The sequence below is a fragment of the Alphaproteobacteria bacterium LSUCC0684 genome, from assembly GCA_041228335.1.
GTDB lineage: Bacteria > Pseudomonadota > Alphaproteobacteria > Puniceispirillales > UBA1172.
The window spans coordinates 1,663,396-1,720,165 of the sequence record CP166130.1 but is presented as its reverse complement, the minus strand read 5'-3'; the positions used below and the strand labels follow the sequence as shown (position 1 = coordinate 1,720,165).

Sequence of the window (56,770 nt, the reverse complement as noted above, 5' to 3'; positions counted from 1 at the left end):
AGGCTGGTGTCGGTGCTGACCGAGGAAAATCCGTCGATGGTCGCACCGCCTTGCAGGGCGGCCAGATACAGCGCGTCTTCGAGCGCCATCATGCGGGCCTCGCTCGCATCGGCGCCTTCCTGAATAACCGCTCTTCCCGTGGATTCGGTGAAGTTCAGTTGCGCCCGGGCCGGATGGGGCAGGGCGGCGAGCACCACCAGAAAAGCCCCCGCCAGCATCACGAAAGCCTGCCTGAATGGCTTCAGGCAGGGCGTGGCGGCAACGGGCGGGATGGTGCTGGTCATGACAACAGGCTCGAAAAGATCAGATGACCTGCCTTGCGCTATCCATCAGATAGGCAATCATTTCACGGTCGATTTCAAGAACGATTTCATAAGTGTCCGCGCCGGTCGGGTTGATCCGTACGGTACGGGCGCCGCGAATGGTACCGGTGACGATGCCCCGGAAGGTATCGTTCTGGACCATGAGATCGATCACGGTGGTGGAACTGTCAACCTTGAGGCCATGGATCTGTTCGGCCAGATCACGCATCGCGGCCATGCGGGCGGCGCGGATGGCCATCAGCCGCTTCTGGGCTTCGGACCGGCCCGGCTGCGAAGATACAACCGCATAGCCGACGGCATTCAGCGTCGGGATGGCTTCGGCCTTGGCATCGAGAACCTCGCTGACGGCCTTGAGTGATTCCGCCTGGCTCAATTCCAGATCCGTCATGCCGGCGCCCGGGGCGTTGGTGAGGGATTTGCCATCCGTCAGCACCACCGGCACCTGGCAGGCACCGAGCAGCGCCACCACCGGCAACATCAACAGAGGCTTGAAATTGGATTTGGTCATGGTTTAGCTCCATCCGAGAAATTCATCTGCCCGGTCCCCTTGCATGATTTGTGCCAGATCCCCGCGGGAACAAAAAATCACCTCCCCGATGCGGGCTGGCACGGCTTTTGCCTTCTTCTCCATGACACGCGATCCGCAATCCGGATGGAAGACCGAAAAGATGGAAAATAAAATGTTTGAAAACAATGTGATAATCATAAGCCCGCCTTCCGAAGGCACGGCAGGTTGTCGGTTTTCTGACAGTCGAAATCCTGCCATCCATGAAGTTTCCCCGGCGCGGATCAGGGCCCGGACAGAGAAAAGAGGCTGGTAGAAAATGGACGCGGTATTGCAGCGACTGAATATCCCCAATTTGCGCGCCGCCTTTGGCGGCAGTGTGTTGCCCGCGGGCATTCTCATTCTTGTTGCGATGATGGTGCTACCGTTGCCGGCGTTTCTTCTCGATATCTTTTTTGTCAGCAACATTCTTGTTTCGCTGCTGGTGCTGATGGTGGCAATGCACACCTATCGCCCGCTTGATTTCTCGAGCTTTCCGAGCCTTCTTTTGATCGCAACCGTGCTTCGTCTCGGGCTCAATGTCGCCTCGACCCGGGTGGTGCTGACCGAAGGCCATAACGGCAGCAACGCCGCCGGTGAGGTGATCGAGGCTTTCGGTGCCTTTGTGATCGCCGGCAATTACGCGGTGGGGATTTTTGTCTTTGTTATCCTGATCATCATCAACCTCTTGGTGATCACCAAAGGGGCGGGGCGTGTCTCGGAAGTATCTGCCCGGTTCACCCTTGATGCGATGCCCGGCAAGCAGATGGCGATTGATGCCGATCTCAATGCCGGGGTGCTCACCAATGAAGAAGCCAAACTGCGGCGCGAGGAGATCGCCAGCGAGGCGGATTTCTACGGCGCCATGGATGGCGCGTCCAAATTTGTCAAAGGGGACGCGGTTGCCTCCATCCTGATTCTGGTGATCAACGTGCTGGGCGGCTTGATCATCGGTATCGCCCAGCATGACATGCCGGTTGGCCTTGCCGCGGAAAACTATGTGCTGCTGTCGATCGGGGATGGTCTTGTTGCCCAGATCCCGTCGCTCCTGCTGGCCATTTCGACCGCGGTGATCGTCACCCGTGTTTCCTCGACCCAGGATATGGCGGAACATATCGGCCGCCAGATCAACCTCTCGCGGGCATGGATACCGGTGGCCGTGGTGCTGGGGTTGATCGGGCTTGTGCCAGCGATGCCGAACTGGCTTTTCCTCACCGGCGCGCTGATTGCAGGAGCGCTCGCCTTTTATTCCTATCACAAGGAAAAAAACAGCGCCGTGGAAGACGACAGCGACCTCCTCGCCGAGGAGGAAACAGCCGGGGAAAACCCCGATGCAATCTCTCTTTCGGATATTGCGGATAATTCGGCGGTATCCATCCAGCTTGGATATGGCCTGATCGAGATGGTCAATAACGAAGATGGCGGGCTCCTGAGCTCGCGGGTGACCGGTATCCGCCGCCAGGTTTCGACGGCGCTCGGCTTTGTCGTTCCGTCGGTGCGGATCAGGGATGACATGAAACTTCAGCCCAATACCTATCAGATCAGGGTGGGGCAGACGATTGTCGGCGAGGACAGAATCTATCCTGATCGCAAACTCGCCATTGCGGGCGAAGACACGAATATCAAAATCGACGGCATCGAGGTCAAGGACCCGACCTTCGGCATGGATGCGGTCTGGATTGCCTCGAACCAGGTACGGGAAGCGGAAGCCCGCGGTTATGTGACGATTGCGCCTGAATCGGTGCTGGCCACGCATCTGAGCCATCTTCTCTACAAATTTGCCGATCAGCTTGTCGGCCAGGATGATGTGCAGAAACTGCTCGACAACCTTGCCCAGACGGCGCCCAATCTGGTGCAGTCGGTGGTGCCGAAACTGATCCCGCTGCATAACCTGACCGGTGTCTTGCGGATTCTGCTGCAGGAACGCGTGCCGATCAGCGATATGCGCCGTATTCTTGAAAATATCTCGCATCTTGTTTCCCGCAACATGAGCATTCCGGATATGGCCGAAGCACTGCGGCCGGAACTTGCCGGCATGCTGATCCAGCAGGTGGCGCCGCTCAACAGCCCGCTGCCGGTGATCACGCTGAATTCCGATCTTGAAAACATGCTGATCACCATGGAACGGCAGAGTGGGGATGAGGGGCTTATCATTGACAACGAGCTGTCCGAAAAGCTGCTCACTCGCCTCAATCAGATCAACGACGATATGTCGTCCAACGGCAAGCAGGCGGTGCTGGTTGTCTCGCCGGTGATCCGGCGTTCCCTGTCGCGACTGATCCGGCAGCATATCGACGACATGATTGTCATCGGGTTCACCGAGATACCCGATAATCGCAAAATTGAACTTATCGCCACCATCAGCGGTGAGGCAGAAACCTGAGCCAGGGACCCTAAGGAGGACGTATTATGCCAACCATTACCGTTTCAGCCGCCGATAGCGCGACGGCCATGGATCAGATCATCGCCCAGCTGGGTGAAGACGCCATGATCCTCGATACCACGACAAGGGACGGCAAGCTTGAAATCCGCGCCACCAATGATGTTGCGTTCAAGTTTCGGAAACCCAGGCAAGTCAGCGATGTGTTCACCAGGATCATGCATGATGAGCTGAACCCGCCCGAGGCAGGAGACCGGGCGAAAGCGGCCGCCTCAGCCGCCAACGCGTCAGGTCCGGTGTTGAACAGGAAAAGCGTCGATGAATTCTGGAAGAAGATTGAAGGCGGCGATGATACCGGTAATGCCGATGAACATTCCCGCGAAGCCGATGAACTCAGAGAAAGGGAATCCGAAATCAATATCCGGATGCGGCGGCTGCAATGGGAAAATGAGCGTCTGTCCAAAGAGACGAATTCCCTTAAAGACCTCTCGCGTGAAGCCGTGGACACCGCCCGCATGTATTTTGAGAAATCCGAACAGCATCAGGAAGAAACAACCAAGACCCTTGATGGCTTCCGTAATGAGCTCACCTCCCTTAAGGAGATGATCACAACCCGGCAGCGCGAGGCTGCCCGGTCAACGTCGCGCCGCCGCTTTGCTTTCATCGCGCTTGCCTGCCTCATGGGCCTCTCTGCCGGGGCCTATGCAATCAGGGACCGGAGCGAGATGCTTCTGCCCATGGTGGATACCTTCATGTCGACCATCGGCGCGACCGTCAATGTCAGCATGGAGTATTTCAAGGTCAGCGATCTTGAGGCCGTCCGCCTCGGCGATATCATCCGCATCAAAGGCAAGGTGACCAACAATTACCCGCTTTCCGCCGATGCCCCGGTGATCCGTTTCATGGTCAAGGACGATCAGGGGCTGGTGCTGACCGAACGTGATGTGGTGATCGATCAGCCCGCCCTCAGGCCGGGCCGGCCCGCCGCCGTTTCCGCCCAGCTTGAACTCGCAACGCGGCTTGATGATGATGTGCGGACAGATATCATCGCCATCCCGGTGGAACGCGCCTCAAGGCCCGTCTCCCGTGCAAATCTGGGCACATGAACCCCGGCATTTTTTGAGTTGGATCAGAAATTGCATAATGTACCCGTAATGTGCATATAGTAGAGAATGGTTATGCCTACCTCGATTGCAGTATCAAGCGGGAAAGGCGGTGTCGGCAAGACCAGCGTTGCGGTCAATCTGGCGCTGACCCTTCAGAAACTTGGCAAACGCGTTGCGATCTTCGACGCGGATTTCGGCATGGCCAATTCACATATTCTTCTCGGGGTGAACCCGGCGCACAGCCTCAGCGATGTGCTGAACGGGCAGAAAACCATCAGTGAGATTATCTGCGACGGGCCCAGGGGGGTCCGGATTGTTTCGGGTGGCAGCGGCCTTCTTGAAATGCTTAATGTCGATCCCGCGGGCAGATATCATACCATCCGCATGATGGATCACTTCAAGGATGAAATCGATGTGCTGATCGTCGATGTTCCGGCCGGGGCATCGGATAATTCGGTCTCCTTTGTTGCCGCCTCCGACCGGGCGGTGGTGGTGCTGGTGGGTGAGCCGACCAGTTTCCTTGATGCCTATTCCTTCATCAAGGCCTGCCATCTTGAAACAGGTCTTGTCGATTTCACCATCGCCGTCAACATGGCGGGCAGCGATGCCGAGGCGAGAAAGTATTACGACAAGTTCAACGCCATCGTGATGCAGTTCCTTGACGTCAAGCTTCGCTATGGTGGCTATGTGCCCTTCTCGCAGCGTATCCGGAAATCGATTGTCGATCGCAAACCTGTTGTCCTTCACAAGGAAGATCTGCCGGAAGTGATGGTGTTCAAATCGCTGGCCAGGAACGTGCTGGCTGCACCGCAGAGCACGTCAAGCGGTATCCGCTTCTTTGATACGGGCACCAGGGGGGCAGGCTAGCATGAAAGCGCATTACCCCGAACAGAAGCAGGATGTCGAACAGCTGATCCGCGATCATCTTGATCTGGTCAAGAAAATCGCCTGGCATATTCATGGCCGGGTGGCATTGTCGGCGGAGATCGAGGACCTGATCCAGATCGGGTATTACGGGCTGGTGCTGGCGGCGCAGAACTACACCGTCAGGGAAGGCGCGAGTTTTTCAAGCTATGCCAGCCTCAGGATACGAGGCGAGATCGTCGACCATTTGAGGAAGAATTCCAATCTCTGCCGTACCACGATCAAGATGCAGCAGCGCGTCCGCCAGGCAGAGGAAAAGCTGCGCTCGGCCAATGGACGTGAGCCCCAGCTTCATGAACTCGCCGAATATCTTGAAATCGACGAACATGAAATGATGGAATGGGAAAAGGCGTTTCAGGCGAACAATCACCAGTCTCTTGACAGCGTCTATGATGAATTTTCCATCTGGTTTGTCTCGGATGAGGACAACCCCGAAGAAATCATGAATGACATTGAGTTGCGCGCCTCGCTCAAAGAGGCGCTCAAGACCCTGCCCGAACGCGAGGCACTCTTGATCCAGCTCTATTACGTCGAAGAGCTCAATGTCTACGAAATCGCCGAAGTCCTTGAGATCACCACCGGCCGTGTCTCGCAGATCAAGAAATCCGCGGTCCGGCGCCTGCGTGAGTATCTCAGCAATTCCGAAGGCGGCCTGATTGCCTCATGAGTGACTGGCAGCAGATACGCGAAATCAGCATGTCGGTGCAGACAATGGATCTGCACATGTCGGGCCCTGATCTGCGGCAGACCTTCCACGCCACCTGCAACCTTGTCAATATTGCCCGCGGCCGCAGCCAGGTCGTCATCACGCCGGATGCGCATATATCCCGCGTCTCGGGCCGGGTGACCATCCTTGTCAGCAAGCCCCTGATGCAGGTTGCGCTGAAAATGCCCCGGCCCCGGTTTGATGAAATGACCGCGCTGGCGCGTCATTCTTCGGCCCGGCCCATGGTGATGGTTCTCGGGGTTGATCAGGACCTTGCCGTCAGCGTCGAAGGTGATCTGCGGATCAACGAGGAAACGATCCTCGGCGTGACCGGTTTCTCCCTCACCATTCCGTTCAGGTAGACAGATCTCACCCGGTTTTAAGAAATCAGCTCATCAGGCGGCGGGTGATATCCACATCCGCCTGCACCATTCGTGATGCCGCACCGAAAGCCTGCTGGGCACGCATCATCATCACCATTTCATCGGAAATATTGGTGTTGGAGGCTTCGACGCTTCCCTGGATGATCGTCCCGAAAACCCCGTCACCGGCCACGCCGATCCGGGGCGCGCCGGAATTCGCTGTTTCGGCAAATTCATTTAATCCAAGCTGCTGGAGCCCGTTCATGTTTCGGAACCCGGCAATGGCGATCTGGCCGGCATTGACCGCGGCAAGCCCGCCATATTGGGCCATGACCTGACCTTTCGGCGTAATGGTGATGGAATCGAGCAGCACCCGTGTTCCGTTCGGCTGGGCAACCGCCATAGGTACGGTGATCGGTCGGCCCGTCGAGGAAAGGAGGGTGCGCCCGTTGCTCGTCGTGATCTGGCTGTTCTCATTGAGCGTCAAGCTGCCGTCGCGGGTATATCGGATGGTGGCATCATTCGGATCGGTGGTCACAAACATGCCGTAGCCGGAAACCGCCAGGTCAAGCGACATATTGGTCGGCTTCAGTGAGCCCTGACCGTGGTTGACGCGGATGGTTGAATTTCGCGTGCCCATGCCGGTGGTGCTGCGTTTGACCTGATCGGCCATCGTCGCATAGATATCCTCAAAACTGTTCGAGCTCCGCTTGAAACCGGTGCTGCCAGCATTGGCAATATTGTTTGAGATCGTGGCGATTTCTTTATTGGCGGCCATCATGCCGGTGCGGATGATCGGAAGCATGGGCAATCCCCTCGCGTCGCAGTTGTTTTGCGGGATCTCTTCAAGAATCATGCCAGATATTTCCTCGCCGATGCCGGGGGCACATGGCCCTGCCTTGGCTGGGGGATTCTTCACGACAGTTGTAATTTCGCCGAATCATGGCATTATAAAACCCTAATCTTTCTGTCCTGACGGGATTTCGTAATGAGCAATCCGCCAAATGCTCTTGTGGTCGTTCCATCCGGCTCAACGCCGGTGGTGAGGCGATCGCATAGTGATGATCCGTTCAAACTTGTATCGGAGCAGGTCAAGTTTGCCGATAAGGAAGAGATGCGGCAGCGGCTGCCGGATATCCTCGGCCGGGCGCTGGCCCGCACCTGGATTGACTCCTCCTTTCATGAGCAATTTTCCCGCAACCCGCAAGCCACGCTGATGACCTACGGGGTTGAACTGCCGGATAACATGTCTCTTGAATTTCAGAAGCCGGAAAGTGATCGCCCGCGCATCGTGGTCTTTGAACAGAAACCCGGCTCCAAGTTCCGTATGCGTGTTTTCTATCTCCAGCTCGTCATGATGGCAGGTAAGTAGATTTTGTTCCGTTCAGCGATAACATTGGCAACTCTGGCAACGCTCCTTGGCGGCGGTGTTGCGGTGGCGGGCAGCCATTCCGGCAGCGACGATGATATCGCCACCTCCGACAAGACCTTTCAGGAAGCGGTGAAAGCGGCCAAGGCCAAGGATTTCGCCCATGCCTACACGCTTTTTGAGATGCAGGCTCAGGCGGCCCAGCACGACGCCCAGTTCAATCTTGCGCTGTTGCTGAAATCGGGGCGCGGAACCCCGCAGCATTACCCGGACGCGCTGATGTGGGCCTGGCTCTCCTATCTCGGCGGTATTGAGAAAAGCCGCGCGCTGGCCGAGGAAATCATCGAGCTTGTGCCCGTTGATACCGTCGGCGCGGTCCGGGAGAAAGTTGCAACACGGCTCAGAAAGAGGATCGACGACGGCGACAGGAACGCCGTCATGCAGTTTGCCCGCTATCATCTTGAAATCGTCGAAGAGGCCGATTATCAGCAGGCCTATTTCTGGTATTCCATCGCCGCGGCCATCGGCATTGACGGCAGCCAGGAAGCCCGTGATGCGGCGGCCGAAAATCTTGAGGTGGAACAGATCATTGCCACGCAGGAAGAAGCCAGGTCCACCTTTTACGGCCTGTCTTTCGGCAAATAACGTCTTAAAGAGAGGAGGCATCCATGAAAGTCAAAGTTCACTGGATCATTGATGGTATTGCTGAAATGGACGTCGCGACACCGGAGGAAGCGGAAGCGAAGGTCGAGGAAATGCTGAAAGACGTCATGGCAAACTCGCCGTCTCTTCTTGGGGAACTTGGCGCCCGCGCGATACAGGGCAAGGCCTTTCTGCCGGGATCGGAAGATGACCCGGACGCCTCGTAATCCGCGCTATCTTCCCTGTCTTGCCGCGCTCGTGCTGGCGGCAACCCTTGCCATCCCGGGGCTGAATCTTCCCGGGGGTGCGATCTCCGGTCAGGCGCTGGCGGCGGCGAAGACCTATAATTCCAAGGGCAATCAGGAAAACACCCGCAATCTTTTTGAAACCTGCCGGCTCAGGAAAGTCGAGCGCGACGAAGAGACACGCTGCATCTACCGGCGTCAATCCGGTGGCAATGACGTGGTGATCAGCAACGAGGACCCGAACGTCCCCTGCCAGCGCCAGTTCCAGTGCAAACGCACCGAATAGGCCCCTCCCGCATATGCTTCGGGGCTATCCGTATCATCAACAAGGATAAGCCAAAAGGCCCTTGACTCTTGCCAGTGATAGGGCGAGGGCGACCGGAAAGGTGAATTTCCCGAAACGAACCCATTTTCGGCGCCCCATCCCCCGCCACACTCATATTCCCTCGCCACACACATATTCCGCCGCGCCCATCCCCCGCCATGCCAATCTAGGCCGCGCCTATCCTTGGCCGCCACCGGGCCTCTTTTTCCTGCAGAACCGTTGGTATACCGCTTGCAAAGCTATGGGTTAAGTGCAATTATCGCGTCTTTCTCGCCTGCATCATGCTGTCAGAAAGCCCCCAAGAATGAGCGACAAACTCGATTTCACCTTCACCAACGCGATCACCGTCAATCGCCCCTATCGCAGGACTTCCCGCGTCTTCCCGCGGCTGGTCCTTGTCATAGCGGTGCTGGTGGGGCTTGTCGTCTTTTCCCAAATCCGATGGGATCCGGCGGGGATGCTTCTTTCCCGGCTCACCCCGGCCGAGGTCAACCCGCTCTATGATGACCATTGATCGGCCCGGGAGGATGGAGGCATCTGCCTTCAGGCCTCGGCTTTCCGATCTTCAAGGAAGATGCTGGAAACCCCGGCCAGCACGATCGCGCCGCCGATCAGCATCGGGGTGGTGAGCGTCTCACCGAGGAAGGTGACGCCGCCGGCGATGGTGAAGACCGGCAGCAGCAGGAGAAACGGCGCCGCCTGGCTCACCGGATTGCGGCGGATCAGCGTGTACCACATCCCGTAGCCGATCGCCGTCATCACCAGCCCGAGATAGAGCACCGATCCCCACACAACCCAGTCCGCCTCAAGGATGGCCTCAAGATGGCCGGTCTCAAAGACCGCCGACATGAAGAAGAGCTGCGGCGCGGCCATGAGCGCAATCCATGCCGTCAGCGTCAGCCCGTCGATATTCTCGAGTTTGCGGATCAGCGCCTGCCCGATCGCCCAGGTTGCGGCGCCGCCGATCACGAGGAAGACAGCACCCAGATCTTCCGCCACCCGCGGCTCGCCGGAGATGATATAGACACCAAGGAAGGCAAGACCTATCCCGATCCATTTCCTCAGCCCGGTTTTCTCGCCGAGAAAAAACGCGCCAAGCAGGGTCAGAAACGGCACTTCAAGCTGAACGATGAGCCCGGCGACCCCGGCATCGAGCCGGGCAAGACCGCTGAAGGTGAGGCTGTACTGCACGGCGCAGGAAATGAACGCGATCCCGATCAGCGCCCGGAACGCCCCGCGAGGTGGCGGGAAAAACCAGATCATGGCCAGCGCCGTCACGGTGAAGCGGAACGCCATCAGCAGGATCGGCGGGAAATGGCCGATCGCCGCCTTGGCAAAGACAAGCCCCATCCCCCAGGTCAGGGCAACGAGGATCCCCAGGATTATATCAACGGTCTTGGGCATGGGCGGGCTCGGCGAACTAATCAGGCAATCTGCTACTCATACGCCTCAAATCTCGATTGCGAAACAAAAACATTCACCGCCCCGTTCACGCCCCCGATCATGCTCCGGGCAACTGCCCCCGCTCACGCCCCCGATCTCACTCCTGAAGCCTGCCCCCGCTCACGCCCCCGATCATGCACCCGATCACAATCCGGGCAACTGCCCCAGCAGAAGCGCCCGATCATGCTCCGGGCAACTGCCCCGCTGATGTGTTCGATCACGGGCCCCGATCACGGCTGGCGTAGGTGGCCCGGGCCGCGGTAATGTCCAAAAATTTATAATGCTGTCAAAAATTTCGTTTTTTTTGCGGTGAATCCATCCCAAGATTGATAAAGAAACATAAGGATATGCCGCGCGATTTTGCGGGTTTTCCGGGTCTTGACGGACAACGTTTTCAGCATGGGGAAGAGAGATGAAGTTTCAACTGGCAGTTAATCTGGAACGGGTAACGGACGAAGATGATATGCGGGAGGTGGCCGCGCATACACTTGAAATGGTTCAGATGGCCGAAGAAGGCGGATTTCATATCGTCTGGGCCGCCGAACATCATGCCATTGAGATGACGATTGCCCCTGATCCGTTTCAGCTGCTGGCCTGGTGGGGGGCGCATACATCGACCATCCGCCTCGGGACGGCGGTGGTCAACGCGGCCTACTGGCATCCGATCAAGCTTGCCGGGGAAGCGGCGATGGCGGATCTCATTTCCGGCGGCAGGCTGGAATTCGGCATCGGTTCCGGTGCCTATCAGCGTGAGTTTGACCGCATGCATCCCGGGCTCAAGCAGTCCGATGGCTGGAAATACATGCACGAAATGCTGCCGGCGCTGAAAGCGCTCTGGCAGGGGGATTACGAACATAACGGGGAGTACTGGTCCTTTCCTCTTTCGACCTCGGTGCCGAAACCGTTGCAGCAGCCCCATCCCCCGATCTGGGCTGCTGCCCGCGCCCCGATCACCTATGATTTTGCGGTCAAGAATTCGCTCAATATTCTGTCCTGGCCCTTCACCCGCCCGATGGCGGAAGCGGAGCTCTACAAGGAGCGCCTCGAGGAAGCCATGGCGGCAAACCCGGGCAAGCCGAGACCTGTTTTTGCCATGATGCGCCATACCGCGGTCTACGACAAGAAGGAAGACTGGATGGTGCCGGTGCATGCGGTCCAGCGGGTGCTGAGCCAGTTTGAAAACCTCTACAAGAATCTGGGGGACGTGAAAAACGGCTTCCCCGCCAGCATCAATCTCGAGGAGCTGCAGAACCGTGAGGAATACAGCCCCAAGATGCTGCATGAAAACCTGATGTTCGGCACCCCCGATGAAGTCATCGCCAAGCTCAGGCCCTATCAGGAACTCGGGGTCGATCAGTTCACCTATTACGCCAGCATGGGGCTGGGCCGCAAAGAACAGAAAAGATCGCTTGAACTTTTCATCAGGGAAGTCATGCCAGCTTTCGCCTGAAAGCGATCACGCGAGAAAGACGGAGAAGAAAATGCCGAAAACCGTTGAAGTGGAACGCCGGGGCCATGTGCTTGAGGTCAAGCTCAACAAGCCGAAGGTAAACGCGATTGATCACGAAATGAGCCGCGATCTCGCCGAAGCTTTCGCCGAGCTCAGAAAGGACAATGATCTGCGCGTCGGGATCATCACCGCCGAAGGGGATCGCATCTTCTCCGCTGGCTGGGATCTCAAATCCCTCGATGCCGGCGAGGCCCAGCTTGATGAGTGGTGGGATGATGGCGATTATGGCGAAGGCGGCTTTGCCGGGCTGACGGAAAACTGGTCGCTGAACAAGCCGGTCATCGGCGCGCTGAACGGGCTGGTGATCGGTGGCGGGTTTGAAATTGCCCTTGCCTGTGATCTGCTGATCGCCGCATCGCATGTAGAATTTGCCCTGCCGGAAATGCCGCTCGGGATCATCCCCGATGCCGGCGCCATTCAACGCCTTCCTCGCCGTATTCCTCATAATATCGCCATGGAAATGCTGTTTCTCGGGCGCCGGATGAAAGCGGATGAGGCCGCCCATTATGGCCTCGTCAACAAGGTGGTGCCGTATGAGAAACTGATGGAAGAGGCGCGGGAATGGGCCGATCAACTCGCCTGGGCGGCACCGCTGGCGATGCAGTCGATCAAGGAAGTCATCCGCCATATTGAATGCCGTCCTATCGAGCAGGCTTTTGCCAGCATGCGCAAGGATGATCTGCCCACCTACAGGGCGATGTTGAAATCCGAAGATGCCGCCGAAGGCATCAAGGCGTTCGTTGAAAAACGGGAACCGGTCTTCAAGGGGAAATGACATGCGGCCAGATGCTCGGAATGTGCGCGTAGTCACCAGCATTGGCGCGGGCCCGATCGGTGGCGGCTGGACGGCCTTCTTCCTCGCCCGGGGCTTCAAGGTGCGTGCCTATCTTCATCACCTGGATGAAGAGGCGGCGTTTCGTTCGGTCCTTGATACGGCCTGGCCATGCCTTGAGGATCTGGGTCTGGCCGAGGGCGCAAGCCTTGATAACCTGACGGTTACCGATGATCTTGAAGCTGCGGTGGCGGGGACGGAATTCGTGCAGGAATCGGCCCCTGAACGGCTTGAGATCAAACAGGAACTCTATCAGAAACTCGGGGAGATGGTTCCCGGCGGCGTGGTGATTGCCTCGAGCACCTCGGGCCTGCCCATGTCGGATATTCAGGCACGCTGTGCGACGCCGGAACGAACCGTGGTCGGTCATCCGTTCAATCCGCCCTATCTTCTGCCGCTGGTCGAAGTGGTGGGCGGCGCGTCGACGGGGAAGGAGGCGCTTGACTGGGCAATGGAATTCTACCGCATCGCCGGCAAGGAGCCGCTTTTGCTCAAAAAGGAAATTCCCGGCTTTATCGCCACCCGCCTTCAGGAAGCGCTCTGGCGTGAGGCGCTGCATATGGTGGCCAATGGAGAAGCATCACCGGAAGATATCGACCGGGCGCTGCGGTTTGGACCCGCCCCGCGCATGGCGATCCAGGGCCAGTGCATGGCGTTTCATGTCGCCTGCGGCAAAGGCGGGATGTCAACCAATCTCGATCAGTTCGGCCCGGCGCTGAAACTTCCCTGGACACGCCTTAAAGCCCCGGAACTGACAAAGGAGCTGCGTGACGCCATGGTTGAGGGATGTAACGCCATGGCCGGTGATCGCCATTTTGAGGATATGGCGGCAGAACGTGATCGGCGGATTGTGGCGGTGATCAAGGCTGCCCGGGGTGAGGATACCTGAAATTCTCCCCGACTGAACCTTCCTGATATTCGCACCTAATTCCGGGCCGCGTCTAATTCCGGGTGCTTTCCGGTTTCGGCGGTCTGGCGCTATGGGTGAAGTCATACATTGTCCCGGGCCAGGAAGGCACGGTTTCCTCTTCCGGCCAGGCGAGGCGGTACTGGCTTGGCTTGCGGCCGAAGGTCTTTGAAAAGCAATGCGAGAAATAGGACATGGAATTAAACCCCGAAGCAACCGAGATTTCCCTTATATCCATATTCGTGCTGACCAGAAGTGTCCGCGCGTATTGCAGCCTGAGATGGCGGTAGAACTGCACCACCGTACAACCCACATAGCGGTTGAAGAGCCGTTCGAGTTTTCGTTGCGGCACCCCGATATGCGCGCATAATTCCGGAATGGTGATATTGTCCTCGATACGTTCTTCGAGAAACCGCGTGACTTTCTTGATCACAGGATGCACATCGATCGTCGCCGCGTTCCGGCTTGGGCGTTGGGGCATGGACTCGTCACTGCGGAAATGATGCAGCATCTGCCGCGCCACTTCATCGGCCAGATCTTCATCATGGCTGTCGGCGATGCGCTGCAGCATCAGATCAATCCCAGCCATGCCGCCCGCGCAGGTCATGATATTGCCATCGATGGTGAACATCTGCTCAACGGCATTGACTTGCGGGAAGGTTTCGGCAAACCCGGCAAAGAAAGACCAGTGCGTTGTCGCGCTCCTGTTGGTGAGCAGGCCAGCCCTGGCAAAGATATAGGCGCCGATTTCCACCCCGATCATGGCCCTGCCGTGTCGTGTCTGGGTTCTGAGCCAGCTGGTCAGCCGCTCATCCGAATATCGCTCCGCCCCCCAGCTACCAAGGAGAACAATTGATGTCGCCGCCCCTGAAGTGGTATCAAGGTCATCGCAGTCGATGGGGATGCCGTTGCTGGCCCGCACCGTTCCGGCAGCAGGAGAGGTGAAATACCAGGTGTAAACCTGGGCAGACGCAATGTAGTTGGCGATACGCAGGGGCTCGATCATGGTCGCCAGCGTAGCCATGTTGAATCGCGGCAGAAGGATGAACTGAACCCGCTCGGATTTGGTGTTTTCAGCGGATGAATTTGTCATGTCCCGGGGGCGTCTCCAGCAAATCAAATCTAACGAAAAATTTGATCTATTGGCGAAAAATTTACAACTGAAAAAATACGCGAGGTGAATGATACATCAAGATACACAATCGGTGGGAGAGGCTGATGAATTACGATGTTGTGCTGACCTGTGCGGTCACCGGTGCCGGAGATACAACCGGAAGGAGTCCGCATGTTCCCGTAACGCCTGAACAGATTGCCAATGCCGCAATAGAGGCGGCCAGGGCCGGCGCATCTGCGGCACATATCCATGTTCGTGATCCCGAAACCGGCAAAGGTTCTCGTGATGTGGCCCTGTTCCGGGAGACGGTGGATCGCGTCCGGTCCAGTGATACCGACGTTGTTGTCAACCTGACGGCTGGCATGGGTGGAGACTGGGTGCCGAGCGAGGACAAACCGTCCATGCCGGGGCCGGGCACGGATATGATCGGCCCTGAAGAACGTCTTGCCCATGTGATCGAACTGAAGCCGGAGATCTGCAGCCTTGACTGCGGGACAATGAATTTCGGCAACGGGAATGAGATTTATATCTCCACCCCGCCCTATCTTCGGAAAATGGCGGAGATCGTGCAGAAACTTGGCGTCAAGCCTGAGCTCGAAGTGTTTGAACTTGGCCATATCCGCTTTGCCAAACAGATGATTGCCGAGGGGCTGATCAACGAGCCGCCCATGTTCCAGATCTGTCTTGGTATCCCCTGGGGGGCGGATCAGTCGGTTGATACGATGAAGGTGATGAAGGATGAGCTGCCCGCGAACGCATCCTGGGCGTCGTTCGGGATTTCGCGCATGCAGATGCCGATGGCCGCCGCCGCCGTGGCGATGGGGGGCAATGTCCGCGTCGGGCTTGAGGATAACATCTATCTTGACCGCGGCGTGCTGGCGACCAACGCCCAGCTGGTCGAGCGCGCGGTTGAGATTATCCATCGCATGGGTGGCCGTGTGCTGACCCCGGCCGAGGCCCGTGAAAAACTTGGCCTGATCAAGCAGTCTTGAGGGAGTATTACATGTTTGGCAACTCCAGCCATGAAAATGAGCTGCTGGCGGAAACCGTTCGCCGCTTCATGGAAGAAGAGATCTTCCCCCATGAAGAGAAGGTCGATAAGGAGGCGCATGTGCCGCTGGAACTCGGCCGCCAGATCGAAGAGCGGTCAAGGGAAGTCGGGCTTTTTGCCGCCAACCTGCCGACGGAGATCGGTGGCGGCGGGCTGGATTATGAACAGATGGCGATCATTGAATACGAGTTCGGCAAGACATCCCACGCCTTGCATTCCTGGGTGGCGCGACCGACGGAAATCCTTCTTGCCACCGAAGGAGACCAGCGGGAGAAATATCTTCTGCCTTGCGTGACCGGAGAGAAGCGCGAACTCTTCGGCCTGAGCGAACCTGAAGCCGGCTCCGATATCATGTCGATGAAAACCAATGCCCGCCGCGATGGCAAGGACTGGATCCTCAACGGCTCAAAGCATTTCATTTCCGGCCCGGTGATGCCGGATTTCGCCATCGTCTTTGCCGTGACGGGCCATGATGAAACTCCGCGCGGCAAGCGGCCCAGGATTACGGCGTTTCTGGTCGATGTGGGGATGAAAGGCTTTGATGTCAGCATCGGCTACAATTGCACGAGCTATCGCGGTTATCTCAATTTTCGCCTTGATTTCAGCGATGTCCGCCTGACCGATGCACATATCCTCGGCGAAGAGGGCAAGGGGCTTGAGCTTTCAGGGAAATGGCTTGGCATGGGCCGGATCTGGGTTGGCGCGACCTGTTGCGGCAAGGCTGACCGGATTTATCAGATGGCCTGCGACTGGGCCGCCAATCGCAAGCAGTTCGGCCAGGCCATCGGCAAGTTTCAGGCCACCGGCTTCAAGCTTGCGGATATGGCCGTCGGGCTTCGGGCGGGCCAGCTTCTCGTCAGGGACGCAATCGAGAAAGCCAATGCCGGCGCAATGTCGGATAGCGATGCCGCCATGGTCAAACTCTATTGCTCGGAAATGCTCTGCCGGACCGCCGATGATGCGGTGCAGATTTTCGGCGGCATGGGATTGATGGAAGAAATGCCCATCCACCGGCTCTGGCGCGACTCCCGGCTTGAGAGGATTTGGGATGGCACATCCGAAATCCAGCGTCATATCATCACGCGTTCGATCCTGCGACCGCTTGGTGCATGACCGGGCAGCGGCAGCAGAATCTGAAACGTCTTCTCCGCCCCCGCCACATCGCGGTTCTTGGCGGGCGGGATGCTGAGGTTGTTGCCGGTGAATGCCGAAGGATCGGGTATGAAGGCCCGTTCTGGCCGGTCAACCCGAACCGGGAGACGATCGGCGGTTTCCCCTGTTTTAGCCGCATAGAAGATCTGCCCGAAGCCCCGGATGCGGTATTCATTGCCGTGCCAAGAGAGCAGGCCATCGAAAGCCTTGCGAAACTTGGCCGGATGGGCGCCGGCGGTGCCGTTTGCTATACCGCAGGTTTCGGGGAAATCGGTGATGAAGGGGCCGCGCTTGAGGCTGAATTGATCCGCGCTGCAGGAGATATGGCCCTCGTCGGGCCCAACTGTTACGGGCTCATCAATTACGGCGGCAAGGTAGCCCTCTGGCCTTTTGCCCATGGCGGCAGGTTTACCGGCCGCGGGGCCGCGATCATCACCCAGAGCGGGATGCTGTCATCGGACCTGACCATGTCGCAGCGCTCTCTTCCCATGAGTTACATGGTCTCGCTCGGTAATCAGGCGGTGCTCAAGATCGATGATTTCATCGACTGCTTTGCCGAGATGCCGGAGGTCAGCGCCATTGGTCTGCATGTCGAGGGGATTAGAGACAGCCGCCTTTTTGAGGCCGCCGCCCTCAAGGCACTTCACCACAACATCCCGATTGTGGTGCTGAAAACCGGAACATCCCGGATCGGCAGCGAGCTGACCGTCAGCCATACCGGATCGCTTTCAGGGGCGGAAGAGGCGTATGATGCGTTTTTTGATCGTCTTGGGATCATTCGCGTGGATGAACCATCGCTTCTGCTCGAAGTGCTGAAATTCATCACCGTTGCGGGGATACCGGTCGGCCCCCGTCTTGCTGGCCTCGCCTGTTCGGGCGGTGGCGCGACCATGCTTGCCGATAACGCGGAAAGACTGGGGCTTGATCTGCCGCGACCAGGTCCTGAGGCAAATGAAAAATTGCGCGCCATGTTGCCGCTTACGGCAACGGTATCGAACCCGCTTGACTACACGACCCCGATCTGGGGAATGCCCGAGAAGACCGAACCTGTGTTCAGCGCCATGTTTGAAGACGGCTATGATGCGGCGGTGATCATTCAGGATTACCCCGCCGCCGGGCTTGATGAAAGCAAGCCATATTACCGCAACGATTCCATCAGTTTCATCAAGGCAACCAAAGCGCATGGCCTGCCTGGCGCCGTCTGCTGCACCATCGCCGAGAATCTGGATGAAGAAACCCGTGATTTTCTGATCGAGCATGGAACCGCGCCGATGCAGGGGATCGGTGACTGCCTCAGGGCAATTGCCGCCGCCGCCGAATACGGAAGAAAAAGACAGCAAATTTTAGCATCCCCGCCACCGCCTCTTCATCTTGCCGGCCCCAAGGGTGAGGGCATGGCCGAAACCCTTGATGAGGCCGCCGCCAAAGAGATGCTTTCAGCGGCAGGTATTGCCGTGCCCGAAGGGCTCGTCATTGCAGGTGATCTGCCGACGCAACTGCCGGGGAATCTTGCCTATCCGCTTGCCCTCAAGATGGTGAGCCCGGACCTGCCCCATAAATCCGAGATGGGCGCGGTGGCACTTTCCATCACGGACCGCGAGATGCTGGAGAAATCAATGACCCGGATGCGGGAGGAAGTCAGCCGCCATGCTCCCGCCGCAAGGCAGAACGGGTTTCTCATTGAAACAATGGTATCCGGCGTGGTGGCGGAACTGATGGTCAGCCTGCGGCGGGATCCGGTATTCGGGATATTGCTCACCATCGCCTCCGGCGGTGTTCTTGTCGAGTTGCTGGGGGATGCCAGCACCCTGATCGTGCCGGCGAGACCTGAGATGATCAATGCCGGGATCAGCAGGCTTGCCGCAGGCCGGATCATCGATGGGTATCGCGGCGGCAAGCCCGGGGACCGCGAAGCCGTCATATCCACCATCCTTGCCCTGACGGATATGATGATGGAGGATGAGCGGATTGACCTGATTGAGGTAAATCCGCTCTTTGTGCTCGCCGACGGGGCTGTCGTGGTGGATGCGCTGATAACCCTCAGCCGCTAGCGCATGACAAACGGGTTGGCCATGGGTTCATCCGAGATATTGATCCAGGCTGTCTTCGGCCGCGTGTAGTCATAGATGGCCTGCATCCCGCTTTCTCTTCCATAACCGGATTCCTTGAACCCGCCAAATTCGGCAATCGGGGAGACAACACGGTAGGTGTTCACCCACACAATCCCTGCCCTCAGCGCTTTCGTCATCCGCAGCGCGCGGGCGCTGTCACGGGTGAAGACCCCGGCCGCCAGCCCGAATTTGCTGTCATTGGCAAGGGTGGTCACCTCGTCTTCTTCATCAAAGCGAAGAACACTCAGCACCGGGCCGAACAGTTCGGTATCAACGATGGTCAGGTCCTGGCGCGGGCATTCGATGATGGTGGGCTCGTAATACCAGCCGGCATTCGGTGTCTTGGGGCGTTTGCCGCCAGTCAGCACCGTTCCGCCTTCTTCCCGGGCCAGTTTCACCTGGTGTTCGATATGCTCGATCTGGGCAAAGGTGGCAAGCGGGCCCATCTGTGTCTCTTCCGCGAGCGGATCACCAATGCGTATCCGGCTTGCCTGATCCAGCATGCGTTCAAGAAATTCGTCAGCGATGCTGTTATTGAGATAAAGCCTGGAGCCCGCAACGCAGCTCTGGCCACTGGCGCCGAAGATACCGGCGATCGAGCCGTTCACCGCGCTTTCGACATTGGCATCACCAAAGACGATGAAAGGGGATTTGCCGCCAAGTTCAAGGGAAACTTGCGCAAAATTCTCTGCCGAATTGCGGACCACATGGCGTGCCGCCGATGTGCCGCCGGTAAAACTGATCCGCTGGACAAGCGAATGCGAGGTCAGCACTTTGCCGCAAGGGTCCGCATGTCCGGTGACAATATTCACCACTCCTTTGGGGAAACCGGCTTCCTCAATGAGTTTGCCAAATTCGAGCATGGCCGCCGAAGCATGTTCGGACGCTTTCAGCACCACGGTATTGCCCGCGGCCAGCGCCGGGCCGATCTTTACCGCAACCAGAAAGAGCTGGGAATTCCAGGGGACAACCGCCGCCACGACACCGAGCGGTTCCCGGAACGTCATCGTCAGCATGTCAGGCTTGTCGATGGGCAGCGTCTGGCCGCTGATCTTGTCGGCACAGCCGGCATAGAAATGGAAAAACTCGGCAATGTATTTTGCCTGCCAACGCGTTTCCTTCAGCATCTTTCCTGTATCAATGGTCTCAATGCGGCCAAGATGTTCCGATTGCTGATCAAGGAGTTCCGCAAGACGGCGCAGGTATTTGCCGCGTGCGGTCGGGGTCAGCGTTGCCCATTCGCCTGAAGTAAAAGCCTGATGCGCTGTTTCAACCGCCATATTGATATCATCTTCCGTCGCCTCCGGCACGGTGCACCAGGGCTGTTCGGTCGCCGGATTGATGCTTTCGAAACTTTTGCCGTCACTGGCATTCCGCCATTCGCCATTGATGAACATCTTATAATGCACGAGGTCTGACATTTGGCCCTCCTTCGATTGTGTTTTCTTTATGCATGCTCGCACAAGTCCTGTATTTAGCCTATGGTGTAGCGTCGCGATCAGCATAAATTTTTGGTCATCTTGTGCCGAAAAATTGCAAATACTTATCCCCGGGCTGGCCCAGCCTTTATGTAATCAACAGTAAGAATGGGGGGCATGATGGGAAAGAAGGTCATTGGCGATCCGCTCATTATCAATGGCCGCAGACTGTCGCTTTCGCGGGCTGTTCGGGCAGGGGATTTTGTGTATCTGACCGGCCAGGTGCCCATGAAGGACGGCAAGGTCATGACCGATGGCACGATCGAAGATCAGACCCGCGCGGTGCTAGAAGATATCAAGGCGACTCTCAAGATGGCCGGATGCGGCATGGAGGACGTGGTGAAAGCCATGGTCTGGCTGACCTCCCGGGAAGATTTCCCCGGCTTCAATGCCGTCTATGCGGAATATTTCCCCAATGATCCTCCCGCCCGCTCGGCGGTGGTAAATGATCTGCTGGTGGATGTCCGCGTTGAGGTTGAAGTCGTTGCATGGAGGCCTGAAGACGTCTGATGATCCGAACCGGCAGCACAACAGTTGACGGCACGTTCTGCCGTCTTTTTGAAAGGGGCAAGGTAGGGGTGCCGATACTTCTGATTCACGGGCTCGGGCTTAATCAGGAGATGTGGGCAGCCCAGATTGATGCGCTGGCGGAACGCGGCCCGGTGATAACGTATGATCTGTTCGGACATGGCGTCTCACCGCCGCCGCCTGAAACGCCCTGCCTTGGTCTTTTTGCCGATCAGGCGGCAAGTGTCCTTGAGCATTTCGGATATGAAAACGCGGTGATTGCCGGATTTTCCCTCGGCGGGATGATTGCCCGCCGGATTGCCATGACCTATCCTGAAATGACGATGGCGCTCGTTGTTCTGCATTCTCCCCATCAAAGAACCAGCGCCGAACATGACTCGATTCAGGCGCGCGTCCATCAGGCCGAAAAGCACGGCCCCGCGGCTACGGTGGATGCAGCGATTGAGCGCTGGTTTACCGAAGATTTTCGCGCGAAAGCCCCTCAGGTGATCCAGCAGGTCAAGGATTGGGTCATGGCGAATGATCCCGGGATCTACCCGCCGATTTATCAGGTTCTGGTCGATGGTGTGGATGAACTGATTTCACCATCTCCGCCCGTCAGATGTCCGGCTCTTGTCATGACCGGGGATGAAGATTTCGGCAATCATCCGGCGATGAGCGCTGCCATTGCACGGGAAATAGAAGGCGCGGAACTGGTTGTGCTGAATGGGCTGCGGCATATGGCGATGATGGAAGCGCCGGAGATTTTCAATCCCCCTTTGCTGCGTTTTCTGGATCAACTGCCATCGGGAAAATCCATGCCGCCACAAGAAAAGACCATGATCAAGGGAGAAAATTCATGGAACTGATCATCCGGAAAATTGTCACATATAAAGAGACGGTGCTTGTCGATGGTGAAAAGGAAGCCTCGCCGCCGCTTGAAATTTTCGGCGCCGCCGCGGTTGTCCGGAATCCCTGGGCAGGGCGCGGCTATGTTGAAGATCTGATGCCGGAGATCAGGGCGTTCGGCCCCATACTGGGCGAAAAACTGACCGAAGAGATGCTGAAACTTGCCGGAGGTTCAGGTGATGCGATCGAAGCTTTCGGCAAGGCAGCCATGGCTGGCGTGGATTGCGAACTTGAGCATGGCTCGGCGCTTATCCACACCCTTCATTTCGGGAATTTCTTTCGCAAGGCGGTTCAGGGTAAATCCTATCTCGGGTTTACCAATACGCGCGGTCCCGCCAATACCCAGATCAATATTCCGCTGATGGATAAAAACGATACGGGCCGCAGATCACATTACCTGACCGTGCAGATGCATATTGCCGATGCGCCGGCCGGAAATGAACTGATCGCGGCCTTTGGTGGCGCAACCGGCGGACGGCCGCATCACCGCATCGGTGACCGCTACAGTGATCTGGCTTCAATAGGGGCGGATCTGGATAACCCGGCTGGTGTCTGAAATCAGTCGAGTAGAGGTGCCGCTCATCATCAAAACAAAAAAGAGGAGAGCCTGAAACGAGAAGGATAAAATTACAACTGAATGATCAAAGATGTGCACAAGTGCATTAAAAACTTGCAAAGCGCTATGCTTGCAATTTAACGTAATATAAGGGTAATCCAATAAGGGAGGAAGAATTGGAAAATTCTGACAATTGCCAAAAATACAAAATCTCTGCCGAGGTATCGGATAGGGAAACTCAGATCAAAGCAGACAAACTTCAGGAAAGCTATGCGTCGGGCAAGATCGGCCGTCGTGGTTTCATGACCGGGGCGCTGGCTCTTGGTGTGTCGCTTACCGGCGCGTCTACGGTAGTTGAAGAAGTTCTTGCCGCAACGCCCAAGGCTGGCGGACGGCTGAAAATCGGGATCACCGGTGGTGCTACCAGTGATGTTCTTGATCCGGGCCAGATCCTTGATGCCTACATGATCAACGTATCCATGGGGCAGGTTCGCCCGAATATGACAAAGATCATGCCAGATGGTTCGGCACAAGGTGATCTTGTCGAAAGCTGGGAAGCATCCAACGGCGCCAAGACATGGAAGTTCAATGTCCGCAAGGGCGTGGAATTCCATAATGGCAAGACCCTGGACTCGACCGATATCGTCGATTCAATCCGCCATCACATGGGGCCGGATTCCAAGTCTGGTGGTAGCGGTGTTGTTTCCGGCATTGCCTCTATTCGCACCGATGGCAAAGACGGCGTGATTATCGAGCTGAATGAAGGTAATGGCGATTTGCCGATCCTGCTTTCAGACTATCACCTCAATATCTGCCCATCCAACGGGGACGAAACCATTGACTGGCAGTCGGGTATCGGCGCAGGCGCCTATGTCCTTGCCGAGCATGAGCCAGGCGTGCGGACACTGACGAAGAAATTCGCCAATTACTGGAACACCGGGAATGACTCCTTCTTTGATGAAGTCGAAACCCTCGGGATCAACGACCCGACCGCGCGGATGTCTGCGCTTTCCACGGGTGCGGTCGATGCTATCAACAACGTTCCGGCGAAGACAGCAAAGCGCCTCGGCAACATGCCGAACGTGAAGACACTGATCTCCACCGGTAACAAGCAGGCTACCATGCCGATGCTCTGCGACATGGAACCATACACCGATCAGAATGTCCGGAATGCGATGAAGCATATGCTCAATCGTCAGGAACTTCTTGACAAAATCTTCTATGGATATGGCCAGCTTGGTAACGATAACCCGGTTGGGCCGGCGAACTATTTCCGGGCGACCACCGATGAGTTGCCACAGCGTGAATACGATCCGGAAAAGGCAAAGTTCTACCTCAAGGAAGCTGGACTAAGCAGCCTTTCGGTTCAGTTCCATGCCGCTGATACCGGTTTTGCTGGTGCGGTTGACGCTGGTGCACTGATGCGCGAGTCCGCCAAAGCTGCCGGCATCGACATTGAAGTCGTGCGTGAGCCTAACGATGGCTACTGGTCCAATGTCTGGATGGTCAAGCCATGGTCGGCCTGCTACTGGAGCGGCCGTCCGACCGAGGACTGGATCTTCTCACAGATCTATTACTCAAAGGCGGACTGGAACGACACCCACTGGAAGAACGCGTCGTTCGACAAACTGCTGGTTGAGGCACGGTCCGAGACCGATGAAGCCAAGCGCCGTGAGAAATATGTAGAAATGCAGCGTATTGTTCACACGGATGGCGGGCTCATTCTGCCGGTCTTCCTCAGTGAGATCATGGGCTATCGCTCTTCCGTCAACGTTCCTGGCCAGGTTGCAAACAACTGGGAGCTTGACGGGCATCTCTGCGCTCGTCGTTGGTGGACTGCGTAAGCTTGACCACTGGATAAACAATTTTGTGGAAAGCCATATTCATGGCTTTCCACTTGCCCAAAACCGATCTATCCGACCTTGAAAATTTTTTTATCCAATCGACAGTTTTAATCTTCAGCTGAAACCTGGCTTGATAGACTGAAATGAAAAATCTTATCCTGATGATAGTTAAAAGACTGGCGCTCGGTGTGTTGACACTGATCATGCTGTCCTTGCTCATATTTCTCTCGGTCGAAGCCCTGCCGGGGGATCTGGCCCAGGAAATTCTGGGCCAGCAGGCTACACCTGAAACCGTGGCGGCCATCCGCCGTGAACTCGGGCTCGATCTGCCGGCTCATATCCGATACCTGAACTGGCTTGGCGGCATGCTGCAGGGAGATTTTGGCAATTCGCTTGCTCTTCGCAAGCCGATCATTGGCCTGATAGCCCCGCGTCTTGAAAATACCTTGTTCCTGACCCTTTATACCGCATGTATTGCGGTGCCGCTTTCGCTGGTGCTCGGGATGATGGCGTCGCTTTTCCGCAACGGCTATTTTGACCGCATTTCAAATGCATCGGCGCTGGCGTCGATTTCAATGCCGGAATTCTTTGTGGGGTATATCCTCATCTATCTTCTGGCGTTGACGGGATATTTTCCTTCCATGGCTAATATCAACGCCAACACACCGTTGCTCGAAAAACTTTATATCTGTTTTCTGCCGGCGCTAACCCTGACACTTGTAGTGACGGCCCATATGATGCGGATGACTCGCGCCGCCATCATCAACATTCTTGCCCTTCCCTATATCGAGATGGCCCATCTTAAAGGAATACGGCCCCGGCGAATTATCACCCGGCACGCCCTGCCGAACGCCATTGCGCCGATCGTCAACGTGGTTGCGCTCAACCTTGCCTATCTGATTACAGGTGTCGTGATTGTAGAAATCGTTTTTGTCTTCCCTGGCCTGGGGCAGCTTATGGTCGATGGGGTGAAGTTCCGTGATATCCCGGTTGTGCAGGCAACGTCGCTTGTTTTTGCCAGCGCCTATGTCGGGCTTAACCTTCTGGCCGATATCATTTCCACCATCTCGAACCCGCGCCTGATGCGGCAACGATAAGGGGAGGAAAAGATGATCATCTTAAATTTCCTTCTCTGGGTTGTTGTTGTTGCCTGTGGTGCACTCGGTGTCGGGTATGTATTTCGTGAAGTTCTTCTTCGGGTGGTTGGCAATGATCTTGCCAAGATTGTCCGCACCCTGCCATTAACCGCGAGCCTCGGCATCTTTGTTATCCTCATCTATGTCGTCTGCGCTGTATTCGCGCCGATTATTGCACCATATGGTGAAGCCGATATTCTTGCCGGATCATTTGAACCCTGGTCTTCCACCTATTGGCTCGGAACAGACAATCTCGGCCGCGATGTCTTCACCCGCCTCATCTATGGTGCCCGCAACACGGTAGGCATAGCTTTTCTGGTAACCTCGCTTGCTTTCCTGATGGGGACGCTGCTCGGCATTTATGCGGCGCTGAAATCAGGTATCATCGATCAGGTGCTCAGCCGCATTGTTGATGTGCTGATGGCGATCCCGTCGCTGATCTTCTCGCTACTCATGCTGACGATATTCGGCACATCCGTTGTCAGTCTGGTTCTGGTCATTGCAACGATTGATTCCACCCGTGTGTTCCGTATTGCGCGGGCGGTTGCGCTCAATATTGTTCAGCTTGATTATATTGAGGCGGCCAAATTGAGGGGAGAGGGGTCGTTTCACCTGATCAGCCGGGAAATTCTGCCCAACGCTCTGGCCCCGCTTGCCGCCGAATTCGGCCTCAGATTCTGTTTTGTTTTCCTGATGATATCCGCGCTTTCCTTTATGGGGCTTGGCCTGCAACCGCCTACCGCTGACTGGGGATCCATGGTGCGGGATAACGCGGAACTGATCAGCTTTGGCGATATAACGCCGCTCATACCGGCCGGAGCTATCGCTTTCCTGACGATTGCCGTGAATTTTGTGGTCGACTGGCTACTGCATCGGGCCAGTGGCCTGAAGGAATAGGTGACCCATGACCATGCGCAAGAAGGCTAAATCCAGCGGCAAGGAGCTTTTGCTCCAGATGCGTAATGTGTCGATCAAGGGGCGCAGTGACGAAACCTGGATTGATATTATCAATTCGGTGGATCTTGACCTCAACCGCGGGGAGGTGCTGGGACTCATCGGCGAATCCGGCGCCGGAAAGTCCACGCTTGGTCTTGCTGCCATGGGTTTCACCCGTGATGGCTGCAAGATAACCGAAGGCTCCATCACCTTTGACGGCATTGATCTGTTAAGCCAGAGCAGGGATCAGCTTCGCCAGTTGCGTGGCCGCCGCATCGCCTATGTTGCCCAGTCCGCTGCCGCCAGTTTCAATCCCGCGCATAAACTCATTGACCAGTTTGCCGAAGCGCCGCTCCAGCATGGTGTCATGGCCCGTGAAGATGCGGTTTCCTATGCAATTGATCTTTTTGATCGAATGAATTTGCCTGATCCGGAAAATTTTGGTTTTCGCTATTCCCACGAAGTTTCAGGTGGTCAATTGCAACGCGCAATGACGGCGATGGCTCTTTCCTGCCGTCCGGACCTTATCATTTTTGATGAGCCGACCACGGCGCTTGATGTCACCACCCAGATTGAAGTGCTGGCAGCTATCCGTGAAATCGTCAAGGAATTTAATACCGCGGCGATCTATATCAGCCATGATCTGGCGGTGGTAGCCCAGATGGCAGACAAGATCAAGGTGCTGCTGAAGGGGGATGAGGTAGAACAGGCGTCAACAAAAACCATGTTGAAATCCCCAAAAGAAGACTACACGAAGTCACTCTGGGCCGTACGAAAATTCGTGCGCAAGGAGAAGAAGGAAGACAAAGCCCAAGCCCCCGTCCTGGAAATCCGGAATATCACCGCAGGCTATTCCAGCCATGTTGATGTGCTCAAAGATGTGTCCTTCAGCATAAGCAAAGGGCGTACGGTTGCCGTAGTCGGGGAATCCGGAAGCGGCAAGTCGACGACGGCCCGGGTGATAACAGGCCTTTTGACCCCGCGTGAGGGGGAGGTCCTTTTTGAAGGTGAACAACTTCCGGCCAGCTACGGAAGCCGAAGCCGTGATCAATTGCGCCGGATACAGATGATCTATCAGATGGCGGATACCGCCCTTAACCCGAAACTTCGTATCCGCGAACTTCTCGGGCGTCCGGCCAGCATGTTTCTCGGGCTCAGGGGTAAAGCGCTCGATGAACGGGTGCGTGATCTCTTGCGCATGATTGAGATGGAGCCCGATCAGTATATCGACCGTCTTCCGTCGGAGCTTTCAGGCGGCCAGAAACAGCGTATCGGGATTGCCCGTGCCATCGCCGCTGAACCCAGCATCATCATCTGCGATGAAGTCACCAGCGCCCTTGATCAAATCGTTGCCGAGGGGATTTTGAAACTTCTTGATCGCCTGCAGGGAGAGCTCAGCCTTTCCTATATGTTTATCACCCATGATCTGGCAACGGTCCGGGCCATTGCGGATCAGGTCATCGTCATGAAAGATGGACTGGTGGTTGAAAAAGGCCAGAAATCGGAGGTTTTTGCCCCTCCGCATCATCCATATACCGAGTTGCTACTCGGCTCGGTTCCGGATATGGATCCAACCTGGCTTGATCGGCTGCTTGAGACGCGCGGGGTAGATAATATCGGTGATGCGGCTATTGCCAGGATGAAGTAAAGATTTCGTTGTGCTCTATTTATAGTCCGTAACGGGGTGTCCGTCTTCGAGCCAGCCGATCATACCATCCGTCAGATGCGTCACGTTGATGAATTCAAGCTCATTGATGAGTGCCTGCCCCAGAACAGATGATCTGTTTCCTGTTCGGCAGTAAAGCAAAACAGGGACTTCACGGTTTGGCACAAGTGCTGAAAACTTCTCTTGAAATTCGGGGTGAAGCTGTCCTTGTTCGGTGAAGGCCGTGATCAGATGCGCACCTTCAATAACGCCGGTGGAAGCCCATTCATCTTCACGGCGGATGTCAATGATTGTCACGCCGCTATCTCGCGCGGATTTGAGGTCTTCTGGCGTGGCCTCAACAAGGGTGACCGGTTCCGCCGCGTCCATGAGTTCCACATGGAAGATCAGCGTTGCATCAGGCGGGATGACATTGCCAGCACCGGCGCTGCCGTATCCAAGTTCAGGGGGAATGGTAAGTATTCGCTTTTCCCCGACTTTCATGCCGGCAATGCCTTGCTCCCATCCCGGAATGACCTGCCCCTGGCCGAGGACAAAACTGATCGGCTGGCCGCGCCTCGATGAATCATCAAAGACCGTGCCATCCAGCAGCTCTCCCCGGTAATGAACCGATACACGCATCCCCGTCTCGGCAATTATGCCATCGCCGACGGCCACAACTTCGATTTCAAGATCTCCCGCTTGTGCAGATGTCATGAGAGTCACCAATATTGCGAAGACGAAAACTGCCTTCCTCAGGATTATGCTGAAAACGGGCATACGCATTCCCAAAGCTGCCATCAGCTGTTGCTGTATACTATCACCGTAGAGTGCGCAGATGGAAATGCAACCTTTATATTCATCTCGCCTGAGGTCTGATGCTGCGCATTGACGGTTTGAAATTGCCCCTAATGGGAATGGAGTTGCTTCCACGCCTCCTCAGCCTCAGGGGAAGATGTTTATTTCTTTGTAAAATTACCTTAAAAGAAAATTGAAATACTTCGGGCAGCATTGCCTGCCTGCTGAGATGTTTAACTGGACGGTAACAGGACCATGAAAATTACCATTATTGGAACGGGATATGTCGGGCTTGTCTCGGGCGCATGTTTCTCTGAGTTTGGATTTCATGTCACCTGTGTAGACAAGGACAGCGACAAGATCGAACGCCTTAAAAATGGTGAGATTCCCATCTACGAACCTGGTCTTGAGGATCTTGTTGCCCGTAACGCCGCCGCTGGCAGGCTTGATTTCACCATGGATCTGGCGGCATCTGTTGCGCGTGCCGATGCGGTATTCATTGCCGTGGGCACGCCGGCACGTCGAGGCGACGGGCACGCGGATCTGAGCTATGTCTACGCCGCGGCAAGGGAGATCGCCGAACATCTCTCTGGCTATACGGTTGTGGTGACCAAATCCACCGTGCCGGTTGGAACGGGCCGGAAGGTCGCGTCCATTCTGGCTGAGGCCAATCCCGATGCTGATGTGGATGTCGCCTCCAATCCTGAATTTCTGCGGGAGGGCTCCGCCATCACCGATTTCATGCGCCCGGACCGCGTTGTTGTCGGCACCGACAGCGCGCGGGCGCGTGACGTCATGCGGGAGTTGTATCGTCCGCTCTATCTTCTTGAAACGCCAATCCTGTTCACCAGTCTTGAGACATCTGAACTTATCAAATACGCCGCCAACGCCTTTCTTGCGGTCAAGATATCCTATATCAACCAGATGGCGGACTTGTGCGAAAAAGTCGGTGCTGATGTGCATGATGTATCGAAAGGCATGGGGCTTGATAAGCGGATCGGGGGGAAGTTTCTCCATCCCGGGCCGGGATATGGCGGCTCCTGTTTTCCGAAAGACACGCTTGCACTGGTCAAAACCGCCGAGGATTTCAATGCTTCCGTCAGCATCGTGGAGGATGTTGTCCGCTACAATGATGCGCGCAAGAAATCCATGGCAGCCCGGGTTATTGCCGCTGCAGGTGGTGACGTGAGCGGGAAAGTCATTGCCATTCTGGGCCTTGCCTTCAAGCCGGAAACCGATGATATGCGGGACAGCCCGTCCCTGGACATGATCCCCCTCTTGATGGAAGCCGGGGCAAGCATCAACGCCTATGATCCCGCGGCCATGGAACAGGCCGCCCCGCTTCTGCCCAAAGATGTCAATTACTGCAAGAGCGCTCTTGAAACCGTTTCATCGGCAGATATCACGGTCATTGTCACCGAGTGGAACGAATTCAGGGCACTTGCCCCTGCTGATCTCGCTTCAGCCATGCGAGGTGATATTGTGGTCGATCTCAGGAATATCTATGATCCTGCAGCCTTGGGCAGGGCCGGGTTGATGGTTTCGAATATCGGCCGGCCTCAACAGGTGTAGTTCATCCCGAGCCTGCCCCCATCGGCATAGATTGTCTCTCCGGTGATATATGAGGCGGCATCGCTGGCAAGGAAGGCGATGACGCTGGCGATTTCTTCTGGCCGGCCGATACGTTTGAGCGGGGTGCGCGACATGACCATCTGCATCGCATCAGGGTTGGCGTTGACTCCCGCCAGCATTTCCGTATCGATCGAGCCCGGTCCAACGGCATTGACCCTGATTCCATGGGGGGCCAGCGCCAGAGATGTTGCCTTGGTGAGCTGCATCACCCCGCCCTTGGAGGCGCAATACGCCGGAATGGTCGGAATGGAGACAACGGCGTTGATCGACGACATGTTGATGATCGCCCCCTTGATCTTGTGATCGACCATCATGCGGGCGGCACGCTGGGTAGCGAGGAACGTGCCGGTCAGATTGACATCAATCACCGCCTTGAAATCTTCAAGACTGGTATCAAGGAAATCACCTGGGCGGGCGATACCTGCATTATTCACCAGCACCGTCAGCGGGCCGAACGCCTCGCTGATATGGTCAAACATCGCGTTTATCTCATCGCTGTTGCCCATGTCGCAGGCAAGGCCGACGCTATCCTCTCCGATACGCCCGGCCGCATCAATGACGCCATCCTTGTTGATATCTGCAAGGAGGATGCGGAACCCGTCTTCGCTGAGTTTCTGTGCGGCCGCAAAGCCTATCCCCTGGGCGGCACCAGTGACAAGGGCAAGTGGTCTGGCAGTCATGTTGGTAGCTCCTCTTTTTTCGCGATGGTCCATGTTGCCTTATGGGGTATTTAGCGTCAACATGACGATAAGAGGCGAAAGGTATAAGGCCGGGAAAGGAGGAAGAATACCATGGGCAAGCTCAAGATAACGTCAGGTGAAATGGTGACGAGAGCAAGGGCGCGGATCGAAGAAATTGAGACCGCGGATCTCATCGCCCGGCTGGATGATCCTGATCTTGTTGTTGTTGATATTCGTGATGTTCGTGAACGTCAACGCAGCGGATATATCCCCGGAAGTTTCCACGCCCCACGCGGCATGATCGAGTTTTGGGTTGATCCTGAAAGCCCGTATTTCAAGGAGATTTTTGCCCGTGAAAGGGCAAGTTTTGTCTTTCACTGCGCCTCTGGCTGGCGGTCGGCGCTTACCGTTGCGACATTGCAGGACATGGGTTTTGAGGCGGCCCACCTGAAAGAAGGATTTTCAACCTGGGCTGAACATGGCGGTCCCGTTGAGTTTCCCGAAGAAAGAACCTGAAAAAGGTAACCTTTAAGGCTTATCCTTCCTCAAGAATGGACATGGCCAGTCTTGCCATGGGATCAACAAGTTGGCCAAGCTCCATGGCCCGCGGACTTGAAGCATTGCCGAGGTCTGCTCTTTTGCGGACGCCCTGGGCAATGGCGGCTATCCGGAACAACCCGAACGCAAGATAGAAGGGCCAGTTTGTAATCCCGTCTATGCCGGTATGTCGGCAATAGGTTTCAATATATGCATCTTCTGACGGGATGCCGTAGCTGGTGCGGTCAAGACCGCCAAATCCGCTCAGAATTGCGCCGGGAGGCATCCGCCAAAGCCCGCACTGATAGGCGAGGTCCGCCAACGGATGCCCCAGGGTGGAAAGCTCCCAGTCCAGCATGGCAATGGCACGTGGACCATCAGGTGCAAAGATCAGATTATCCAGCCGGAAATCCCCATGAACGATTGAAAACCGGCCATCATCGGCGATCATGTTTGTATGAAGCCAGGCAATCAGCTCATTCATTGCTGGGATGGCGGTGGTTTCGCTGTCGTAATACTGACGCTGCCAGCGATGGAACTGGCGTTCAAAGTAATTCCCCGGACGGCCGTAATCTTCAAGCCCGGCCTTGGTGATATCAACCTGATGAATAGCCGCAAGCACGCGGCACATTTCATCATAGACAAGCCCGCGGTCTTCATTGGTCAACAGAGGGATCAGCGGGTCCCAGAAGGTCCGGCCGTTGAGATACTCCATGACATAGAACATGCTGCCGATGATTTCCCTGTCTTGGGCCAGATGAAAGACACGGCCAACCGGCACTGCTGTATCCGCAAGCGCCGCCATGATACGAAATTCCCTGTCGACCGCATGGGCGGATTTAAGCAATTCGCCAGGGGGTTGACGCCGCAGCACATAGGCACCGCTTGCGGCATCGAGGCGGAATGTCGGGTTGGACTGCCCGCCACTGATCTTCGTGATGTGTTCAAGACCTCTGAATCCCGGGATGTGCTTCTCAAGGTAAAGCCCGAGAAGGCGGTGATCGAAACTTAAGGCAGGGTCCTTACCTGTCACGATGAGGGCCCGATGTTGTGTTTGCGCACCAGATCACGCCCAAGGACCATCATATGCACCTGATCCGGGCCATCAGCGAGCCTGATCTGGCGGGCATAGTTGAATAGTCCGGCAAGCGGCAGGGCTTCGGTCAGGCCCAACGCGCCGTGGATCTGCATGGCACGGTCGATAACACGCTGGGCCATGGACGGGGCAACGATCTTGATCGCGGAAATATAATCCCTCGAAGCCTTGTTGCCCTCTTGATCCATTTTTGCCGCCGCCTTGAGGGTGAGCAGGCGGGCCTGCTCGATCTCACACCAGGAATTGGCGATATCTTCGCGGATCGATTGATGCTGGCTCAGCTTGCGGCCGAACGTTGTGCGTTCTTCCACCCGTTCAAGCACCATTTCAAGCGCGCGCTGGGCTCCGCCGATAAGGCGCATGCAGTGATGAATTCGCCCGGGCCCTAGACGCCCCTGGGCAATTTCAAATCCGCGCCCTTCCCCAAGCAGGATGTTTTCGGCCGGAACACGCACGTTGTCGTATTCGATCATCGGATCACCGAAAGGTGCGCTGTCATAGCCAAGGGTCGAATAATGCTTCAAGATACGAACCCCGGGCGTATTCTTGGGGACGAGGATCATCGATTGCTGTTTGTGCCTGTCCGGGTTGTCCGGATCACTCTTGCCCATGACAATCAGAAGCTCGCAGGTCTCGCGCATGGCGCCTGTTGTCCACCATTTGCGGCCATTGATGATGTATTCATCCCCATCGCGTTTGATCGAGCAGCGGATATTTGTTGCATCGGATGAGGCCACATCAGGCTCGGTCATGGAAAAAGCAGAGCGAATTTCACCGGCAAGAAGCGGTTTCAGCCAGCGTTCCTTCTGGGCGCCGGTGCCATAAAGAAAGAGGGTTTCCATATTGCCGGTATCCGGTGCATTGCAGTTGAAAATCTCCGGCGCCCAGATGACGCGGCCCATGATCTCGGCAAGCGGGGCATATTCAAGATTAGTGAGCCCTGCCCCGAATTCACCTGCCCCGAGCTTGCCGGGAAGAAACAGATTCCAAAGCCCATTTTCCCGCGCCGTTGCTTTCAGGTCTTCAAAAAAAGGGGGGGTGCGGAACCGGTTGTCGGTGCTGTCCATATGATCCTGGAACACCTGTTCCATCGGGTAGATATGGGCATCCATGAAATCTTCAAGTTTGCTGACAAGGTCGCGAACCTTGGGGGAAAATTCAAAATCCATGATATTACCCTTTCCGATATATCCCGATGCTAGGGCAAAGACCGACGGGGATCAACGCATCAATAGTCGCAGGATTTGGGGGCTGAAGAGTTTTCTTGATCCGGGGTGAGCATATCGGTCAAACTCCGATGAGGAGGATGAGGAATGGCCCTTGATATCTGGCTCGCGTTCACGGCCGCAACCTTGCTGGTGCTCATTGTCCCGGGGCCGACAATACTTCTGGTTCTTTCCTATGCCCTCAGTCGCGGGCCGAAGGTTGCCTTTCGAATGGTGGCGGGGGTGGCGCTCGGTGATTTCATTGCCATGACAGTCAGCCTTGCCGGGCTTGGTGCCGTGCTGGCGGCATCGGCCACGCTTTTCCTCGTAATGAAATGGGTTGGCGCCATCTATCTTGGGGTGATGGGCCTGCGTTTGCTGCTTAACGCCAGGAATGCCAGCGTGAAGTTACAATCAGAGGAAACATCATCTTCTCCAGCGCTCAATGGGGCGGTTCGGGATGCTGCTATCGTGACCGCGCTCAATCCGAAATCCATCGGCTTTTTCGTGGCTTTTGTGCCGCAGTTTCTCGATCAATCTAGCCCTGTCCTGCCCCAGTTTGTTGTCATGATTGCCACGTTCGTTAGTCTTGGAGCGCTGAACGCAGGCCTCTATGCCCTTCTGGCCGGACATGTTCGGTCACGATTTACCGGGGGAACAGCCTTGCGTTTTCTCCATGGTCTTGGCGGGGGTGTTCTGCTTGGTCTGGCGGCCGTGGCAGCGTTCCGTCGTGTTTAGAAGTAACACTCCTCCAGCCTTGCTCTGCCAGAACTTGAAACATATAGTCTTTTGCAGGATAGCGTAAAAGGAGTGACGTGGTGACTGAAATACCGCTCGGTAGCCGGGATGATATTCATTTAGGAACAGCTGGCGGGGGAACCGGGGGAGAGACAAGCTCACCCATGGCCTTTCCCGTTCCTGAACATGAGATAGGTTCAGTGACGCTGGCGCCATCGGGATCGTTTGAGGCCGGCAGCTACCAGACCTTTACGCTGACCTATACGGCCGGGAAATTCGGCATCGACGACAGTGGATCCATGCGGGTATGCTTCCGCTTTGCCAGTGATCAGACGCGTCCGCAGTTTGAAAACCCGGAAGGCCCGAACTACACCACGATCAAGGCATCCAACAACGCCGTGCTGCAGTATCATTACGATCCAAAGGGCAATGTCCGTCCCTGGGACAGAACGGTTTACATCAAGGTGGTACGCGGGTTCCTGAAGGAAGGTGATACGATCACCATCACCTTTGGTGACAGATCAGGCGGCTCGCCGGGGATGCGGCTGCAGACTTTCTGTGAAGAGAGCTATGAATTTCATACGCTTATCGACCCGATTGCAACTTATTGCTATCAGCCGGTACCGGACCAACCCGTAATCCGGATCGTGCCGGGTGCACCGGAAAGGTATATTGCCATTGGCCCGACCATCCGGGCGCCGGAGGAAACCTTTTCCATCCGTATCAAAGGGGAGGATAGATGGGGCAATCCCTCGGACAAATGTGATATCACCCTTTTCCCGAAAGCCAGCCATCCGGTGGAAGGACTTCCCGAGAGAGTGACCCTGAAGCCCGGGGAATTTTCTGTCAGTCTGGATGGCCTGCAGGTAAAGGAAGACGCCGATCTGATGATCGCCTTCGCCGATGATGCGGGCAAGATACTATGCACCAGCAATCCGATCCGCATTGAAGGCAATCCTGTCTCCCGTCATTTCTGGGGTGATCTGCATGGCCAGTCTGAGGAAACCATCGGCACAGGTTCGGCCGAAGAATATTTTGCCTTTGCCCGCGACAAGGCCTTTGTTGATGCAACAGGTCATCAGGGAAATGATTTTCAGATCACCGGGGAATTCTGGCGCCATCTTGATCATCTCACGGCAGCATATGATGAGCCGGGGCGATTTGTTGCACTCCCCGGGTATGAATGGTCCGGCAATACCGGGCTTGGCGGTGACCGGAACGTGTATTTTCCCGAAGAAGGCCGAACCATCCGCCGCTCATCCCATGCGCTTGTCGCGGACCGCTCCGATATTGACACAGACTGCCATTCGGCAACCGAACTCTTTGAAGCTTTTGCCCGTCATGGCGAAGAGGATGTGGTGGTCTATGCCCATTGCGGTGGCCGCTACGCCGATATTGCGCTTGCCCATGACGGCAGGTTTGAGAAATCGGTTGAAATTCACTCCAGTTGGGGCACGTTTGAATGGCTTCTTGAGGATGCGTTCAGCCTTGGCTACCGGGTCGGGATTGTGGCGAATTCCGATGGTCATAAGGGCCGCCCTGGTGCCAGTTATCCCGGCGCATCGCTGTTTGGGGCTGTTGGCGGGCTTACCTGTTTCCTGATCCCCCAACTTGATCGCGCGACAATCATGGACGCAATCCGCAAGCGGCATCATTATGCCACCACCGGTGGTGCGCATGGGCGGCCTCTTGTCACGCTGAATGCCGAGTTTTCCTCCCCGGGTGTTCTCTTTCACGATGATCCTCGCCATGGCCGGGATACGGGCTGTCCCGCTGACAGCGCTACCATGGGTGATATTATCCACCTGCCATCCGGTGAGGTTGAGCTGAAGGTCGATATCCGTACCAGTTCCCCGATTGAGCGGGTGGATCTTTTCAACGGGCTTGACCATCTGGAGACGATCCGTCCGTTTGCCCGCGAAGATCTTGGCGCACGGATCAGGGTTTTGTGGGAAGGGGCGGAATATCGCGGCCGGTTCCGGCAGGTAATCTGGGATGGTTCGGCGTTTCTCTCTGAAAACGAGGTGATACATTCAACCCCCATAAACTTCTTCAACCGAGATAAAACACTTGATCATACCGCGCCGAATGCTCTGGCCTGGCGGGCGCTGACCACCGGTAATATCGGCGGCTTCGATATGTGGCTTCGTGATCCCTATAGCGGCACGCTCAAGATCGAAACACCGCTCATCAAGGCTGGAGTCCCCATTGAAGATATCGGCTATGAAGATGAGGTGTTTGATGCAAGCGGGGTGTTGCCACGCTATCTCAAGCTTTTCCGCCTGCCGGATGAAAATACCCATCTTTCGATGTCGATCCGCCGGCAGATCAACCTCAAGCCGGCGGGAGACAACCCGATCTATATTCGTATCACCCAGGAAGACGGAACCCTGACCTGGACAAGCCCGATATATATTTATCGATGACAGCAAGACAGCACGGCCCCGGGGAAGATCCCATCGCATATATGCAAAGGACACGCTCCTATTATCTGGCGCTTGGTTACGATACCCCGTACCGGTGGGCGCATTTTGAAGCGGTGCCATTCTGTCCGATGAAGATGTCAATGGCAGAGGCTGAAGTGGCGATTGTCACAACCGCGGCTCCGTTTCAAGCCGATTGCGGGGATCAGGGGCCGGGCGCGCCGTATAATGCCGCGGCCAAATTCTACAAAGTCTATGAGGGATCAACGGCAACGATGCCGGATCTCAGGATATCACATATTGCCATAGATCGCGATCATACCACCGCCGAGGATATCGGCACCTATTTCCCTCTTGCGGCTTTGGCGAAGGCTGAGCGGGAAGGGCGGATCGGCAAAGTGGCGGAGATCTTCTTTGGCCTGCCAACAAACCGGTCGCATCGCACTACGCTCGAAGTCGACTGCCCTGATCTGGTCAATCGGGTAAAATCAAGGCCGATCGATGCGGTGCTGCTGGTGCCGAACTGTCCGGTCTGCCATCAGTCGGTCGCACTGGCTGCCCGGGCGCTCGAAGAGGCGGGTATTCCAACGGTGATCATGGGATGCGCGCGGGATATCATCGAACACGCGGGGGTTCCGAGGTTTCTTTTCAGCGATTTCCCACTGGGTAACGCAGCCGGCCAGCCCCGGGATGAAGCCTCACAGCAGGAGACGCTGGCACTGGCGCTTGATCTGCTGGCCCGCGCCGAAGCCCCGCGGACAACATGGGTTTCGCCGCAAATATGGAAGGGCAAAAAGGGATGGAAGGCCGATTACGCCAATCCGGACAAGCTGACCTTTGAGGAGATCGCCGCAAGACGCAAAGCCTTTGATGCAGGCAAGGCTGAAGCTGCCCGGGTGCGGCAAAGAGATGGCTCATGAGCATTGCACAAGTGTTCTAGACAGGAAAGTAAAGCTCAATCCCATCTTCCATTTTTGTCCGGAATTCACCCAGATGTACCAGATGGCCAAGATGTGCCCTGGCTTCGCCTGCCGCAAAGAACAGCTCATGCGGGTTGAAAACGCGCCCAAAAAGCAGCTGCATGGCCATGGCGGTGGAAATAGGTGTTGTCACCGCCGCATCGCGCAGCAGATCAAGCCGCTGGTGATGATGATCGATCAATGCCTTCGCGCGTTGCCCGCCTTTCCGGAATGGCCAGTCATGTCCGGGAAGAATCATCATGTCATCAGGCAGGGTGGACACGCTTTCAAGATAGGTCAGGTACTGACCCAGTTTGTCAATTTCGGGAAAGCGGAAATCGGTGGAGACATTGGGCGAAATCCGGGGCAAGAGGAAATCGATGGCGATGTAGATCCCGCGTTCTTTATCGGTCAGACCGATCTGCCCCGGGCTGTGACCTTGATCGGTGCGAACTTCCCAGTTTCCGCGAGCTGATGAAATGATGTCACCTTGTGCCAGAATATTGATATCCGGCAGTGTTGTTACAAATTTCGAATATCGGCCATCATCTTCGCGGGCATCGGCGATCGCGTCCTCATCAAGGCCATAGCTTCGATAGGCGGCTTCCAGTTGCCTGGAAAACTCTCCGGACATAAGCGCCTTGAGTGTCTGGGCCTGGCGTGCTTCTTCCTGGCTCATCCAGATGCCTGCACCGGTTTTCTCGGCAAGTGCGCCGGCATAACCTATATGATCCACATGATAATGACTGACGATTATTCTTGAGACGGGTTTGCCCGAAAGGGGGCCTCCCAGCAGTTGATCCCAATGCTCTACGGTCTCCTTTGTGTTTATTCCGCAATCGATAAGGATCCAGCTATCGGCCGCATCCAGCGCATAGAGATTGATGTGATCAAGTCGAAAGGGCAGATCAAAACGCATCCAGAAAACATCATCAGCCACCTGGCGCATGCTCCCCCGGGCGGGCGGATCAATTTCTATCTTTTCCACGGCAATCCCCATTGCGCAAAGGAAACAGACACCGTTGCTTGAATTGGATATGGTCTCATGAATGGAATGCTATCAGGAAGATGTTGAAATTTTGAGGTGTAATGAAGTGATCCTACCTGCCCGATCCCCAAACAACAAGAGCAATGGATGAAAAGGGTTTTTTCGCGGAAATATCTTGTTCCTCTGTTATCCTGATATTGTTTGTGGCACCATTGATGGGGGAGATCAGCAATGACGGAAAATCAGTTTTTCAAGCGTGTATATAACAGCCACACCCATGATGAGATCATGGCAATTTATGACGACTGGGCGGCAAGCTATGATGAAACCGTCCTGTCCCATGGCTATGTCACCCCGCAACGATGCGCAGCAGCACTGGCATTGCTTGAGCCGGATCGCGATGCCTCCATCCTTGATATCGGGTGCGGCACGGGTATTTCAGGCAAGGCATTGCATGCCGCCGGCTTTACCCGCATTACCGGCAGCGACATGAACCCATCAATGCTGGAAAAGGCGCGTATCCTTGATAACGTCTATCAGGATCTGCTGCTGGTCACGACCGAAAACCCCTTTGATTTTGAACCTGGCAAGTTCAGGCATATGACCGCCATGGGCGTGATCGCTACAGGTCATGCCCCGGCTTCCACCATCAGGGATGTGTTGGCCAAACTTGAACCTGAGGGGATTTTTGTCTTCTCCCTCAATGATCATACGCTGGAATTCAAGGAATATCCTGAAACCGTTGATGCGGTCACAAGAGAAGGCATTGCTGATCTCGTCTTTGATGAATACGGGGACCATATGCCGGCAATCGGGCTTAATTCCCGTATCATCGGGCTTAAGAAGAAATGATTGTTTTGGTGCTGGATAGACTGAACATATCCTGCCGGTTACGCCTTTCGTGGAGCCGGTCTCAAGGGAGAGAAGGATGAAATATACCCCCCAAACACCGCCGCCTGCCGATGCTGCCCGTCGCAAAGAGATTGAGCCGGTGATCTGCTATCCGGTTGATACGCTGCCTGTACCGGAAATGGCACGCTATCAGGCGGCGCGCACCACCATGGAAAAAATCGATACCGTGATTGTTCCGCCACGGGATGCCCGATGTTTTACCGTGCCTAGAGGTCACTTTTTCCGGATTGTCAGCAGCGAAGGCCCACAGGTCGGCGATCTCAATCTGTGGTCAAAAGACAACCCGCAGGAAAAGTTTTATTCAGGCAAGACAAGGGCCCTTCATGGCACCCATCTTTCCACCGGTGACCAGATGTGGTCCACCTTCCCCCATATGAGGCCGATGGCCACGATCACCCATGACACGCTGGACTGGTACGGCTGGGATGAATTTGGCGGCTCGGTTCATGATGTGATCGGCACCCGGTGTGATCCATATACCGCGCGTCTTCTGGGCGGTGTGGATTACCATCACTGCTGCCATTCCAACCTGACGCGCGCGCTGTCGGATTATCTTGGTGAAGATCTTCACGATGCCGAGATGCTGGTCCATGACGTGTTGAATGTTTTCATGTGCACCGGTTTTACCCTCGACACGCATCAGTATTTCATGAAGGCAAGCCCGGTCCGCCCGGGTGACTTCATTGAGTTTGTTGCTGAAATTGATCTTATTGGCGGGCTTTCGGCATGCCCGGGCGGGGATTGTTCCACGACCCATTCATCGGACTTGGCGGCATGTTTTCCGCTGGTGGTGGAAATCTGGCGTCCCGATCCTGACGTGATGGCGGGCTGGTCCGGGGCGATTTCTTCGGCCTATGATCGGACGCATGGCCGCCAGCCCAAAAGATCTTGACGAAAGATGATATGATCCGTCTCCTTGGTCTCAGGAAAGAATGGCGATCCGTCACATCCGTTGAAGGAAGAGCGTAGCAATGGCAATCTTTAATCTCGGGTCGATCAATATCGATCACATATACACCATGCCGCATCTCGTAGAGCCCGGCGAAACCCTTGCCGCATCCAGTTATGAGGCGGCATTGGGGGGCAAAGGGGCGAACCAGTCCATCGCCATCGCCCGGGCTGGTGGAGCGGTCTTTCATGCCGGCATGATCAACACCCGGGATGAGCGCTGGCTTGCTCCCATGATGGAGGCCGGGGTCAATATCGATCATGTCATCCTTGGTGAGGTGCCATCGGGTCATGCCATTGTCGCGGTGGATGAGGGAAGCGCTGAAAATCAGATCATCCTGGCGCCGCTCAGCAACGCGTCCTTGCCGGAGAAACTCATCGCTGATTTTCTCGGCAACGCAGGTGAGGGAGGCTGGGCACTGACCCAGAACGAAACGAACCTCGCGGCGCCCTTTCTGAAAGAGGCAAGGGCAAAAGGGCTTTATATCTGTTACAGCGCGGCGCCATTTGTTGCCGAAGTTACAGCCGAGCTTCTGCCGCTGGTTGATCTCCTGATTGTGAATGCGGTAGAGGCAGAAGCCTTGTCCGCGCATTTTGATACTGCACCCGAAGAACTTGGGATAAAGCATCTGATCATCACCCTGGGAAAGCAAGGCTCACGCTATATTGGCGTGGAAGGTGAATTTACCGTCCCGGCTCTGCCGGTGAAAGCCGTGGATACAACAGGTGCAGGCGATACCTATCTTGGCTATGTGCTGGCCATGCTTGATGGGGGTGCATCCATGGAAGACGCCATGAGGGTTGCTTCCCAGGCCGCAGCGATCCAGGTCACCCGGCCGGGGGCAAGCGCTGCAATCCCGACACGTGCTGAGTTGAGCCAACACTTTTCATGATACTGTTTTGGCAGAAAAGAGACAGATATGAGCGCCCAGAAAATCATTATCGACACCGATCCCGGCATTGATGACGCCATGGCAATTCATTACGCCTTTGCGGACAAACGGCTGGAAGTGCTCGGGCTTACCACGATCTTTGGCAATGTCTATGTTGAGCAGGCAACGCGCAACGCGCTCTATCTTGCCGAACAGGCTGCCTATCCCGCGGTGGTGGCGGCGGGGGCGGAGCGGCCGATTTCAATGATGATGAACCCGCCTTCGCATTACGTGCATGGCGATGAAGGATTTGGTCACATGCCCGCGGTCAAGCCGTCCCGGGCACCTGACCCGAGACCGGCGCATATCTATCTTTCGGAAACCTGCCGCGCCCATAGTGGCGAGGTGATCCTCTGCCCGGTTGGGCCGTTGACCAATATCGCAAGATTGCTTGATTATGACCCCGGGATTGTCGAGCATGTCAACAAACTGGTGATCATGGGTGGTGCGGTTGAATGCAAGGGCAATGTCACCCCATATGCGGAGGCAAATATCTGGAACGATCCACATGCTGCCGATAAGGTGTTTGCCGCGGGATGGGATATTGATCTCATCGGTCTTGATATCACCCAGACGATCACCTGCAACGCGGGCCATTTTCAGGCTCTTGCCGGGGAAGCTCCTGAAATTGGCGGGTTTCTTGAAAATATTACAGCTTTCTATATCGATTTCTATCATGGCGTAGTCGGAGAGCATGTGTGCCTGATGCATGATCCGACCGCCGTTATCGCCATCACTAATCCAGAACTCATAACCTTCAAGGCCATGCCGATTGAGGTGATCACCGAAGGGGAGCGCATCGGCCAGACAATCAGGGCTGCATCCGGGCGTCATCCGGTGCGGGTGGCGATGAACGCGGATATCGCCGACGTTCGTGAGACATTTCTGGACATTTGCCGGGAAAGTGACAGAATGAAATCATTACGCATGAAGGCTGAATAGGTATTTTAATAACTTCCTGAAGAGGTGAGGTGTTCATGGAAGTAAAAAAAGTTGATTATACGGCCGGGAATGCGTCGGCGATGCTGGCGGAATCCTTGCGTGAAACCGGCTTTGCCGTTCTTGAAAATCATCCGATCTCTCATATGCGCATCGATGATGCCTATGCCGCATGGGGAGAGTTTTTTGCCAGCGACGAGAAAATGGACTGGCTGCGTGATCCCGATGATCAGGACGGATATTTCCCCTTTCTTTCGGAAAACGCCAAAGATGCCAAAGCCAAGGATCTAAAAGAATTTTATCATGTCTATAGCTGGGGGCGTGTGCCGGATTCCATCGCTGATCTGACGCGCGATCTATACGGTGATCTGGTTGCTCTTGGTCAGGAATTGCTTGGCTGGCTTGATGCCGAAATGCCCGCCGAAGTCCGGGCAGGCATGCCTGCATCCCTTGCCTCGATGATGCAGGGCAGTGAGCAGAGTCTTTTCCGGATTCTCCATTATCCGCCCGTCAGAGACGGGCATGAAGCAGGGGCGATCCGCGCCGCCGCCCATGAAGATATCAATCTGATCACGCTGCTGCTCGCAGGCTCGAAACCGGGGCTGGAAGCCATGGACCGTGATGGGAACTGGCATAGTGTATCCTGTGACCCGGGGATGATCACGATCAATAACGGGGATATGTTATCTCTTGCAACGAACGGGTATTATCCATCCACAACCCACCGGGTGGTTAATCCGGATCAGCAGGAAAATACCTCCCGGTATTCGATGCCGATGTTTTTGCATCCCAGACCCGATGCGGCGTTGAAAGATGGGTTTACAGCAGATATGTTTTTGCAACAGAGGTTGAAGGAAATCGGCCTCAAATAAAATGGGAGTTTATGAGAAATGAGCACAATTCGCACATTTATGGTGTCGGTCATCGGCGCTGTATTGTTACTTGCTTCTGCGGCGACTGCCGCGGAGATCAAGCCTGCCGTAATCTTTGATATGGGCGGGAAATTCGATAAATCCTTCAACGAAGGTGTCTGGAACGGGGTGAAGAAATTCACCGAAGAAACCGGCATTTCCGTAATGGAATTTGAAGTAACCAACGAAACCCAGCGTGAACAGGCCATGCGGCGCATGGTTGAGCGCGGGGCCACCATCGTGCTTGGTGTCGGGTTTGCCCAGGCAGACGCCATCTCCAAGGTTGCAGCAGAATATCCGGATGTCCAGTTTTCCATCATCGATGTATCCTGGCTGGATGCCCCAAACCTGCGCCAGTATGCGTTCAAGGAGCATGAAGGCAGCTATCTTGTCGGTGTAGCGGCAGCGCTGGCCAGCAAGACAGGCAAGGTCGGTTTTGTAGGCGGGATGGATATTCCGCTCATTCGCAAGTTTGCCTGCGGCTATGTTGGCGGGGTCAAATCAGTCAATGCATCGGCAGATGTATACCAGAACATGACCGGCACAACCCCATCGGCATGGAATGATCCGGCCAAGGGGGCTGAGTTGACCAAATCCCAGATCGACCGCGGCGCTGACGTTGTCTATCATGCGGCAGGCGGGACCGGACTTGGGGTGATCCAGGCCGCAGCCGATGCCGGCAAGCTTGCTATTGGTGTCGATTCCAATCAGAACGGGCTTGCCCCGGGCTCGGTCTTGACCTCGATGCTCAAGCGCGTTGATGTGGCAGCCTATGAAACCTTCATGGATGCCAGGAACGGGAATTTCTCTTCAGGCGTGCAGGTGCTTGGTGTCGCTGAAGGCGGCGTGGACTGGGCTGTTGATGACAACAACGCCAGCCTGATTTCAGCTGATCTCAAAGCGGCCGTGGAAAAGGCGCGCAGCGACATTCTTTCTGGCAAAGTGTCGGTGCATAATTACGAAAGTGATTCCAGCTGCCCGTATTAATTCCGCAGTAAGGCAGTAACGCGTTGGTGGATACCGCCAATATCAACGAAGCGGCAGGCGTTGGCAAAACGCCTGTCGCAATTTCCTTATCCGGTATCAGTAAAACCTTTGGTGCAGTACGCGCCAACAGAGATGTCTCGCTCAATATCCGGGCCGGATCCATCCATGGTATCGTGGGGGAAAACGGGGCAGGCAAATCAACCCTCGTTTCCATTCTCTATGGATTTTATACCGCCGACAGGGGAAGCATTCAGGTTTTTGGGGAAGACATTTCCATCGGCTCGACGGCTGAGGCGATCGGGACCGGCATAGGCATGGTGCATCAGCATTTCATGCTGGTGCCGAATTTCACCGTCCTTGAGAATATCATCCTCGGAAGCGAGGGGAAGGGCGGGCTTCGCGGCAGCATGGCGCGGGCGCGGGCGGAAATAACCCGTCTTGCCGGAACCTACGGGCTCAAGGTTGATCTTGATGCCGTGGTGGAAGATCTGCCGGTTGGCGTTCAGCAACGGGTGGAAATCCTGAAAGCTCTATATCGTGGCGCCCGAATACTTATCCTTGATGAGCCTACAGGCGTGCTGACCCCGCAGGAGACCGATCAGCTTTTTGAAATCCTGCGATCCTTGAAGGAGCAGGGGGTAACGGTACTCTTCATTACCCATAAACTAAGGGAAATCATGGCAGTCACGGATCAGGTGTCGGTCATGCGTGGTGGGGAGATGGTGGCGCATCGCGATACCTCGGCCACCAGCCCTGCTGAACTTGCTGAACTGATGGTGGGGCGGCCGGTGCTGATCGAAGGCATATGGCACGCCGCCACACCTGGTGATATTGTGCTCAAGGCAGAGAAGCTAAGCCTTGAAGGTGGAGGAGCACCACTTGTCAAGGAGTTGAGCTTCGATGTCCGTGCCGGCGAGATCCTGGGCATTGCCGGCGTTTCCGGTAACGGGCAGTCGGAACTTCTTGAACTGCTGGCTGGCATCCGGGAGCTGAATGATGGGCAGATTACTCTTGGCGGCATGAGTATCACCAGCAACCAGCCCGCCAGCCCATCCATAATCAAGGCGCTCGGGGTGGCCCATGTGCCGGAAGATCGTCATGCCATGGGGCTTGTTCTTCCCTTCAGCGCCGCTGAAAGTGCGATTCTTGGCTATGAGCATGCCAGGGGTATCGGCGATGGTATCTGGCTTGATCCGGTCCGGCTCAATGCGCATTGCGGCCGCTTGATGAAGGATTTTGATGTGCGTCCTGCTGATCCGACTCTGAAAAGCAATCTTTTTTCGGGAGGAAATCAGCAGAAGATCGTATTGGCCCGGGAAATGTCAGCCAACCCGAAGCTTTTGCTGGTAGGACAGCCGACAAGAGGGGTAGATATCGGCGCCATTGAATTTATCCACCGGCAGCTGATTGCCTTGCGAGATGAGGGATGCGCCATCGTGCTTGTTTCGGTGGAACTTGATGAGATTCTCAGCCTTTCGGATCGGATCATGGTCATGAATGGCGGGCAATCGATGGGCATTGTTGCGCGCAAGGAGGCAGATGCCCGTTCCATCGGCCTGTTGATGGCAGGGGTGAAATGATGCGGACATCATTACCTCAATGGGTGGATATAGGTCTTCTGCCTCTGATCAATATTCTGGCAGCTTTTGTCGTTGCCGGGGTCATCATCGCGATGATTGGCGAAAACCCCTTTGTTGCGCTGATGGTGATGCTGAAAGGGGCTTTTGTCTATAAGGGCGCGCTTGGCTATACGCTCTTCTATGCAACCAATTTCATTTTCACAGGTCTTGCGGTGGCGGTCGCTTTCCACGCCATGCTCTTCAATATAGGTGGTGAGGGGCAGGCGGCGATGGGCGGGCTTGGTCTTGGTCTGGTAGCATTGGCGCTTGATCCGGTACTGCCGCCGTTATTGGTGGTGCTGCTAGCCATTCCCATGGCGGCGGTGTTTGGGGCGATCTGGGGCGCCATACCCGGATGGCTTCAAGCCCGAAGAGGCAGTCATATCGTGATCACCACGATCATGTTCAATTTTATCGCGGCCTCGATCATGGTGTGGCTTCTGGCTGGAATGCTGATGGCGCCCGGCCAGATGTCACCTGAAACCCGCAGTTTTGCCGATGGTGTTGGCCTTGCCCAGATACACACGATCTTCAATGCCATGGGCATTCCGATGGCGCGATCCCCGCTCAATCTGTCTTTCCTGATTGCATTGCTGGCATCCTTTGGTGTCTGGGTGCTGATCTGGCGAACCCGGCTTGGCTATGTCATCCGGGCCACGGGCCATAGTGAGCGTGCGGTGATCTACGCCGGACACTCCCCACAGCGGATTATCATGATCACCATGGCAATTTCAGGGGCGCTTGCCGGTCTGATGGCGTTGAACGAGATCCTTGGTGTGCAGCAGCGGGTGATCCTCAATTTCACTTCCGGCTACGGGTTTACCGGAATAGCCGTGGCGTTGATGGGGCGGAATCATCCCGTCGGTATCATTCTTGCCAGCCTTCTTTTCGGGGCGCTCTATCAGGGCGGGGCTGAACTGGATTTTGAATTCCAGACCATTACCCGGGAAATGGTATTGATGATCCAGGGGCTGATCATCCTTTTCTCGGGTGCGCTTGCCTATATGTTCAATCCGGTGCTTGAGAGAATATACGCCCATTTTTTCACCCGGCGGGAGGTGCTTGGCGATGGCTGATCTCTGGCTTCAGTTCGTGCTGACCCTGGATGCAACATTGCGGGTGGCAACGCCGCTCATTTTCTGTGCCATGGCAGGGCTTTTCTCGGAAAGGTCCGGGATCATCGATATTTCCCTTGAGGGCAAGATGCTGATGAGTGCGTTTACCGCGGCCAGCGTCGCGGCGATGACCGGCTCGCCCTGGCTTGGGCTCATAAGCGCTATTGTCGTCTCGGTCAGTTTCAGCCTCGTTCATGGTTTTGCCTGTATCACCCATAAGGGCAATCAGGTGATCTCCGGGCTTGCCATCAATATTCTGGCCTCTGGGCTGACGGTGACCATCGGCATCGCCCTTTTCGCGCAAGGGGGACAGACACCGTTTCTCAAAGCATCCGAGCGGTTTGCCCCGCTGATTCTTCCTTTTGCGGATATGCTGCGTTCCATCCCCGGAATTGGCGTTATTTATGCCGAAGTGATCTCCGGGCACAATCTGCTGGTCTGGCTTGCGCTGCTGTCGGTGCTGGTGACGGGATATGTTCTTGCCCGGACACGTTTCGGGCTCTGGCTGCGTGCTGTTGGCGAGAAACCTGAAGCGGTGGATACGGCCGGGATCAGTGTTGTCTGGCTCAGGTATCAGGCAGTTATCATCGCCGGTATTCTCTGCGGTATGGCCGGGGCCTATCTTTCGATTGCACATGGCGCTGGATTCGTCCGGGAAATGACGGCAGGAAAGGGATATATCGCTCTGGCTGCCATGATTTTTGGTAACTGGCGGCCCTTGCCTGCGCTCATGGCCTGCCTGATGTTCGGGTTTCTTGATGCGCTGGCCGCCCGTCTTCAAGGGGTGGAACTGCCCGGAATAGGGCTGGTGCCGACGGATCTTATACTGGTGTTGCCGTATGTGCTCACGGTGGTCCTGCTGGCCGGATTTATCGGCAAGGCAACTCCGCCCCGCGCCATTGGTGTCCCTTATGTGAAGGAGCGCTGATATGGATGATAAAGACCTCATGCGGATAGCGGCTCTGGCCATGCCTCAGGCTTATGCGCCCTATAGTAATTTTCAGGTTGGTGCGGCCATTCTGGACGAGCATGGCGCAACCCATAGAGGCGTCAATGTCGAAAACGCGGCCTATCCTCAAGGCTCCTGCGCTGAAGCGGGGGCGATTGCCGCGATGGTGATGAAAGGTGGCCGGCGAATTGAAGCAATTGCCGTTGCTGGCAGGGGTGAGCTTTTATGCACACCTTGCGGTGGGTGCCGCCAGCGCATTCGTGAATTTGCCTCTCCCGCCACCCGGATAATCATCGGTGATGAAAACGGGATACGGCAGATCTTCTCGCTTGAAGATCTTTTGCCAGCAAGTTTCGGCCCTGATAATCTGGAGTGAGCAGCCATGAGTAATGGCGACAGGATAAGGACACGGCCATGACGGATAAACAACTTGGAGAGTTTGTATCTTACACGCCCGCGCCCTACCCGCGCGCACTGACACTTGAGGGCCGTCATGTCCGGCTTGAACCCCTGACCCCTGAACATGCGCCGATGCTCAAGAAGGCGTTTGATAAAAGCACGGATCACGCCATCTGGCGCTCCGATACATCGTTGATGACCGTATAGCCAGCAATGTAATCAAGTGCCCTGTCTTCGGAAACATGACTGGCTTCACGGCCGATAACCACGCCAAGTTCGACTTCCCAGTCCGTTTTTACCGAGTCTTTCGGGATCACGATATCATCATTGGGTCCGGCAAGGGCCGAGGTTGCTTTGGAAAACAGCACCGGTTCCGTCGGCCTTGCCATCCCTGTTTCATCGGCGTGGCGCGCGTAATTGAGCCCGATGCAGTGAAAATTCGGCGTATCGGCAACCGCCGGACCGACCCTCAATCCCGGGTCAAGTTCAGGCAGGCTGGAAGGGTCAATGGCCTTGATCTTGTCAAGTCTCTCACAGGAAACCGTGCCAAAGGCGAGGTCATTCACCACACCGCTCAAATCACGCAGGCCGCCGGTCTTGTCCAGCATGGCCGGTTTTTCTTCACCCCTGGCCCCAACTCGAAGCAATTTCATTTCACCCTCCAGGTATTATTTCAAAAAAGCCTAATTGAGATCGCGCGGTTGTTCAAATCCTTATCGGTTACGCTTCTGGCAAGATCGCCGGTTTTAAGTAAGGACTTTTTCAGCCGGGGATGATTTCTCCCTTCCAGTCTAGCTGGTGGCCGCTTTCAGCCGGGGTTACGTTGCCGATCACGGCGAGCAACTGGCGGGCGGCCTGATCCGGGGGGAAAATATCATGCTTGACCATATCCCGGAATGGCGCGGAGAGCGAAGTCTCGACTGTCCCGGGGTGAAGGCCGATCACGATACTGTCAGGATTTTTAAAGACCATTTCATGGGCAAAGTTTCGGATCATCATATTCAATCCTGCCTTTGCCGCCCGGTAACTGTGCCAACCTCCGGCGCGGTTGTCGGCAATGCTTCCAACCCGGGCGGAAACTGCGGCAAAAACCGCCCGCCCGCGCCGTGGCATCAGGGGCAGGAAATATTTGGCCGCAAGGGCAGGGCCGATGCAGTTGGCCTGAAAATACGCGTTCATGGTCTCGGGATTGAGGTGACGGAAACTCTTTTCGGGCATGATCTGCCGCGCCGGATCATGCAGCATGCCGGTGGCATTGATGATGAGCCCAACGTCGCCATGCTCGGCAATAATCCGGGCGGCCTCGGCGATGGTATCCTCATGATCGAGATCGCAATATATCTGGCCTTCACGGGGGGTGCGGGCCAGCTGAAAAAGCTGCTTGATGCCGGGATCATTTTTGAACAGATCACAAACTGCCTGTCCAATTCCGCCATTGGCGCCAACGACGACGGCATTTATCGGCGCATCAAACCTTCTCAGCATGCTCTCGCCCCCCGGGGCCATGTGTCTTCATGATATAGATCTAGGGCAGGGCCCGGGCGGGGGAAGATTCTATTCAAGAAAGGTCTTGAGTTCATCGAGGGTTTCCGCCTCGGCGGCAGGCTTGTCCCAGCGGATAGAGGCAAAACGCGGAAATCTCATCGCTACCCCGGATTTATGCCGGCTTGAGAGGCCGATACTGTCAAAGGCAACTTCCACCACCAGTGTTGGCGCAACTTCCCTTACCGGGCCGAACCGGTTGATGGTATTCTCCCGCACGAATTTATCGAGCCGCTTTAGCTCATCATCGGTGAAGCCGGAATAGGCTTTGCCCACTGGCACCAGCCTCCGGCCATCCTCATCTTCTGTCCAGGCACCAAAAGTGAAATCGGAATAGAAAGACGATCTCTTTCCATGCCCGCGCTGGGCGTACATCACCACAACATCGGCGGTGAGCGGGTCGCGTTTCCATTTATACCAGAGCCCCTTCACGCGGCCCTGTTGATATGTGCTTTGCCGTCGTTTCAGCATGAGCCCTTCAATCAGGCCGCCCTGCCGGCACTGCTCTCGCCAGGCCTTGAGATCCTCCGGGCTGGTGAATTCCAACTCTTCGGAGATATCAAAGAGAGCATGCCCAAGGGCAGGTATCACGGTCTTGAGGCGGGCGCGGCGGGTTTCGATGGGCAGGTGCCGCAAGTCTTCCTCACCATCGAACAGCATGTCATAAAACCGGATGAATACCGGTTTATCGCGGATTATCTTCGGCGTTGCTTGCTTCCGGTTAAGCCGCTGCTGGAGATGTTGAAATGGTTCGACATGGCCGGTGTGTCCGGCCAGGATCTCCCCGTCAAGCGTGCCGTGCCAGCTGATTCCTTCGACAAGTTCGGGAAAGGCGGGGGAGATATTGTCGCCTGATCTTGAAAACAGGCGCACGCCATCTGCCGCAGAAGCAAACTGTATCCGGGCGCCATCCCATTTCCATTCAACCAGAAAATCTGAAGGCTTGAGGGTATCGGTTTCATCATCATTAATCGGGTGGGCAAGCATCAGGGGACGGAAGACAGCACGCCCCTCAGCCGAAGGTCGTCTGGCCCGGCCTTCGAGCCAATGGAAAAGTTCCGGATAGGGGGGGTGGATAAGCGGCCAGATCTCTTCGATTTCCTCGACGGGTTTGGCGTAGGTCCGGGCCAGGGCGAGGCGGAGCATCCGGGCAGAAACGCCAACCCTCAACCCGCCGGTAATGAGTTTAAGGAGCCCCCACCGGCCTGTCCCGTCGAGGCTGTTGAGCCACTGGCGGAGATGATCTTCGGCCTCATTCGGCGTGGACTGGCGCAAGGTCAGCACCACTTCATGAAGCGCAGGTTCCTTATGGTTCGTGCCACTAATCTCCGGCCAGATCAGCGCCGTTGTCTCGGCAAGATCACCCACAAAGTCATAGCTTTCGGCAAAGAGATCAGCATCAATCGCCTGCTGGGCGAGGCTGCGGACAAGACCGCCCTTGATCCGTCCAAGTTCCAGATCCCCGACCAGCGCCGCCACGCCCCAGCCGCGATCTTCCGGCGCAGAATTCCGAAGCCAGTCTTCTATCCAGGCCAGTTTCGCGTTGCGTTGGGGCGCAAATAGCAACTGTTCGAGCAGGCCGGCAAACCGTCTCATTCCGCGTCATCCTCATACCCGACCAGCGACAGCGCACGGGCGCGAACCCCTTTGAGTCCAAGCGCACGTATGAGCGCGGACTCCCGCCCATGGGTAACCCAGACTTCCAGAGGTGCAACCTCTTCGATTGTTCTCAGAAGGTCAGCCCAATCCGCGTGATCCGAAAGAATAAGAGGCATCTCAACCCCGGATTGCTTGGCGCGCTGGCGTATCTGCATCCAGCCTGATGCCATGATGATGAGCGGGTCCGGCAGACGGCGTGACCATCTGTCCGCAAGGGCCGAGGGCGGCGCAATCACGATCTCGCCTGCCAGATCATCCCGCGGCCTGCCCTTTTCTCCGGCTGTTGCCGGGGCAAGTTCGCCCAAGGGAACACCCAGATCCTCATAAAGGGCTGCAAGTTTCTGCTGGGCTCCATGAAGATAGATGGTCTTGTTGTATCCGGCCTGCCGCAACAGCGCGATAAGACGCTGCGCCTTGCCAAGGGAATAGGCCCCGACGACATGACATCTGCCGGGGAAAACATCAAGGGAATGGAGCAGTTTTTCAATTTCACCCATCGGATCGGGATGGCTGAACACCGGCAGGGCAAAGGTTGCTTCGGTGACAAAGACATCGCAAGGCACCGGCTCGAACGGGGCGCAGGTCGGGTCTGCCTTGCGCTTGTAATCACCAGAGACCACAACACGTCTTCCGGCATGATCGATCACCACCTGGGCGCTGCCTAGCACATGCCCCGCGGGCACAAGCCGGATCGTGCAATCCCCCATCTCCATCGGCTCATGATAGGCAAGTGCGGTACGTTTTTGCGCAAATCCGCTGCCGTATCTTGCTTCCATGATGGCAAGCGTTTCCGGGGTTGCGATAACATGATGGTGCCCCGCTCTTGCGTGATCGGCGTGGCCATGGGTGACCACAACCTTGTCACTTGCACGAAGCGCGTCCAGAACAAACCGGCTTTCGGGATGACCTGTATCAACGCTGAGCCCGGCACCCAGGGGCCGGATCCATCGTTCGATCCCTGCGGCGCTTCGTTGTATCATGCTAGGAGGATTTGCCGAACAGCTTGTTCCAGTCATCGGCGCTGAGGTTGCTCAGATCTTCGCGTAGCTCGGCCCCGGCCTTCATGCCAGCCTGAACCTGGGGTCTGTCCCACATGGCCTGCCGCCAGCGCATAACATTGGGGTAGTCCTCGATGGTAACGCCTTGGCGCTCATATGTTCGTGTCCAGGGATAGGCGGCGATATCGGCAATCGAATACGCATCACCGGCAAGCCATGACGTCTTGGCAAGTTGCCGTTCCATCACCCCGTAAAGACGGTTGGCCTCCTTGCTGTACCGGTCCATGGCATAGGGGATGCGTTCCGGGGCATAGAAATTGAAATGATGCGCCTGGCCGAGCATGGGGCCAAACCCGCCCATCTGCCACATCAACCATTCATAGACAGCGGTGCGTCCTCTTGTGTCATGAGGGATGAGTTTACCTGTCTTGTCGGCAAGATAGAGGAGAATCGCACCGGATTCGAACACGGATTGCGGATCTCCACCCGTGTCATGATCGATGATTGCCGGCATACGATTGTTCGGGCTGAATGCCAGAAAAGCGGGGTCGAACTGCTCTCCCTTCCCGATATTGACCGGCTTGATCGTGTAGTCGAGCCCCATTTCTTCAAGGGCGATGGTGATTTTGTGACCATTCGGAGTTGGCCAGTAATAAAGGTCAATCATGGGCTTCAGCCTTGCGGTTGTTGGTTCAGTTAAAAAAGGAGAGTTGATTACGTCGGTTATCTTCTTAATTTAAGGATGAATCGGAAAAAGTCGATAACCTGATCATGGAAAACCTCTTTTCAATCTCACAGGATATGCCGGATTGCGTGCTGGACTGGTTTGCCCGCAAGGGATGGCAGGTGCATGAGCACCAGCGAGAGGTGATAAGGGCCATTGAACAAGGCCAGTCCGCGCTGCTCATTGCCCCCACCGGCACGGGCAAGACACTGGCCGGGTTTCTGCCCAGCCTGATCCGGCATATCCGTTCCCCGGGGGGTAAGGGCCTCCGCACCCTCTATATATCTCCCCTCAAGGCGCTGGCCGTAGACATCGCTCGAAATCTTGAAGCGCCGATCCGTGAAATGCAGCTTGATCTGCGGGCCGAGACAAGGACAGGTGACACCCCGCCCGAAAAACGCAAGCGCCAGCGCCAGAACCCGCCTGAAATCCTGATGACTACCCCTGAATCGCTTGAACTTATGCTGACATGGCCTGATGCCGCGGAAGTTTTCGCCGGGCTGGACTGCATCATTCTTGATGAACTTCATGCTCTTGCCGGAAACAAGCGGGGGGATCTTCTGTCGCTCTCACTGGCGCGATTGCGCCGTCTTGCACCAGCGGCCAGAACGATCGGTTTGTCTGCGACGGTGGCCAATCCTGCGATGCTGCGCGGCTGGCTTGATCCGGTGCCGGAAAAGGTGGAGATCATCCGGGCGGCCAGAAGCCATGAGCCGGAAATCTGGGTGCTGGAAAAGGATGGTCACCTGCCATGGGCAGGTCATTCCGCTTCCTATGCGGTGGAGGATATATTCCGGCTGATCACCGAGAACCGGATCACCCTTGTCTTCGTCAACACAAGAGCTCAGGCCGAAATTCTTTTTCAGTCGCTGTGGCGGATCAATGAGGAGACCCTGCCGATCGGGCTTCATCACGGGTCACTTGCGGCCGAGCAGCGCCGCAAGGTGGAATCTCACATGGCGAAAGGTCAGTTGCGGGCGGTGGTGGCAACATCGTCGCTTGATCTCGGCATTGACTGGGCGGATATCGATCTTGTTATCCAGGTTGGTGCCCCGAAAGGGACCGCTCGGCTGTTGCAGCGCATCGGCCGGTCAGGTCACCGATATGATCAGATCAGCCGCGCGGTTCTTGTTCCCGCCAACAGGTTTGAGGTCTTTGAATGTCTTGCCGCCATAGCCGATATCCGGTCAGGTGAGCTTGATGATCCCGCCGATACCCCCGGCGGGCTTGATGTGCTGGCCCAGCATGTGGTGGGTATGGCCATGTCGGACCCGTTCCGGGCTGAAGAGCTTTTCGATGAGGTGCGTGAAGCCTGGCCTTACCGGCAACTGACCCGTCAGGAATTTGATGATGTGCTCGATTTTGTCAGCACCGGCGGCTACGCGCTGAAAGCGTATGAGAAGTTTCACAAACTTGTGCCGGGCCGTGATGGGCTATACCGGATTGCCCATCGCAGCGTTGCCCTGCAATGGCGGCTTAACGTCGGAACAATCGTCGAAAGCCAGACGCTGACCCTCCAGCTTCGCGGGGGCGGCAAGCTTGGCAAAATCGAGGAATATTTCATTCAGTCGCTGGTGCCGGGGGATACGTTCATCTTTGCCGGGCAGGTGCTGGAATATACCGGCATGAAAGGCACCATGACCGCCGAGGCCGTTCGTGCGACGGCAACCGAGCCGAAAGTGCCTGCCTATGCCGGCGGCAGGTTGCCGCTCACCACCAATCTGGCGGAGCGCATCCGGGCCATGATCGCCGACAGATCAGGTTGGGATGCGTATCCTGAAACAGTGCGGCAATGGCTTTCGATCCAGGACTGGAAATCTGATCTTCCGGGGCTGGATCATCTTCTCGTGGAAAACTTCCCCAGAGGCGGCAAGGAGTTTCTCGTGATCTACGGGTTTGAAGGCCGCAATGCGCACCAGACGCTCGGCATGCTGCTGACGAGGCGGATGGAGCGGGCCGGGCTCAAACCGATAGGATTTGTGGCCAGTGATTATGCCCTTGCCGTCTGGTCTCTTGAGGCTCCTTCTTCCGGGCAGGTGGAAGACTTGCTGTCCCCGGATCTGCTCGGCGATGACCTTGAGGAATGGATGCAGGAAAGCACCATGATGAAACGGTGTTTCCGGTCGGTTGCCACCATCGCCGGGTTGCTTGAAAAACGTCACCCCGGCGCCGAGAAAACAGGTCGCCAGATGACGATGAATTCGGATCTGATCTATGACGTCCTGCTCCGGCACCAGCCGGATCATCTTCTTATCCGGGCAACGCGGGAGGAGGCGGCACGAGGGCTCACCGATATTCGGCGGCTGGCAGATCTTCTTGCCAGGTTTGAAGGCCGTCTCGCCTTTCGCCAGCTTGAACGTGTCTCGCCGCTGGCCATGCCGCTGATGCTGGAGGTCGGCAGGGAGAGCGTCACCGCCTCGGCGGTTGAAGAAAGTCTGGCCGAACTTGAAGCCGAACTGGTGGCCGAAGCACTTGAAGGCATGGATACATCAATCCCCATACAGGCTAGCCTTGCGCTATGACATCTTCACGAAAATCCAATTCCGTCTATCGGTTCAGCTTGGGCGGGGATGAGGTTGCCGCCCATGCCGATGGGACGGCGCTGTTTGACCGGGGGCGGCTGATGGTCGTCTCGGATCTGCATCTCGAAAAGGGAAGGGCGCTCAGTTCCACCTCGCCCATGCCCCTTTATGACACCGATGCCACCCTTGATGCGCTTGAAAAGGCGGTCTTGCGGGACCAGCCGGAACGACTTCTCTTTCTTGGTGACAGTTTTCATCGCGCGGATCTTGCGCGGAGTCTGGCGCCATCCTATCAGGACCGAATCCATGCCCTTGCCCGGGGTCGTGACGTGATCTGGATCACCGGCAATCATGATCCGGACCTGCCGGCATTCCTGCCGGGGGCGGCGGCAGAAGAAATCCTGATCGGTTCAATCTGGTTCCGGCATATTGCCCTTGAGGAATTCGAAGGAGGTGAGGTTTCCGGCCACTATCACCCCAAGGCACGGATCAAGACAAGGG

At 56.2% G+C, this 56,770-nt stretch carries 57 protein-coding genes (2 of these 57 running past the window's edge); 41 read left to right on the top strand and 16 right to left on the bottom strand.

Annotated elements, in window-relative coordinates; genetic code table 11:
* Both AB8880_08240 and AB8880_08235 read right to left on the bottom strand, forming a co-directional pair.
* Positions 1–284, bottom strand: partial view of a flagellar assembly protein T N-terminal domain-containing protein gene (locus AB8880_08240; protein XDZ64914.1) — the start only. The gene continues 895 nt to the left of window position 1, outside the view; 284 of the gene's 1,179 nt are visible here — the first part of the coding sequence; it begins with the start codon at positions 282–284; its stop codon lies off the left edge, out of view.
* Between the two features lie 19 nt (positions 285–303).
* Positions 304–831 carry an LPP20 family lipoprotein gene (locus AB8880_08235; GenBank protein XDZ64913.1) on the bottom strand — a complete coding sequence of 176 codons (528 nt, stop codon included), beginning with the start codon at positions 829–831 and terminating at the stop codon, positions 304–306.
* A gap of 316 nt (positions 832–1,147) precedes the next feature.
* On the opposite strand from AB8880_08235, the gene flhA reads away from it, so the two are divergent.
* The 5 genes from flhA to AB8880_08210 all read left to right on the top strand — a co-directional run bounded on the left by flhA (position 1,148) and on the right by AB8880_08210 (position 6,345).
* Positions 1,148–3,250 carry a flagellar biosynthesis protein FlhA gene (gene flhA, locus AB8880_08230; protein XDZ64912.1) on the top strand — a complete coding sequence of 701 codons (2,103 nt, stop codon included), beginning with the start codon at positions 1,148–1,150 and terminating at the stop codon, positions 3,248–3,250.
* A gap of 26 nt (positions 3,251–3,276) precedes the next feature.
* Positions 3,277–4,353, top strand: coding sequence for a hypothetical protein (locus tag AB8880_08225; GenBank protein XDZ64911.1), 1,077 nt, complete (start codon positions 3,277–3,279; stop codon positions 4,351–4,353).
* A gap of 72 nt (positions 4,354–4,425) precedes the next feature.
* Positions 4,426–5,220 carry a MinD/ParA family protein gene (locus AB8880_08220; GenBank protein XDZ64910.1) on the top strand — a complete coding sequence of 265 codons (795 nt, stop codon included), beginning with the start codon at positions 4,426–4,428 and terminating at the stop codon, positions 5,218–5,220.
* A 1-nt stretch (position 5,221) separates the two neighbouring features.
* Positions 5,222–5,944 (top strand): sigma-70 family RNA polymerase sigma factor, encoded by a 723-nt coding sequence (locus tag AB8880_08215; GenBank protein XDZ64909.1) that lies wholly within the window; start codon positions 5,222–5,224, stop codon positions 5,942–5,944.
* Positions 5,941–6,345, top strand: a complete 405-nt coding sequence (locus AB8880_08210) for a hypothetical protein (GenBank protein ID XDZ64908.1) — start codon at positions 5,941–5,943, stop codon at positions 6,343–6,345. The genes AB8880_08215 and AB8880_08210 overlap by 4 nt, the downstream gene beginning before the upstream one ends.
* 25 nt (positions 6,346–6,370) lie before the next feature.
* Here the strand turns inward: AB8880_08210 and AB8880_08205 are convergent, their stop codons facing one another.
* The gene (locus tag AB8880_08205) at positions 6,371–7,201 is read right to left on the bottom strand and encodes a flagellar hook-basal body protein (GenBank protein XDZ64907.1); all 831 of its coding nucleotides are present in this window, start codon (positions 7,199–7,201) and stop codon (positions 6,371–6,373) included.
* A 132-nt stretch (positions 7,202–7,333) separates the two neighbouring features.
* Between AB8880_08205 and AB8880_08200 the strand changes: the two genes are divergently transcribed.
* The 5 genes from AB8880_08200 (at position 7,334) to AB8880_08180 (ending at position 9,440) form a co-directional block, all read left to right on the top strand.
* The gene (locus AB8880_08200) at positions 7,334–7,717 is read left to right on the top strand and encodes a hypothetical protein (protein XDZ64906.1); all 384 of its coding nucleotides are present in this window, start codon (positions 7,334–7,336) and stop codon (positions 7,715–7,717) included.
* Positions 7,718–7,720: 3 nt separating this feature from the next.
* Positions 7,721–8,359 carry a hypothetical protein gene (locus tag AB8880_08195; protein XDZ64905.1) on the top strand — a complete coding sequence of 213 codons (639 nt, stop codon included), beginning with the start codon at positions 7,721–7,723 and terminating at the stop codon, positions 8,357–8,359.
* Positions 8,360–8,382: 23 nt separating this feature from the next.
* Positions 8,383–8,583 carry a translation initiation factor IF-2 gene (locus AB8880_08190; protein XDZ64904.1) on the top strand — a complete coding sequence of 67 codons (201 nt, stop codon included), beginning with the start codon at positions 8,383–8,385 and terminating at the stop codon, positions 8,581–8,583.
* Positions 8,564–8,887 carry a hypothetical protein gene (locus AB8880_08185; protein ID XDZ64903.1) on the top strand — a complete coding sequence of 108 codons (324 nt, stop codon included), beginning with the start codon at positions 8,564–8,566 and terminating at the stop codon, positions 8,885–8,887. Before AB8880_08190 ends, AB8880_08185 begins: the two co-directional genes overlap by 20 nt.
* Positions 8,888–9,230: 343 nt before the next feature.
* Complete coding sequence (locus tag AB8880_08180; GenBank protein ID XDZ64902.1) at positions 9,231–9,440, top strand: hypothetical protein; 210 nt, start codon at positions 9,231–9,233, stop codon at positions 9,438–9,440.
* Between the two features lie 29 nt (positions 9,441–9,469).
* Here AB8880_08180 and AB8880_08175 read toward each other — a convergent pair whose 3' ends face one another.
* Entirely contained in the window at positions 9,470–10,330 is an 861-nt protein-coding gene (locus tag AB8880_08175) for a DMT family transporter (GenBank protein XDZ64901.1), read from the bottom strand.
* 451 nt (positions 10,331–10,781) lie between these two features.
* On the opposite strand from AB8880_08175, the gene AB8880_08170 reads away from it, so the two are divergent.
* The 3 genes from AB8880_08170 to AB8880_08160 are packed head-to-tail and all read left to right on the top strand — an operon-like array spanning position 10,782 to position 13,600.
* The gene (locus AB8880_08170; GenBank protein ID XDZ64900.1) at positions 10,782–11,819 is read left to right on the top strand and encodes an LLM class flavin-dependent oxidoreductase; all 1,038 of its coding nucleotides are present in this window, start codon (positions 10,782–10,784) and stop codon (positions 11,817–11,819) included.
* A 31-nt stretch (positions 11,820–11,850) separates the two neighbouring features.
* Complete coding sequence (locus AB8880_08165) at positions 11,851–12,654, top strand: enoyl-CoA hydratase-related protein (protein ID XDZ64899.1); 804 nt, start codon at positions 11,851–11,853, stop codon at positions 12,652–12,654.
* Between the two features lies 1 nt (position 12,655).
* Positions 12,656–13,600 (top strand): 3-hydroxyacyl-CoA dehydrogenase NAD-binding domain-containing protein, encoded by a 945-nt coding sequence (locus AB8880_08160; GenBank protein XDZ64898.1) that lies wholly within the window; start codon positions 12,656–12,658, stop codon positions 13,598–13,600.
* 52 nt (positions 13,601–13,652) lie between these two features.
* Here AB8880_08160 and AB8880_08155 read toward each other — a convergent pair whose 3' ends face one another.
* Positions 13,653–14,711 carry a GlxA family transcriptional regulator gene (locus AB8880_08155; protein XDZ64897.1) on the bottom strand — a complete coding sequence of 353 codons (1,059 nt, stop codon included), beginning with the start codon at positions 14,709–14,711 and terminating at the stop codon, positions 13,653–13,655.
* Between the two features lie 125 nt (positions 14,712–14,836).
* Between AB8880_08155 and AB8880_08150 the strand changes: the two genes are divergently transcribed.
* The 3 genes from AB8880_08150 to AB8880_08140 are packed head-to-tail and all read left to right on the top strand — an operon-like array spanning position 14,837 to position 18,986.
* Entirely contained in the window at positions 14,837–15,724 is an 888-nt protein-coding gene (locus tag AB8880_08150; GenBank protein XDZ64896.1) for a 3-keto-5-aminohexanoate cleavage protein, read from the top strand.
* A gap of 11 nt (positions 15,725–15,735) precedes the next feature.
* On the top strand, positions 15,736–16,896 hold the full coding sequence (locus AB8880_08145; protein XDZ64895.1) for an acyl-CoA dehydrogenase family protein: 1,161 nt from the start codon (positions 15,736–15,738) through the stop codon (positions 16,894–16,896).
* Positions 16,893–18,986 (top strand): acetate--CoA ligase family protein, encoded by a 2,094-nt coding sequence (locus AB8880_08140; protein XDZ64894.1) that lies wholly within the window; start codon positions 16,893–16,895, stop codon positions 18,984–18,986. The genes AB8880_08145 and AB8880_08140 overlap by 4 nt, the downstream gene beginning before the upstream one ends.
* On the opposite strand, the gene AB8880_08135 is transcribed toward AB8880_08140, so the two are convergent.
* On the bottom strand, positions 18,983–20,467 hold the full coding sequence (locus AB8880_08135; protein XDZ64893.1) for an aldehyde dehydrogenase: 1,485 nt from the start codon (positions 20,465–20,467) through the stop codon (positions 18,983–18,985). The genes AB8880_08140 and AB8880_08135 overlap by 4 nt on opposite strands.
* Before the next feature lie 177 nt (positions 20,468–20,644).
* On the opposite strand from AB8880_08135, the gene AB8880_08130 reads away from it, so the two are divergent.
* From AB8880_08130 to AB8880_08100, 7 genes are all read left to right on the top strand, one after another.
* Positions 20,645–21,034: a RidA family protein gene (locus AB8880_08130; protein XDZ67049.1), complete on the top strand. Its 390-nt coding sequence runs from the start codon at positions 20,645–20,647 to the stop codon at positions 21,032–21,034.
* Positions 21,034–21,900, top strand: coding sequence for an alpha/beta fold hydrolase (locus AB8880_08125; protein ID XDZ64892.1), 867 nt, complete (start codon positions 21,034–21,036; stop codon positions 21,898–21,900). The genes AB8880_08130 and AB8880_08125 overlap by 1 nt, the downstream gene beginning before the upstream one ends.
* Complete coding sequence (locus AB8880_08120) at positions 21,891–22,496, top strand: amino acid synthesis family protein (protein XDZ64891.1); 606 nt, start codon at positions 21,891–21,893, stop codon at positions 22,494–22,496. Before AB8880_08125 ends, AB8880_08120 begins: the two co-directional genes overlap by 10 nt.
* Positions 22,497–22,672: 176 nt before the next feature.
* A complete protein-coding gene (locus AB8880_08115; protein ID XDZ64890.1) occupies positions 22,673–24,340 on the top strand; it encodes an ABC transporter substrate-binding protein in 1,668 nt (555 codons plus the stop codon).
* Between the two features lie 143 nt (positions 24,341–24,483).
* Positions 24,484–25,437 (top strand): ABC transporter permease, encoded by a 954-nt coding sequence (locus tag AB8880_08110; GenBank protein XDZ64889.1) that lies wholly within the window; start codon positions 24,484–24,486, stop codon positions 25,435–25,437.
* A 12-nt stretch (positions 25,438–25,449) separates the two neighbouring features.
* Positions 25,450–26,373, top strand: coding sequence for an ABC transporter permease (locus AB8880_08105; protein ID XDZ64888.1), 924 nt, complete (start codon positions 25,450–25,452; stop codon positions 26,371–26,373).
* 7 nt (positions 26,374–26,380) lie between these two features.
* Positions 26,381–28,060, top strand: a complete 1,680-nt coding sequence (locus AB8880_08100; GenBank protein XDZ64887.1) for an ABC transporter ATP-binding protein — start codon at positions 26,381–26,383, stop codon at positions 28,058–28,060.
* A 15-nt stretch (positions 28,061–28,075) separates the two neighbouring features.
* Here the strand turns inward: AB8880_08100 and AB8880_08095 are convergent, their stop codons facing one another.
* Positions 28,076–28,774: an FKBP-type peptidyl-prolyl cis-trans isomerase gene (locus tag AB8880_08095; GenBank protein ID XDZ64886.1), complete on the bottom strand. Its 699-nt coding sequence runs from the start codon at positions 28,772–28,774 to the stop codon at positions 28,076–28,078.
* A 336-nt stretch (positions 28,775–29,110) separates the two neighbouring features.
* On the opposite strand from AB8880_08095, the gene AB8880_08090 reads away from it, so the two are divergent.
* Complete coding sequence (locus AB8880_08090) at positions 29,111–30,427, top strand: UDP-glucose/GDP-mannose dehydrogenase family protein (protein XDZ64885.1); 1,317 nt, start codon at positions 29,111–29,113, stop codon at positions 30,425–30,427.
* On the opposite strand, the gene AB8880_08085 is transcribed toward AB8880_08090, so the two are convergent.
* The gene (locus tag AB8880_08085; protein XDZ64884.1) at positions 30,415–31,167 is read right to left on the bottom strand and encodes an SDR family NAD(P)-dependent oxidoreductase; all 753 of its coding nucleotides are present in this window, start codon (positions 31,165–31,167) and stop codon (positions 30,415–30,417) included. The two genes, AB8880_08090 and AB8880_08085, sit on opposite strands and share 13 nt — an antisense overlap.
* 111 nt (positions 31,168–31,278) lie before the next feature.
* Here AB8880_08085 and AB8880_08080 point away from each other — a divergent pair, with 111 nt between their 5' ends.
* Positions 31,279–31,683, top strand: coding sequence for a rhodanese-like domain-containing protein (locus AB8880_08080; GenBank protein XDZ64883.1), 405 nt, complete (start codon positions 31,279–31,281; stop codon positions 31,681–31,683).
* 19 nt (positions 31,684–31,702) lie between these two features.
* On the opposite strand, the gene AB8880_08075 is transcribed toward AB8880_08080, so the two are convergent.
* Both AB8880_08075 and AB8880_08070 read right to left on the bottom strand, forming a co-directional pair.
* Positions 31,703–32,737 (bottom strand): phosphotransferase, encoded by a 1,035-nt coding sequence (locus AB8880_08075; protein XDZ64882.1) that lies wholly within the window; start codon positions 32,735–32,737, stop codon positions 31,703–31,705.
* Positions 32,734–33,969: an acyl-CoA dehydrogenase family protein gene (locus tag AB8880_08070; GenBank protein ID XDZ64881.1), complete on the bottom strand. Its 1,236-nt coding sequence runs from the start codon at positions 33,967–33,969 to the stop codon at positions 32,734–32,736. The genes AB8880_08075 and AB8880_08070 overlap by 4 nt, the downstream gene beginning before the upstream one ends.
* 144 nt (positions 33,970–34,113) lie before the next feature.
* Between AB8880_08070 and AB8880_08065 the strand changes: the two genes are divergently transcribed.
* From AB8880_08065 to AB8880_08055, 3 genes are all read left to right on the top strand, one after another.
* Positions 34,114–34,743, top strand: coding sequence for a LysE family translocator (locus tag AB8880_08065; GenBank protein ID XDZ64880.1), 630 nt, complete (start codon positions 34,114–34,116; stop codon positions 34,741–34,743).
* 164 nt (positions 34,744–34,907) lie between these two features.
* Positions 34,908–37,169, top strand: a complete 2,262-nt coding sequence (locus AB8880_08060; GenBank protein XDZ67048.1) for a DUF3604 domain-containing protein — start codon at positions 34,908–34,910, stop codon at positions 37,167–37,169.
* Positions 37,170–37,210: 41 nt separating this feature from the next.
* Entirely contained in the window at positions 37,211–38,086 is an 876-nt protein-coding gene (locus AB8880_08055) for a glycine/sarcosine/betaine reductase selenoprotein B family protein (GenBank protein ID XDZ64879.1), read from the top strand.
* A gap of 16 nt (positions 38,087–38,102) precedes the next feature.
* On the opposite strand, the gene AB8880_08050 is transcribed toward AB8880_08055, so the two are convergent.
* On the bottom strand, positions 38,103–39,113 hold the full coding sequence (locus tag AB8880_08050; GenBank protein XDZ64878.1) for an MBL fold metallo-hydrolase: 1,011 nt from the start codon (positions 39,111–39,113) through the stop codon (positions 38,103–38,105).
* A 231-nt stretch (positions 39,114–39,344) separates the two neighbouring features.
* On the opposite strand from AB8880_08050, the gene AB8880_08045 reads away from it, so the two are divergent.
* From AB8880_08045 to AB8880_07995, 11 genes are all read left to right on the top strand, one after another.
* Positions 39,345–39,965 carry a class I SAM-dependent methyltransferase gene (locus AB8880_08045; GenBank protein ID XDZ64877.1) on the top strand — a complete coding sequence of 207 codons (621 nt, stop codon included), beginning with the start codon at positions 39,345–39,347 and terminating at the stop codon, positions 39,963–39,965.
* Between the two features lie 76 nt (positions 39,966–40,041).
* Positions 40,042–40,917 (top strand): urea carboxylase-associated family protein, encoded by an 876-nt coding sequence (locus AB8880_08040; GenBank protein XDZ64876.1) that lies wholly within the window; start codon positions 40,042–40,044, stop codon positions 40,915–40,917.
* A gap of 79 nt (positions 40,918–40,996) precedes the next feature.
* Positions 40,997–41,866, top strand: a complete 870-nt coding sequence (locus tag AB8880_08035) for a ribokinase (GenBank protein XDZ64875.1) — start codon at positions 40,997–40,999, stop codon at positions 41,864–41,866.
* 27 nt (positions 41,867–41,893) lie between these two features.
* Positions 41,894–42,847: a nucleoside hydrolase gene (locus AB8880_08030; protein ID XDZ64874.1), complete on the top strand. Its 954-nt coding sequence runs from the start codon at positions 41,894–41,896 to the stop codon at positions 42,845–42,847.
* 35 nt (positions 42,848–42,882) lie between these two features.
* Positions 42,883–43,716, top strand: coding sequence for an isopenicillin N synthase family dioxygenase (locus AB8880_08025; GenBank protein ID XDZ64873.1), 834 nt, complete (start codon positions 42,883–42,885; stop codon positions 43,714–43,716).
* 39 nt (positions 43,717–43,755) lie between these two features.
* The gene (locus tag AB8880_08020) at positions 43,756–44,742 is read left to right on the top strand and encodes a BMP family protein (protein ID XDZ67047.1); all 987 of its coding nucleotides are present in this window, start codon (positions 43,756–43,758) and stop codon (positions 44,740–44,742) included.
* 26 nt (positions 44,743–44,768) lie between these two features.
* Positions 44,769–46,322 carry an ABC transporter ATP-binding protein gene (locus AB8880_08015; GenBank protein XDZ64872.1) on the top strand — a complete coding sequence of 518 codons (1,554 nt, stop codon included), beginning with the start codon at positions 44,769–44,771 and terminating at the stop codon, positions 46,320–46,322.
* A complete protein-coding gene (locus AB8880_08010) occupies positions 46,319–47,437 on the top strand; it encodes an ABC transporter permease (protein XDZ64871.1) in 1,119 nt (372 codons plus the stop codon). Before AB8880_08015 ends, AB8880_08010 begins: the two co-directional genes overlap by 4 nt.
* Entirely contained in the window at positions 47,430–48,404 is a 975-nt protein-coding gene (locus AB8880_08005; protein ID XDZ64870.1) for an ABC transporter permease, read from the top strand. Before AB8880_08010 ends, AB8880_08005 begins: the two co-directional genes overlap by 8 nt.
* A gap of 1 nt (position 48,405) precedes the next feature.
* Positions 48,406–48,801 (top strand): cytidine deaminase, encoded by a 396-nt coding sequence (gene cdd, locus AB8880_08000; protein ID XDZ64869.1) that lies wholly within the window; start codon positions 48,406–48,408, stop codon positions 48,799–48,801.
* Between the two features lie 38 nt (positions 48,802–48,839).
* Positions 48,840–49,031 (top strand): hypothetical protein, encoded by a 192-nt coding sequence (locus tag AB8880_07995; GenBank protein XDZ64868.1) that lies wholly within the window; start codon positions 48,840–48,842, stop codon positions 49,029–49,031.
* Here the strand turns inward: AB8880_07995 and AB8880_07990 are convergent.
* From AB8880_07990 to AB8880_07970, 5 genes are all read right to left on the bottom strand, one after another.
* Positions 48,989–49,477 carry a fumarylacetoacetate hydrolase family protein gene (locus tag AB8880_07990; protein ID XDZ64867.1) on the bottom strand — a complete coding sequence of 163 codons (489 nt, stop codon included), beginning with the start codon at positions 49,475–49,477 and terminating at the stop codon, positions 48,989–48,991. The genes AB8880_07995 and AB8880_07990 overlap by 43 nt on opposite strands.
* 109 nt (positions 49,478–49,586) lie before the next feature.
* Positions 49,587–50,309, bottom strand: a complete 723-nt coding sequence (locus AB8880_07985) for an SDR family NAD(P)-dependent oxidoreductase (protein ID XDZ64866.1) — start codon at positions 50,307–50,309, stop codon at positions 49,587–49,589.
* A gap of 69 nt (positions 50,310–50,378) precedes the next feature.
* Positions 50,379–51,962, bottom strand: coding sequence for a cisplatin damage response ATP-dependent DNA ligase (locus tag AB8880_07980; protein ID XDZ64865.1), 1,584 nt, complete (start codon positions 51,960–51,962; stop codon positions 50,379–50,381).
* Positions 51,959–53,005 carry a ligase-associated DNA damage response exonuclease gene (locus AB8880_07975; protein XDZ64864.1) on the bottom strand — a complete coding sequence of 349 codons (1,047 nt, stop codon included), beginning with the start codon at positions 53,003–53,005 and terminating at the stop codon, positions 51,959–51,961. Before AB8880_07975 ends, AB8880_07980 begins: the two co-directional genes overlap by 4 nt.
* A 1-nt stretch (position 53,006) precedes the next feature.
* A complete protein-coding gene (locus AB8880_07970) occupies positions 53,007–53,690 on the bottom strand; it encodes a glutathione binding-like protein (protein XDZ64863.1) in 684 nt (227 codons plus the stop codon).
* A 104-nt stretch (positions 53,691–53,794) separates the two neighbouring features.
* Here AB8880_07970 and AB8880_07965 point away from each other — a divergent pair, with 104 nt between their 5' ends.
* Together AB8880_07965 and pdeM are read left to right on the top strand one after the other, a co-directional pair.
* Complete coding sequence (locus AB8880_07965) at positions 53,795–56,269, top strand: ligase-associated DNA damage response DEXH box helicase (GenBank protein XDZ64862.1); 2,475 nt, start codon at positions 53,795–53,797, stop codon at positions 56,267–56,269.
* Positions 56,266–56,770 carry the 5' portion of a ligase-associated DNA damage response endonuclease PdeM gene (gene pdeM, locus AB8880_07960; protein XDZ64861.1) on the top strand. 188 nt of this gene lie beyond the right edge of the window, so only the first 505 of its 693 coding nucleotides appear in the window; its start codon is at positions 56,266–56,268; its stop codon lies beyond the right edge, outside the window. Before AB8880_07965 ends, pdeM begins: the two co-directional genes overlap by 4 nt.

Bases quoted from the DNA above. Each gene is read 5' to 3' on its own strand.
- AB8880_08235 (XDZ64913.1), bottom strand. From the start codon at position 831: ATGACCAAATCCAATTTCAAGCCTCTGTTGATGTTGCCGGTGGTGGCG.
- flhA (XDZ64912.1), top strand. From the start codon at position 1,148: ATGGACGCGGTATTGCAGCGACTGAATATCCCCAATTTGCGCGCCGCC.
- AB8880_08225 (XDZ64911.1), top strand. From the start codon at position 3,277: ATGCCAACCATTACCGTTTCAGCCGCCGATAGCGCGACGGCCATGGAT.
- AB8880_08220 (XDZ64910.1), top strand. From the start codon at position 4,426: ATGCCTACCTCGATTGCAGTATCAAGCGGGAAAGGCGGTGTCGGCAAG.
- AB8880_08215 (XDZ64909.1), top strand. From the start codon at position 5,222: ATGAAAGCGCATTACCCCGAACAGAAGCAGGATGTCGAACAGCTGATC.
- AB8880_08210 (XDZ64908.1), top strand. From the start codon at position 5,941: ATGAGTGACTGGCAGCAGATACGCGAAATCAGCATGTCGGTGCAGACA.
- AB8880_08205 (XDZ64907.1), bottom strand. From the start codon at position 7,201: ATGATTCTTGAAGAGATCCCGCAAAACAACTGCGACGCGAGGGGATTG.
- AB8880_08200 (XDZ64906.1), top strand. From the start codon at position 7,334: ATGAGCAATCCGCCAAATGCTCTTGTGGTCGTTCCATCCGGCTCAACG.
- AB8880_08190 (XDZ64904.1), top strand. From the start codon at position 8,383: ATGAAAGTCAAAGTTCACTGGATCATTGATGGTATTGCTGAAATGGAC.
- AB8880_08185 (XDZ64903.1), top strand. From the start codon at position 8,564: ATGACCCGGACGCCTCGTAATCCGCGCTATCTTCCCTGTCTTGCCGCG.
- AB8880_08180 (XDZ64902.1), top strand. From the start codon at position 9,231: ATGAGCGACAAACTCGATTTCACCTTCACCAACGCGATCACCGTCAAT.
- AB8880_08175 (XDZ64901.1), bottom strand. From the start codon at position 10,330: ATGCCCAAGACCGTTGATATAATCCTGGGGATCCTCGTTGCCCTGACC.
- AB8880_08170 (XDZ64900.1), top strand. From the start codon at position 10,782: ATGAAGTTTCAACTGGCAGTTAATCTGGAACGGGTAACGGACGAAGAT.
- AB8880_08165 (XDZ64899.1), top strand. From the start codon at position 11,851: ATGCCGAAAACCGTTGAAGTGGAACGCCGGGGCCATGTGCTTGAGGTC.
- AB8880_08160 (XDZ64898.1), top strand. From the start codon at position 12,656: ATGCGGCCAGATGCTCGGAATGTGCGCGTAGTCACCAGCATTGGCGCG.
- AB8880_08155 (XDZ64897.1), bottom strand. From the start codon at position 14,711: ATGACAAATTCATCCGCTGAAAACACCAAATCCGAGCGGGTTCAGTTC.
- AB8880_08150 (XDZ64896.1), top strand. From the start codon at position 14,837: ATGAATTACGATGTTGTGCTGACCTGTGCGGTCACCGGTGCCGGAGAT.
- AB8880_08145 (XDZ64895.1), top strand. From the start codon at position 15,736: ATGTTTGGCAACTCCAGCCATGAAAATGAGCTGCTGGCGGAAACCGTT.
- AB8880_08140 (XDZ64894.1), top strand. From the start codon at position 16,893: ATGACCGGGCAGCGGCAGCAGAATCTGAAACGTCTTCTCCGCCCCCGC.
- AB8880_08135 (XDZ64893.1), bottom strand. From the start codon at position 20,467: ATGTCAGACCTCGTGCATTATAAGATGTTCATCAATGGCGAATGGCGG.
- AB8880_08130 (XDZ67049.1), top strand. From the start codon at position 20,645: ATGGGAAAGAAGGTCATTGGCGATCCGCTCATTATCAATGGCCGCAGA.
- AB8880_08125 (XDZ64892.1), top strand. From the start codon at position 21,034: ATGATCCGAACCGGCAGCACAACAGTTGACGGCACGTTCTGCCGTCTT.
- AB8880_08120 (XDZ64891.1), top strand. From the start codon at position 21,891: ATGGAACTGATCATCCGGAAAATTGTCACATATAAAGAGACGGTGCTT.
- AB8880_08110 (XDZ64889.1), top strand. From the start codon at position 24,484: ATGAAAAATCTTATCCTGATGATAGTTAAAAGACTGGCGCTCGGTGTG.
- AB8880_08105 (XDZ64888.1), top strand. From the start codon at position 25,450: ATGATCATCTTAAATTTCCTTCTCTGGGTTGTTGTTGTTGCCTGTGGT.
- AB8880_08100 (XDZ64887.1), top strand. From the start codon at position 26,381: ATGACCATGCGCAAGAAGGCTAAATCCAGCGGCAAGGAGCTTTTGCTC.
- AB8880_08095 (XDZ64886.1), bottom strand. From the start codon at position 28,774: ATGACATCTGCACAAGCGGGAGATCTTGAAATCGAAGTTGTGGCCGTC.
- AB8880_08090 (XDZ64885.1), top strand. From the start codon at position 29,111: ATGAAAATTACCATTATTGGAACGGGATATGTCGGGCTTGTCTCGGGC.
- AB8880_08085 (XDZ64884.1), bottom strand. From the start codon at position 31,167: ATGACTGCCAGACCACTTGCCCTTGTCACTGGTGCCGCCCAGGGGATA.
- AB8880_08080 (XDZ64883.1), top strand. From the start codon at position 31,279: ATGGGCAAGCTCAAGATAACGTCAGGTGAAATGGTGACGAGAGCAAGG.
- AB8880_08070 (XDZ64881.1), bottom strand. From the start codon at position 33,969: ATGGATTTTGAATTTTCCCCCAAGGTTCGCGACCTTGTCAGCAAACTT.
- AB8880_08065 (XDZ64880.1), top strand. From the start codon at position 34,114: ATGGCCCTTGATATCTGGCTCGCGTTCACGGCCGCAACCTTGCTGGTG.
- AB8880_08060 (XDZ67048.1), top strand. From the start codon at position 34,908: ATGGCCTTTCCCGTTCCTGAACATGAGATAGGTTCAGTGACGCTGGCG.
- AB8880_08055 (XDZ64879.1), top strand. From the start codon at position 37,211: ATGCAAAGGACACGCTCCTATTATCTGGCGCTTGGTTACGATACCCCG.
- AB8880_08045 (XDZ64877.1), top strand. From the start codon at position 39,345: ATGACGGAAAATCAGTTTTTCAAGCGTGTATATAACAGCCACACCCAT.
- AB8880_08040 (XDZ64876.1), top strand. From the start codon at position 40,042: ATGAAATATACCCCCCAAACACCGCCGCCTGCCGATGCTGCCCGTCGC.
- AB8880_08035 (XDZ64875.1), top strand. From the start codon at position 40,997: ATGGCAATCTTTAATCTCGGGTCGATCAATATCGATCACATATACACC.
- AB8880_08030 (XDZ64874.1), top strand. From the start codon at position 41,894: ATGAGCGCCCAGAAAATCATTATCGACACCGATCCCGGCATTGATGAC.
- AB8880_08025 (XDZ64873.1), top strand. From the start codon at position 42,883: ATGGAAGTAAAAAAAGTTGATTATACGGCCGGGAATGCGTCGGCGATG.
- AB8880_08020 (XDZ67047.1), top strand. From the start codon at position 43,756: ATGGTGTCGGTCATCGGCGCTGTATTGTTACTTGCTTCTGCGGCGACT.
- AB8880_08010 (XDZ64871.1), top strand. From the start codon at position 46,319: ATGATGCGGACATCATTACCTCAATGGGTGGATATAGGTCTTCTGCCT.
- AB8880_08005 (XDZ64870.1), top strand. From the start codon at position 47,430: ATGGCTGATCTCTGGCTTCAGTTCGTGCTGACCCTGGATGCAACATTG.
- cdd (XDZ64869.1), top strand. From the start codon at position 48,406: ATGGATGATAAAGACCTCATGCGGATAGCGGCTCTGGCCATGCCTCAG.
- AB8880_07995 (XDZ64868.1), top strand. From the start codon at position 48,840: ATGACGGATAAACAACTTGGAGAGTTTGTATCTTACACGCCCGCGCCC.
- AB8880_07990 (XDZ64867.1), bottom strand. From the start codon at position 49,477: ATGAAATTGCTTCGAGTTGGGGCCAGGGGTGAAGAAAAACCGGCCATG.
- AB8880_07985 (XDZ64866.1), bottom strand. From the start codon at position 50,309: ATGCTGAGAAGGTTTGATGCGCCGATAAATGCCGTCGTCGTTGGCGCC.
- AB8880_07980 (XDZ64865.1), bottom strand. From the start codon at position 51,962: ATGAGACGGTTTGCCGGCCTGCTCGAACAGTTGCTATTTGCGCCCCAA.
- AB8880_07975 (XDZ64864.1), bottom strand. From the start codon at position 53,005: ATGATACAACGAAGCGCCGCAGGGATCGAACGATGGATCCGGCCCCTG.
- AB8880_07970 (XDZ64863.1), bottom strand. From the start codon at position 53,690: ATGATTGACCTTTATTACTGGCCAACTCCGAATGGTCACAAAATCACC.
- AB8880_07965 (XDZ64862.1), top strand. From the start codon at position 53,795: ATGGAAAACCTCTTTTCAATCTCACAGGATATGCCGGATTGCGTGCTG.